This is a genomic window from Halonatronomonas betaini (genome assembly GCF_015666175.1).
GTDB classification, from domain to species: domain Bacteria; phylum Bacillota; class Halanaerobiia; order Halanaerobiales; family Halarsenatibacteraceae; genus Halonatronomonas; species Halonatronomonas betaini.
Map to the genome: position 1 here is coordinate 57,672 of NZ_JADPIE010000008.1, position 57,588 is coordinate 115,259.

Genomic DNA, 57,588 nt, shown 5'->3' on the forward strand with positions numbered 1-57,588 from the left:
CATAACTTCCCTGAGGGGCTAGTAACCTTTGTGGCTGCTCTCCATGATCCGGCACTTGGAGTTTCAATTGCAATAGCAATTGCTCTCCATAATATTCCAGAAGGTGTTGCAGCTTCAATTCCGATCTATTATTCATCAGGTAGCCGTTTAAAGGCAATTGGTTATTCATTTACAGCAGGTTTAGCTGAGCCATTAGGTGCATTACTCGGTTATTTTGTATTTAGATCGTTTTTTGATGAACTGGTTTTTGGTCTTATTTTTGCTTTCGTTGCAGGTATTATGGTCTTTATCTCAGTCGATGAATTACTGCCTGCTTCAAAGAAATATGGGGAAGGTCATCGTGAGATCTATGCATTTATTTTAGGAATGTTAATTATGGCTTTAACACTGGTAGTTGTTTAATTAGATTGGTTTTTGGCATTTAACTAAAATAATAAATATAATTAAAGTACCGGCTGCCAGGAGACTGGCAGCCGGTCATAATTTTATTTGGCTTTAGAAAAATATTGGTCTATCTCAGTCATTAACTCAGAGATCGGTAAGTCCTGAGGACATTTATCTTCACAGACCAGGCAGGCGATACAGTTGTCAGCCTGGTTTTCCTCTTTGAGCTCGAAATATTTCTCAGACATCTCTTTATAATTATCATAGATATGGGCCTGGTTATAATAGTCGAAGACCCGGGGTATCCAGACTGATTCTGGACAGGGCATACAGTAATTACAACCGGTACAATCTACCGGGGCAATCTCTTTATAGATTCTGCCGGCTTTTTCTACTAGTTTTATTTCTTTTTTAGGGAGTGCATCTAGACCTGATTTAGAGGCAGTTTCGATATTTTCTTTTACTTCATAGAGTTTATTCATACCGCTAAGAACAATACCTACATCTTTTTGATCCCAGAGCCATTGAAGAGCCCTAGCAGCGGCAGAAATATTTTGCTCACTCTCTTCCCAGATATCTAAAATTTCCTGGGGAGGCTTTCTAGCTAAGAGACCGCCACGAAGTGGCTCCATTATAATAACTCCAAGTCCTTTATCTGCAGCATAATGCATACCTTCTTTGCCGGCCTGGTATTCAAGATCGATATAATTATACTGAATTTGACAGAAATCCCAGGCATCAGTATAATCAACTATCTCTTTAAATAATTTTAACTCATCATGGAAAGAAAATCCGATATATTTAACCTTGCCTTCTGCTTTCTTTTCTTTAAGCCACTTAACGATTTCAATCTTCTCCATATCATCCCAGCGGTCATAACTTAAAGCATGGAGCAAGAAGAAATCAATATAATCTGTCTGAAGATTATTAAGCTGTTTTTCAAGATATTCATCTGCATCTTCATGGGATTCTACCAGCCAGACAGGTAATTTGGTGGCTATATAAAGATCTTTTCGGCTTAGATCAGGACTATTTTTCCTGGTTTTTAAATCAGCCAGATAGTTGCCAACAAATTCTTCGCTATTACCGCCATGATAGGGCCAGGCTGTATCGATATAATTAACACCATTATTTAATGCATAATCCAGCATTTCTGTAGCTTTTCCTGCATCAATTATTTCATTATCATCATCAAGAGTTGGAAGACGCATAGCTCCAAAACCTAAGGCTGAAAGCTCTTCATTAATCTTTCCCATCTTTCTATAATGCATAAACTATACCTCCTCAACTGGTTTAAGTTTGGCTGTAAAATGTCTTAAAACTTCAGGTTCATATTCAAATTCCAGTCCGGTCAGTTCATCTTTATAATCCAGGATATTTATTAAACTATCGGCAACAACATCGAGATGATTATTTGTATAGACCCGACGTGGAATTGTTAATCTTAAAAGTTCTAATGGAGATTTTAGTTGTTCCCCGGTTTTTGGATCTCTACCTAATAATAATGATCCGATTTCAACACCCCGGACACCTGATTCCAGATAGAGAGCATTAGCCAGGGCCTGGGCTGGAAATTGGTCATAGGGTATATGGGGTAGCATTTTAGCTGCATCTACAAAGACAGCGTGGCCACCAGTCGGTTCCTGGATTGGTACTCCGCCTTTAAGGAGGCGATCTCCTAAATATTTAACCTGATTGATTCTATATTTTAAGTAATCATAATCAGTTCCTTCCTTTAATCCTCTGGCCAGGGCTTCCATATCTCGGCCAGATAGACCACCATAAGTGGGAAAACCTTCATAGGGTACCAGGCTGGATCTAACATTATTATAGAGTTCTTCATTATTCTTGATTCCGATTAAGCCACCCATATTAACTATAGCATCTTTTTTGGCACTCATAGTAAAACCATCACCATAGCTGAACATTTCAGAAACTATCTCTAAAATAGTTTTATCCTGATAACCGTCTTCCCGCTTTTTGATAAAGTAGGCATTTTCGGCAAATCTGGCAGCATCAAAGATAACTGGCAGATCATATTCCCTTGCAATTTTACTGGCTGCTTTAATATTGGCCATTGAGATTGGCTGACCCCCGGCACTATTACAGGTCACAGTAATTATTAAAAAGCCTATCTCTTCTTTGGAGTGGCTTGCTAGAAAATCTTCTAGAGCCTCAAGATCAAAATTTCCTTTAAAAGGGTGTTCTATCCCGGTTTTATAGGCTTCAGGGATTACTAAATTGACTGCATTACCTCCTGCCAGTTCGACATGGGCTTTAGTTGTATCAAAATGCATATTATTTAAGATATATTGATCCTCTTCAATTAAATGAGGGAAGAGGACTTTTTCGGCTCCCCGGCCCTGGTGAGCTGGTAGAATATATTCATAACCGAAAATTTCTTTTGCAGTTTTTTCTAGATTTCTAAAATTTCTACTGCCGGCATATGATTCATCACCTAACATTATACCGGCCCATTGATTGTCACTCATAGCGCCGGTGCCACTATCAGTTAGAAGATCTATATAGACCTGATCTGAATTTAATGAAAAGAGGTTGTAGCCTGCCCTCTTTAAAGCTTCTTCCCGTTCTGATTTTGGTATCTGTTTGATTTTTTCAACCATTTTAATCTTAAAGGGTTCTGCTTGATTTACCATTACTGTTAAGCCACCTCCATATTATTGTAAGAAAAATTAAACAATGCACCTTCATTATACTCTGCTTATCCCTAAAAAATCAAGAAGATTAGCTAAAAAAATTATTAATAATTTATTTGACAGTTTCAACTTATTTAGTTATACTGAAGTTGAATGTGAAAATAAATATTTATGGGGGGTTATTTTAAATGCCTAAGAAAATGCAGTCCATGGATGGTAATACTGCTGCAGCACATGTAGCCTATGCTTTTACAGATGTAGCAGCAATATATCCGATTACTCCATCATCTCCGATGGCCGAAATGGTAGATGAGTGGAGCGCCCATGGCAGAGAGAATATTTTTGGTCAGCAGGTTAAATTGACAGAAATGCAGTCTGAAGGTGGTGCAGCTGGAGCTGTTCACGGTTCACTTGCAACTGGTGCTCTAACAACAACTTTTACAGCTTCACAGGGACTTTTACTTATGTTACCGAATATTTATAAGATTGCCGGTGAATTATTACCAGGTGTTTTCCATGTAAGTGCTCGTTCAGTTGCAACACAGGCACTTTCAATCTTTGGAGATCACTCAGATGTAATGGCCTGTCGCCAGTCTGGAGCGGCTATGCTAGCTTCAGGAAGTGTGCAGGAAGTTATGGATTTAGCTGGAGTAGCTCATTTAGCAGCTATTGATTCCAACTTACCTTTTATCCACTTTTTTGACGGTTTTAGAACATCTCATGAGATTCAAAAGATTGAGGTTATGGAATATGACGAACTGGCACAGTTTGTCAATGAAGATGCTTTAGAGACTTTCAGAGATAAAGCACTTAATCCTGAAAATCCTGTAACTAAGGGTACTGCTCAGAACCCTGATATCTTCTTCCAGGCTAGAGAAGCCTGCAATAAGTTCTATGACAGAACACCAGATGTAGTTGCCGATTATATGGAAAAAATTAGTGAGCTAACTGGTAGAGAATATAAGCCATTTGTTTATCATGGTGCAGAAGATGCCGAGCATATTATTGTGGCAATGGGTTCAGTTACTGAAACAATTGAAGAGACTGTCGATTATTTAGTTGAACAGGGAGAAAAAGTTGGTCTAATTAAAGTTCATTTATATAGACCATTCTCCAGCAAATATTTCTTTGATGTTCTTCCAGAATCTGTTAAAAAGATTGCTGTTTTAGATAGAACTAAAGAACCTGGAGCAGTTGGAGAACCTCTATATGAAGATATCCGTTCATTATTCTATGACCGTGACCAGAGGCCGGTTGTAGTTGGCGGAAGATATGGTTTAAGTTCAAAAGAGACTAATCCATCCCATATTAATTCAGTCTTTAAAAATTTAAAGCAGGCTGAAGCTAAAGATGGATTTACCATTGGTATCGTTGATGATGTAACCTTTACATCATTGCCTGTCGAAGAAAAAATCAATACAACTCCAGAGAGCACAACTGCCTGTAAGTTCTGGGGCTTTGGATCTGATGGTACTGTTGGTGCTAATAAAAATGCTATTAAGATTATCGGTGATAATACTGATAAATATGCTCAGGGTTATTTCTCCTATGACTCTAAAAAGTCAGGAGGAGTTACTGTATCCCACTTAAGATTTAGTGATGAAAAGATTAAGTCAACTTATCTAATTGATAAGGCTGACTTTGTTGCCTGTCATAAAGAATCATATATCGGTCAGTTTGATATGGTAAGTGACCTAAAACCAGGCGGAACTTTTGTGCTAAATACAACCTGGTCAGAAGACGAGCTGGATGAGCGTCTGCCAGCTGATGTTAAAGCATATCTTGCAGATAATGATATTGATTTCCATATTATTAATGCTGTTGAGATTGCAGAAGAAGTCGGCCTTGGCCAGAGAATTAATATGGTTATGCAGACTGTCTTCTTTAAGCTAGCCGATATTATTCCAATAGATGATGCAATTGATTATTTAAAAGAAGCAATTGAAAAGACTTATGGTCATAAAGGTGAAAAGATCGTTGAAATGAATAATAAAGCGGTTGATAAAGCTCTTGATGCTCTAATTGACGTTGATGTGCCAGCTGAATGGTCATCTGCTGAGGCTAGTGAAGAGATTGAAGAAGATGGTGACAGACCGGAATTTGTAAAGAATGTACTTGATGTAGTTAATAAGCAGAAAGGTGATGATTTACCTGTAAGTACCTTTATGGGTAGAGAAGATGGCTCATTCCCACCAGGAATGTCCCAGTATGAAAAACGGGGAATTGCCGTTCATGTGCCTGACTGGATAGAAGATAATTGTATTCAATGTAACCAGTGTGCCTTTGTCTGTCCTCATGCAGTCATCAGGCCATTCCTTCTAGATGATGAAGAGTTAGAAAATGCTCCAGAAGGCATGGAAACACTTGATGCTATGGGTAAACAGCTTAAAGGCTTAAATTACAGAATCCAGGTCAGTCCTCTAGACTGTACTGGCTGTGGCGTCTGTGTTGAGACCTGTCCGGCACCTGAAAAAGCATTGAAGATGAAAGATTTCGATGAAATGGTAGAACAGGAAGCTGACAACTGGGATTATGTCAGTGAAAATGTAACTTATAAGAGCGGTTTAATGAAAGATGCTTCAATTAAAGGAAGTCAGTTCAATCAGCCACTCCTTGAGTTCCATGGAGCCTGTGCCGGTTGTGGCGAGACTGCTTATGCTAAGTTAGTTACCCAGTTATTTGGCGATAGAATGATTATAGCCAATGCTACTGGTTGTTCATCAATCTGGGGCGGTACAGCACCTACTCCAGTTTATACAACTAATGAAGCTGGCGAAGGTCCTGCCTGGGCTAACTCATTATTTGAAGATAATGCCGAATATGGTTTCGGTATGCATCTAGGTAATGAGCAGCTTAGAGACCGTCTTGTAAATCATGCTAAAGAAGCTATCGAAACAGGTGTATCATCTGAATTAGAAGAGCTTCTAAAAGAATGGATTGAGGTTAAAGATGATGGTCCAGCTTCCAAAGAGGTAGCTGATAAGATTAAGCCTCTACTTGATGAAGAAAGCGACAATGAAGCTGTTGCTAAAATTGCTAAGCTGAAGAAATATCTCACCAAGAAGTCCCAGTGGATCTTTGGTGGAGACGGCTGGGCTTATGATATTGGCTATGGCGGTTTAGATCATGTCGTTGCATCTGGTGAAGATGTAAATATTATGATCTTTGATACTGAGGTTTATTCAAATACCGGTGGTCAGTCTTCAAAAGCTACTCCTGTTTCAGCTGTTGCTAAGTTTGCAGCCTCTGGAAAGAGAACAGCCAAGAAAGACTTAGCTCAGATGTTAATGACCTATGGTAATGTCTATGTTGCCCAGGTCGCTATTGGTGCAGATATGAATCAGACTGTTAAGGCTATTAATGAAGCTGAAGCCTATGATGGGCCATCAGTTGTCATAGCTTATACCCCATGTATTGCTCATGGTTTAAAAGCAGGTATGAATCATTCTGTTAACCAGGAAGGAAAAGCTGTTGAGACCGGTTACTGGCATCTATTTAGATTCAATCCTGAATTAGAAGAAGAAGGAAAGAATCCATTTAGCGTGGACTCTAAAGAACCTACTGGAACTATGAAAGAGTACATGGAATCAGAGGTCCGTTTTGCATCATTGCAGCAGACTTTCCCTGAAGTGGCAGAAAAACTCTTCGAATTCGCTCAAAAGCAGGCTGATAAGAAATATAAGGCCTATAAGCGCCTTGAAAAAGCCTATGAGCCAGAAGATGATGAAGAATAAATTATAGATAAATGAATAATATTGAAAAGCTCTGGGGGCTGTTGCTCTCCAGAGCTTTTTATCTAAATATAAAGGAGTATCTTAAATGGAAATAGATATTAATATTAAAAAGTTATATCAACAGGTAGTTAAAGTAATGCTATTAATGATTGCAGCAGCTATCTTATTGATTAGAATTTTTGCAGATATGACTCCATTCCAGCTTTTATTTGCTGGTCGTTCAATTTATATTCAGCCTTTATTAGGAGTTGTTGGGTTGGTAGTATTAGCTATACCTGCCTTTCTGGCAATTAAATATAAGCCAGAATTAGTTGAAGATGGCCTGGAGGAGATATTGCCTATCTGTAAGTTATCTCTCCGGAAACTGGCTTTTATGAGCATTCTGGCCGGGATCAGTGAGGAGCTACTTTTCAGGGCTTTTATCCAGGAAATGGTAGGGATATGGCCTGCTTCAGTTGCCTTTATGCTGGCCCATTTTGGTTTCTGGTTCAGGCAGGAAAAGCTGGCTGATAAGGTTTTGTTTGGGATTTTTTATCTGCTGGCTGGAGTCTGGTTAGGGCTTATTTATCAGCAGGCCGGAATTATTGCAGCGGCAATAGCTCATGCTGGCTATGATTATATTTTATTCTGGTATTTTAAGAATTATTTTCTGCCGAGGAAATCAGAGACTTAAAGAGCTGCTGGAAACAGTGGTTGGACAGGCTTTTATCATCAACACCTGCTAAATCTTCAGGATGCCACTGGACTCCAACAAGAAAACGCTGATCTGAATCTTCTGCTTCAATTGCTTCAATAATGCCTTCATCAGAACGGGCTACAACTTTTAAGTTTTTGCCAGGCTTTTTTAATGCCTGGTGATGATAGGAGTTGACATAGAGGCTGTCAAGACAGCAGAGGATCTCTTCTAACTTGCTGCCAGATTCAATTATGATCTTATGATAGGCACAGCTCTCACCATCACTGGAAGTATGGAGCAGGCTATCATCATACTGGCTGTAGATATCCTGAAATAAAGAGCCTCCTAGAGCAACATTGATTAACTGCATTCCCCGGCAGATTCCCAGGACTGGAAGTTTCTTTTTATAGGCTTCAGTAAATAGTTTGAGCTCCCAGCTATCCCGATCAGGATCTATTTCACCGAGCTCATCTACTGGTTCTTCATTATAAAATTCCGGGGAGATATCCTGGCCTCCACTTAATAAAAGGCCATCGATTAATTCTAGATAATATTTTATATCCTGGGGTTGATTAACGATAGGAATCAGGAGAGGTATGCCTCCTGCTTCAACAATGGCTCTTACATAGTTACAGTTAATCGTTCCGTATTTAGAATTAGATTTATCTTTTTCCCGTCTAAAGAGTGTAACTCCAATGACTGGTTTATTCATTTTATTAACCTCCATCTTGATATGACTATTTTTATAGTATCAGAAATAGCTGATTTTATCTATTTAATTATATTTTTAATTTATTTTCTAGGGCCTTGCTTTTTTAGTCGGTATATGTTATTATACATATTGTTGGAGATATGCGCCCGTAGCTCAATTGGATAGAGCGACTGATTACGGATCAGTAGGCTGGGGATTCGAGTTCTCCCGGGCGCACCATTCTTTCTTATTCAAGCTTATTCAAATAGCAATGATTAGAACACCTTCCATTTTCCCGATGGGAGGTTTTTTTGTTTTTATAGAGATATCCAGGTCCCAGATGAGTCCCGTATTAAATATTTTGCTTTAATATTTTTATTTATAGTTGCTAGAATTAAGTTAGATGATATATATTAATAAGATGGGTACTGGGTTAGTACTGGGTTGGTACTGGGTTGGTACTGGGGAGGTACCGAGGAGATACCGGGGAGGTATTGGAGGAAAGGTATATGAGTTATTGTTATTTTGATTATATCTAGATATAATTTAAATAGGTGGTATCGATTAATATATTTATGGGGGTGTAAAAATGAGAGCTGAATTAATTGAGAAGAAAGGTATTTTAGTTATCTCTTTTTGCATTATTATGCTGGTGATGGCCGGGGCTTTTCAGTCAGTATCTGCTGGAGAGGATGTTGAATTACCAGAAGTTGAGTTTAGGGATTCTGAATTAGGTGAGTTGATCTTTTATCGGAGTTCAGTCAGGCAATTTGAGGATAGAGAAGTTGAGCTTGAAAAGGTAGCAGAGATTCTCTGGTCAACAATTGGAATTACAGTAGATGGTGTTACCGGGCCAACCAGAGCTGCCCCCTCAGCTGGAGCGACTGATCCGTTATCTATTTATCTGGTGGCAGGTCAGGTTGGAGGTTTAGAGCCAGGGGTTTATAGGTATTTATCTGAAGATGAGAGCCTGGAAATTGTTGCTGAGGGTGATAGATCTCAGGAGCTTGCTGCTGTAGCTTTAAATCAGCAGGCAATAGAGGCTGCCCCTTTCTCAATTGTGATTGCTGCTGATTATCAGAGGACAACAGGTCGATATGGCGAAAGGGGCAGGCGCTATGTTGAAATAGAGGCTGGTGCTGCAGCTCAGAATGCTAATTTGATGGCAGAAAATCTTGGGTTAAAAGGTGTCTGGATAGGAGCATTTCAGGATAGTCAGGTTCAGGAGGTTCTGGGTGGAATTGAGGAACCCTTAATAATTATGCCATTAGGATATCCTGGAAATAATTTTTCTCTATAACCTGATTATTGATTTAAGCTGATAAAATGTTCGATGCTCCGGTCGTATGTCTTTTCTGCTTCATCATTGAAATAACAGGCAGGTAACTGGCCCTTTTCTCTGTGATAATGGAGACATTCACAGCATAGGCCTTTTCTAGGACAGCTATAAGTACAGTTGCAGATTTCTTTGTTTTCTTCAATATTTTTGCATTCAGCCATTGTAACCCTCCTTTTAAGTAATATTTTCACATATTAATTTTATAAAATAATTGCTGGAATGTCCAATTTAATAATTAATTTCTGCATTAAATATTTGTTTTCTGCAGGATAAATCTTAAGAAGCAGGAATTATAATTAAGGAGATAAAAATATAATTCTAATCAGTTAAATTTTATCTGGATTGAGTTGATATTGGATTAGCGTTGATTTTTTGATTGTTAGGGTGGTTGTATGGAGGAAATAAATGATTCTTTATTAAAAAAGAATATGTCGTATTCGATTAAGGATGGGCTTTTTAGTAACGTGATGACGACTATCTTTGCTGGAGTTTATCTAACTGGATTTGCTCTGGAATTAGGATTATCCCAGTATCTGATTGGATTGCTGGCATCACTTCCTGCTGTGGCCAATCTGGCCCAGATATTTGGGCCAGTCTATATAAATAAGGCTGGCGGGGAAAAGAGAGCCTGTCTGATTAGTGCTGGCTTTTATAGGGTATTCTGGTTATTGATTGCTGGAGTTCCTCTCTATTTGTATTTAGGCCTTGCCAGGGAGCTTGCAATAGTTTTATTCTTTTTATTTCTGCTTCTGGCAAGCCTGGCAGCTGCCTTTAGTAATGTCTCCTGGATGGGCTGGATTTCGGCTATAATTCCGGCAAATTTAAGGGGAAAGTTTTTTGGCAGGCGGAATATGTATGCCGGGTTTTCGGCCATGGCTGCCGGTTTACTGGCAGGGCTCTGGATAGATTTCTGGGAAAATTTAATGCCTGGGAGGCCTCTGACAGGCTATTCAATATTATTTATTATAACTCTCTGCTCAGGGGTTATCTCCTGGATTATACTGGCTAAAATTTCTTCCGGGGTTGAACCTGAGGCTGAAAGGGCAGATCCCAGTACGCTTTTTGAAAATTTAAAGGTTCCGCTCCAGGATAATAATTTTCGGATGCTGATAATTTTTAGTATGGCCTGGGCCTTTGCTGTTGGCCTGGCCAGTCCCTTTTTCTCAGTATATATGATAGATACCCTGGAGCTGCCCTTTACATTGATTTCACTTTTTGGCCTGGCGGCAGCGGTGACAAATATTGTTGGGATGAAATACTGGGGACAGTTTGTTGACAGGATAGGAAGTAAATCTTTGCTCTATTTTTCTTCGATGGGAGCAGGATTGTTGCCTGTTGTCTGGATCTTTACTTCAGCTGAGAATTATAATCTGCTCTGGATAATTAATCTTCTAACCGGGGTTTTCTGGTCTGGTATTGGCCTGGCTACATCACTTTTATTGATGCAGCTTGCTAAAGAAAAATACCGGATTGCATATTATGGCTTATTTGCTGCCGGGACAGGCCTGGCGGCAGCTATTGCTCCGATAATTGGGGGGATAATAGCTGGATTAACCGTTGATTTAAATTTAACCAATAATTTTATTGAATTAGAAGGACTCCATTTTTTGTTTATTCTGGCAGTTATTTTGAGGGTTTTAAGTCTGGGGCTACTGGCCCAGGTAGAGGTTGAACGGCAGATGACGATTCAACAGATTCTGGATCAGAGTAGAGCAGTATTCCACCCCTTTAGATCGGCTCAACAGGTGGCTGGTTTAGGGTTTCAATCCCTTGAGAATGTTAACCTGGCTGTTTCAAAGGGTTTATTTCAATGGGAATCTCAGCTTGATATAGTATTTCGGAAAGGTCGATACCTCTGGTATAGAGCTGGTAAAAAGGCCAATAGGTTCGATCAGCAGCTGGAACTGATTATTGATAAAGCTGAAGAGACCCAGGGGATTATGATAAGCAGGCTCTTTAAATTAATTGATTGGCTTAACCGAGTTGGTGAAGAGGAGGAATAATAGATGTTTACAGAATTTTATCAGCAGTTGACAGATTACTGGTTTTCTTTTATGAACTATCTTCCGACTTTATTTACCGGGCTGGCGATATTTTTAGTTGGCTGGCTGGTTGCTCTTTTTGTAAGAAAGCTAGTAAAGTTAGGTATAAGGGTGGCTGGAATAGATATTGCCTTTAACCGGATCTGGTATGGAAAATTAAATGCTAAGGAGAGACAGTTAAGGGAAAGGGGCTGGAAGCCGTCTCAACTTATTGGCCAGGCAATATACTGGCTAATAATTGTTACAGCTTTAATGTTATCGGCCAATACTCTGGGCTTAACAGCTGCTTATAACCTTTTGGAGAATTTCCTTTCTTTTATACCCCAGATTTTAGTTTCTATAGTAATTCTCTCATTAGGTATTTATATTGCCAGGAGATCAGCCAGGTTGAGCGAAAAGTTTACATTGTCAATTGGTGTTCAACATAGCCATGAGATAGCTGTTTTTATTAAAATTATTATAATTATTATAACTTTGCTGGCAATTATTGATTATCTAAATGTTGTCCCCTTTATTTCACTGGCTGGTTTTTTAATTATTGGTGGTAGTATTCTGGTATCTCTTTTTGTAATTGTTTTAATCTGCGGAAGGCCATTGATTTCAGCCTATATTGCCAGGCATTCTTTAAGGTCTTATCTTCACCCAGGTATGTTAATAAAATTTGAAGATAAAAGGGGCAGGATAAGAACTATTAAAACTTTTGTGACAGTTATTGAGACTGCTGATGAAACTATCTATTATCCCAATCATCAACTTGCAGCTATTACGATTAAAAAGTTGAAAGACGAAGAGGATCTAAGTGATAGATAAACAGCTTTATTAAAATTATTGCTACTTTTGTTTTGATTTTAGCGAAGATATTTGTTGATTGACTTGATTTGGTTGTTATAATATAATTAAAACAGAATGTAATTTGTTAAGGAATTAGACTATCTAAAAAATAAAGGAGTGGTAGTAATGAGATTTAAAAGATCAATTAAATTTGTTTTTGTTTCTGCTCTGATTTTTACCTTTGTTTTTGCAGGTGCAGCTAATGCTGAAGAGGATATGGTTCCTGGACAGAATAATGTTATAGCTGATATTGCCAGTGAAGTTGGAGATAGTGTTGTTATGATTTCGACTGAGCGCGAGGTGCCAATGGATAGGAGTCATCCATTTTATGATGATCCTTTCTTTAGGTATTTCTTCCCTGATAGATTTCCAGAGGATCCAGAGGATAATGATGAACCTGAAATTAGAGAGGGATTTGGTTCTGGATTTATTGTAACTGAAGATGGCTATATTGTTACAAACCAGCATGTTATTGAGGGTTCAGATAGAATTTATGTTACAATGAAGAATCATGATGAGCCCTTTGAAGCAGAAGTTCTCTGGGCTGATCAGGGGCTTGATCTAGCTATAATCCAGGTCGATGCTGATATTGATTTTAACCCTATTCCACTGGCTGATTCTGATGAAATTCGCCAGGGTGAATGGGCAATAGCTATCGGTAATCCTTATGGATTTGACCATACTGTTACTACCGGGGTTGTCAGTGCTCTCGGCCGTCCGATTCAGGTACCAACCCAGGACGGTATCAGGAATTATAGGAATTTAATTCAGACTGATGCGGCTATTAATCCTGGAAATAGTGGCGGTCCTTTGCTTAATATTGATGGTGAAGTGATTGGTATTAATACTGCTGTTGCAACTAGAGCTCAGGGTATAGGTTTTGCTATTCCGGTAAATGAAGTTAAGTTTGCTATTGAAGACCTTGAGGAATATGGCGTTGTTCAGAGACCATGGTTAGGTGTTTATTATAGAGATGTAACTCAGGAGATTCAGAATCATCTTAATTTAGATTCCAGGGAAGGTGTTATTGTTCTTGATGTTGTTAGAAATAGTCCGGCTGAGGAAGCAGGAATCCAGCCTTATGATGTTATTCTGGAAATAGATCAGGAAAAAATTGAAGATATGAATGATCTTGCCAGAATAATTGGTGAAAAAGAAGTTGGAGAGGAAATTATGATCCGAGTTAGAAGAGAAGGTCAGACTGAGCTGATTTTTGCAGAGATAGGTCAGCGGGATATGGATTATTAAGTGTAATTGAAATCAGGATTTGATTATAAATTTCATGCCACCGGGTTTAAATCCGGTGGCTTATATCTTATTGGGGGTATTTGATGAAATCTATAGAAAAGGTTGATTTTAATCGTCTAACTGAAGATAGGGAATATAGAAAGTCGCCAGAGGCCTGGGAAGAACAGGTTCTTTATTTTTTAGTTGTAGATAGGTTTGCTGCTGATAATGAATATCCTCTTTATGACCTGGAAAAAGATTATGAGAATGCTCTTGAGACTGAGGAGAAAGAAAAGAGCTGGCTTGAAGCAAGTTATAGCTGGAATGGAGGTAATCTTCAGGGGTTAATTAATAAACTTGATTATTTAAAGGAGCTAGGAGTAACTGCTATCTGGGTTAGCCCGATCTTTAAACAGCCTGCCTTTTCTGAAAGTTATCATGGATATGGTATTCAAAACTTTCTAGAGATAGACCCTCACTTTGGAAACAGAGAGGATCTTAAAAAGCTTGTAAATGAAGCCCATGCCAGAGATATTTATGTTATTTTAGATGTGATAGTAAATCATAGTGGCGATGTTTTTGCTTATAAAGGAGAGCCTCCAGCCTATGAAGATAAGGTCCATGAGGTGAAAGGTTTTCGGAATAAAGCTGGTGAACCTGATATTGACCCTGAAAGTCCAGATAAAGATCTGGCCTGGCCTGATGGCGGTATCTGGCCGGAAGAGCTTTTTAATCTGCAAAGTTTTAGTCGTAAGGGATATATTACAGATTGGGATAAGCTCCCTGAATATATAGAAGGTGACTTCTTTTCATTAAAGAATATTGATACCGGTCATGGTGAACTTAATGATTTTAGAGCTTCAGATGCTTTAAAAGTAATTACTGACTGCTATAAATACTGGATTGCTTATGCTGATATTGATGGGTTCAGACTTGATACTGTTAAGCATATGTATCCTGGAGCTACCAGGTATTTTGTAACTGAGATTAAAGAATTTGCATATACCCTGGGCAAGAAGAATTTTTATATAATTGGTGAAATTACCGGGGGTATGGAGTTTGCCAAGAATTTAATGGAGCAGACTGGCTTAAGTGCGGCTCTTGGGATTAATGAGATTCCTAAAAATTTAGAGGAGGTTGCTAAAGGATATCGAAAAGCCAGTGATTATTTTTCAATCTTTACTAATTTTGATCTTGCAGAAGAGGATAAGCATAAATGGTGCCAGAATAATGTTATAAGTATGTTTGATGATCATGATATGGTTTATCAGGAAACTCATAAGGAGAGATTTGCTGCTGATAAAAAAACTGCCAGTTTACTTGAAAATGCAATCTTTTTAAATCTTTTTACTGCAGGCATTCCCTGTATGTATTATGGTACTGAGCAGGCCTTTGATGGTCATGGAGATGATGCTCATTATGTAAGGGAAGCGATGTTTGGTGGAGATTTTGGTGCTTTTAGGACCCAGGATAGAAGTTTTTTTAATCAGGAACATCCTGTTTATAGGACTATGAGTACACTGGCCAGGCTAAGAAGAGAGCATACTGAATTAATGAAGGGCCGTCAATATTTAAGAGAGATATCCTGCAGGGAAGAGGATTTTCATTATCCAGATTGTGATGAAGGCAGATGTAAGGAGGTTATTGGCTGGTCAAGAATATTTAGTCAGAATGAATATCTGCTAGCAATAAATTGTAATCTTAAAGAGGATATAACTGTCAGGATAATGATTGATAGTGATCTTCAGGATCCTGGAGAAGAGTTTATCTGTATTTATTCATCCAGGAATGAGTTTATTGATACCACTTCAAAGGTTCAGGAGCTTGATCCAGAAAATTATTTCTTAGAAGTGACTGTTCCAGTTGCCGGGCAGGTTATTTATAAAAAGAATAGTTAAAAGGATTTAATAATCACAAGAAAAATGGTATAATTTAATTGTCTGAATTTTATTGTGGAGTTAGTTTTTAAAATATTTTCAAAAAAGGAGTAAAATCATGAATGAAAAAATTGCAATTGTAACAGATAGTACTTCAGATTTAAAGAAAGAAGACCTTGATAAGTATGGGATCAGGTCATTGCCATTAAAAGTTATTTATAAAGATAGGCAGTATCATGATCGAGTTGATATTACTCCTTCAGAGGTTTATGAAAGTATGAAAGAAGAAATACCAACGACATCAATGCCTTCTCCTCAGGAGATAGAAGATCTCTATACTGAGCTGAAAAATGACGGTTATACCCATATAATTTCAATTCATATTTCCAGTGGTCTTTCTGCTACTTATAGTAATTGCAGGATGGTTGCAGATCAGATGGAAGATATTGAGGTTAAAGTCATTGATTCAAAAATGCTCTCTATGGGCCTGGGGCGATTAGTTCTCTATGCTAAAGACCTGGTTGCTGCTGAAAAATATAGTTTTGATGAGATTGTTGAAAGGGTTGAAGCTAAAAGGGAGAAAATTGATATATTCTTTGTTGTTGAGACATTAAAATATCTTAAAAAAGGTGGTAGAATTGGTAAGGTCTCAGGTACAATCGGTGAGTTATTGAATGTTAAACCAATTATATCAATTGATGAAGATGGGGAGTATTATACATTTACTAAAGTCCGGGGACGGAAAAAATCATTGAAGAAAATGTATTCAATCTTAAAGAATAGGTTAGAAGATGGTAAAGAATATTGCCTTGATATTATGAATGCGGCAGCGCCTGATGAGGCTCAGGAACTTTTAGATAAATTTAAAGATGTATCTGCTATAAAAGAGATCTTTTTAGGAGAGATCAGTCCGGTAATGGTGGTACATGCAGGTCCAGGCCTGCTGGGGCTTGCAATAACAGAGCTTGATGAATAATAAGATTAGGATATAGCCCATTTAATTATGGGCTATTTTTTTTATAATATTAAATACGAGAGGATTACTGCAACCAAAATAGATGGCAGCATGTTTCCAACTTTAATTTTTGCAACTTCTAGAATGTTTAGACCTATGCCAACAATTAATAAGCCTCCAGTTGCTGTTAATTGACTGATAACTGCTGGTGTTAAAATTAACTCAACCTGAGATGCAAATAAAGTTATTGCCCCCTGATAAATTAATACAGGGATAGCTGAAAACATAACTCCAATGCCTGCAGTTGAAGCAAAGGCAATGGCTGTTGTTCCATCCAATAAGGATTTAGTAAAAAGCAGAGAAGCGTCTCCCTGGATGCCCTCCTGGATAGCTCCCATAATTGCCATAGCGCCAACACAGTAAATAAGGCTGGCCTGAACAAAACCCTGAACAAAAAGTTCATTTTTACTTTCAAATTTACCTTTAATCTTCTCACCAAATTCTTCTAAATGTTTTTCTATTTTTAATAATTCTCCACAGATTCCACCAATAACCAGGCTAAATATTACTATTAATAATTCATTTGAACCTTCTATTGATAGTGCCATCTCTAAGCCGATAATAATGACAGCAAGGGAGATGCCCTGCATTACTATTTTTTGAATATTATCTGTAAAGCGCCCTCTAAAAAGGACACCGAAAAAACTTCCAACAATTATTGCCAGTACATTGACAAATGTTCCAGTCATTGTAATTCCCCCATAGTTTATAAAAGTCTATTTCTTTAAATAATGAATTTTGTCTACTTCATATTAGTATATAATCTTTAACAGAATGAAGCAAGTATTTTCCATATTAATAGTCGTTATTTAATGTTATAATATTTATAGGAGGGGTTATCATGATATTTCAAGTTATACTTTTCTTTATAATTTTTGCATTATTTCAGTATATTGTCAAATCAAAAAATATCTGGGGGTTAGGCAATTACTATAATAGTCAGAAAGAGGTTGTTATTTCTTCAGTTTTAACGTCTTTCCTGGCAACTTTAATTTATTTTTTGCTTTCTTATTATTTATTTTAAATTTAATTAGATTGCAGGTGAATTGCAAAAAGTTTTTATTGCTAATTTATAAATTAAGCTATATAATTAAATTAAATTTAATGAAAACAATTTCATTTAAAAAAGAGGGTTTGCATGGATAATGTCGAATATTGTTAGGGTAAGAAATATAAAAAAATATGAGGAGGAATTTATGATGAAGCGTTTGATAGGTTTAACACTGGTTTTACTTTTAGCTTTTGGCATCATGGCGACTTCTGTTTCTGCTGATGTCTGGCCTACTAGAGATGTTAGGTACGTGGTTCCCTATGATCCCGGTGGATTGAGTGATATTACAGCCCGTCTAATTGAAAGAGTTGTTAGAGAAGAGGATATGCTTGATGTTGCTTTTACTGTTACTAATATTGCTGGTGCAAGTGCCGGTAATGCAATGGTGGAAGTAAGGGATGCAGATCCAGATGGATCAATGCTTTTACATCACCATACATCTTTTATTACCCACAGGGCATTTGGTGTTAGAGACTGGAGTTATGAAGCCTTTACACCTATAGCTATGTTATTTGAAGTTCCACAGGCTGCTTTTGCATTACCTGGGAAATATGAAAATTTTGAGGAATGGGTTCAGTATGTTCGCGAGCATCCAGGAGAGACAACTTTTGCAGGTAGCTCTTTAGGTGGTGGAACTCACTTAATGGGTGAAATGTTATTAGATGCTGCTGGTATTAGAGATGATCTTCGTTATGTTGCCCATGGTGGTGGCGGTGCAATGACTGCTGCTATGTATGCTGAAGAAGATAAGATGGCTTTAACTCAGCTACCAACAGTTATGCCTGAGCATAAATCTGGAGATTTTGAGATTTTAGCTGTATCATCAGCTGAAAGAATTCCATCTCTTCCTGATGTACCAACTTTTGCAGAATTAGGTTATGAAGTTCCTATGAATACAAGTCATAGAATGGGTGTCTGGGGTCCTCCAGGAATGGATCAGGGAATAGTTGATGAGATTGCAGCCTTCTTTGAAAGAGTTATGACAAGTGAACGCTTCCAGGAATTAGCTGCTGATAATGGTTTATTCGTTAATTTCCAGGATGGAGCAACTCTACTTGAGTATTTCGAAAATGATGAAGTAATAATTTATGAACTTTTAGAAGAGTTCGATCTATTAGAATAAGTCAGAAATTAATATTATATAGAGGAGGCCTATTTAGGCCTTCTCTATAATTATAATGGAGATTGGAGGTTCTTAGATTGCAATCAATAATTAAAAAATTTGATAAAAATTTTTTGGTTCAGTTATTTGTTAATATTTTCTTTGTGGTTTTTGGTCTGATTTTTTATTTTGAATCATTTAATATTAGAAGAGGATTTCAGCAGATAGTTGGTGCTAATGAATATCCCAGGTATGTAGCTCTTTTACTTGTTATTTTAGGTGTTATAAATATAATTAGAAGTGCTATTAAATATCATGCCGGGGAAAGAGAAGCTGAAGAATTAAAGATTTTCAAGGAGTTTAGAGATGCAGGAGATAAAATTATTCCGCTTTTTTTATTGCTGATTTTAAATATTTTATTAACAAGGATAATTGGTTATTTTGAAAGTGGTTTTGTTTTTATGAGTCTGGCTATTTTTATTTTAGGTCCGAAAACAAAAATAAGATTTCTTAAATCTATAGGTTTTGCTATTTTTATAACTCTGATTTTATATCTTGTATTTGGTATTATTATGAATATTTATCTGCCTCCAGGGCTAATTTTTTAAATAGAAAGGATTGATAATTATGTTATCCAGTTTATCACAGGGGGCTGCAATAATATTCCAGTTTGATGTGCTTTTATTGCTTTTAGGGGGCACTTTTTTAGGCTTGATTTTTGGTGCTATTCCTGGTTTGACTGCAACTCTGGCATTAATTTTACTTTTACCTGTTACTTTTGGGATGGAACCAGCTGTTGGAATGGCAGTATTAGGGGCTTTGTATATTGGCGGAGTTTCAGGTGGTAAGATTCCGGCAATTCTTCTTAATATGCCAGGGACTCCCTCATCAATTGCTACAACCTTTGATGGTTATCCATTATGTCAGCAGGGTTATCCAGGTAAAGCTTTAACTTATGGAATATTTTCATCATTTATTGGTGGGTTAATAAGTATGATAGCATTAATATTAATTGCACCTTCTCTTTCTGTTGTGACTTTAAATTTTCAAAGCTATGAATATTTTATTTTAGGAATTTTTGGTCTGACTGTTGTTGCAAGTACAACAGGGAAATCATTAATTAATGGATTAATCAGTGCAACTTTTGGAGTTTTAATAGCAACAATCGGAGCGGATCCAATTGCAGGGGTTACCAGATATACCTATGGCCTAAGGCCATTAGAAGGTGGAATACAATTACTGGTTGCAATGATTGGTTTATTTGTAATTACTGAGGTTTTTACTCAGTCTGCAGATGTCAATAAGAAGTATGCTTATTCTTCAAATAAATTGGATTCAATGAAATTAGAATTTAAAGTACTGGCAGGCCAGACGAAAAATTTTATTCGTTCGTCTTTTATTGGCCTTGGGCTGGGTATGCTTCCAGGAGCTGGAGGAACCGTTGCTAACTTTATTGCTTATGATCAGGCAAAGAAAGCTTCTAAGACTCCTGAGAAATTTGGAACTGGAATAATTGATGGTGTTGTAGCTGCAGAATCAGCGAATAATGCTGTTTCTGGAGGGGCTTATATACCAACCATAACTTTAGGAATTCCTGGTAACACTGTTACTGCTGTAATTCTTGCTGGTTTAATTACCCATGGGGTAACACCAGGGCCTTCATTATTTAGAAATGAAGTTCAGTTAGTTTATGCGATGTTTATTGGCCTCCTGGTGGCTAATGTATTTATGTTTATTCTCCAGCATACTGTTATGATCAGATTCTTTAAATGGGCATTAAAGATTCCTAAGACTATTCTTTTGCCAATAATTATGATGATGTCGATTGCTGGAACTTATAATATTCGCTATAGTGTTAATGACCTCTGGGTTTTAGTTGTTTTTACGGCTATTGGATATATTTTAAAGAAGTCTGGTTTTCCATTGACTCCAATGATTCTTGGTCTAATTTTAGGACCGATTATGGAACAATCTTTACGGACAGCAATGATGGCTACTGGAGGGAGTATAACTCCATTCTTTACCAGGCCATATTCATTAGGTTTAATAATTCTAACTATCTTAAGTTTAGGTTTGACTTATGTTATGAATTGGATTAGAAATAAGAAGTTAAAAGATATAGCTTAATTTAATTATTAGCCAGCACCTTGGGGTGCTGGCTTTAATATAACTTATTTATTTAGCAATGTTTCTGTTATTATTTTAATGAATTGATTCTAATTGTGTTCAATTCTTCAGCTGTGAATAAATCTTTTTTATAGAGTTTTAAATATTCTTCTGAGACTGAACTGTCAAAAAGCATTAAATCATCTGTATTTATTGTTATATTGATTCCTTCTTCAAATAATTTAGGAGCAGGATGCTTTTCAAATTTCTCTATTGCTCCAAGCTTGATATTACTGGTAGGGCAGATATTTAAGGTAATATTTTTATTTTTAATTAACTCTATAGCTTCCTGACTTTTAATTGCCTGAATACCATGTTGGATTGCATCTGGTTTTAATATTTTAATTGTTTCAATAATTTGATCAGGGTTGCAGAATTCGCCGACATGGGCCTTTATTTTTAACCCATTTTCTCTTGCTATTTCATAGTATTTACTATATAGTTCTATATTATTTACTGATTCTAAATCATAAAGGTCAATTGAATAAAAGGCTCCGCTTTTAATAGAAGGAAGCACCCATTCATTCCATTTGTCCTCTGGTAATACTCTGGCTGCACCTAATTCTGGTCTGAAATACAACTTTTGAGAATAGGATTCTTTAAGTTCTTGAATCATAGAGAAATATTCTTTATGATTATCATAAAAGGAGATAAAGCTGGCATCTAGACTGGCCTCTAATAAGATGACTCCATCATTAATAGCCTCTTCTATAGCTATTTTTAGTAGATCTTCTATTTCATTTTTAGAATTTATAAATTTTATGGTTTCATTATCTAAATAATTTGCCATCTCTTTAAGGCCGTTCATTTTTGCTGGAGGTGGTTTGACCTGGCCATTAAAATATTTATTAAATTGTGAGAATCTCATACCTAGTAAGGCATGATTGTGTAAATCTCCTTTTGGGATAGTTTTAATTTGATTAAGGTTATGGTCCTTTATAGCTTCAATAAATTGTTTGCTAGTTTTATTATTTTCTCTTATTTTTTTTAAATTATTCTTGATTTTACTCATATAAAATTCTCCTTTCAAAATAACAGGTTATTGCAGGGATTATTGAGTTTATAAATAAATAAATATTATAAAGGGAGATGATCATAATGGCATTGTCAATCAGAGATATTAAGAGTATTATAAATGAAACAATTTCAGATTATACTGGTAATTGCAATATAATTTCTAAGTGGAAAGAACCTCTGATTTCCGTTGCTTCTGCTGATGATTTATATTTTGAAAAACTTAAAAGAATAATTAGTGAAAAACATAAAAATCCTGATGAATTATTGCCTGGAGCCGAATCAGTTATCACTTATTTTCTTCCTTTTGCTGAAGAGATACCTAAGTCTAATGAAGCTGGCAGGGATGCCTCTTTGATCTGGGCCAGGGCTTATATTGAGACTAATAGGTTAATATCGATTATTAATAAAAATCTCAAGAAAGAGATTGAAGATAAGGGCTATAATGCTGCAGGCCCAGCAGCTACAGATAATTTTTCAAAAAAAGATTTAATTAGTTACTGGTCCCATAAACATGTAGCCTGGATTGCTGGCCTTGGGAGGTTTGGTCTCCATAAAATGCTAATTACAGAAGCAGGTAGTGCCGGCAGAATAGGCAGTCTTGTTGTTGATTTTGAGCTACCAGTTAAAGCAAGACCTACTCAGGAACTTTGCCTTTATTACAAGGATGGTAGCTGTAAAGAATGTATTAGAAACTGTGTTTTTGGTGCATTAGAAGAAAATAGTTTCAATCGGCAGTTGTGCTATTCTATCCTCAAAGAAAATGCAGCTAAATACAATGGTTCGGCTGATGTCTGCGGCAAATGTACGGTTGGCGTCCCCTGCGCAATTTTATAGATTATTTTCTATTTTTACTAAACCATTTAGCTGCATAATCAACTAAAGCTTTTTGAGGTAAAAGCCTAGCAGTTGTATGCCCGATATTAAATTCCTGATAATTATTTTTGTTTTCAAAAGCCTCACCAACATCTATAAAATCTGAATCATCGTATTTTAAATCTTCATATTCTACCCAGACTCTTTTTTGATCTCGAATTATAGGGCTGCCCTGAAGTTCTTTTTCTTTTTGAAAATTCGCCTTATGTTCAGCAAGATGAAGTGATGTATTACGATCATGGTTTACTCCAATTAATAGAATTTTACCCTTCAAATCATATATTTTTCCTAGTGGAGAATTTTGTCCAAGAGAATTTTCCAGACTATGATTTGATATAATATAATTACTGTCTTGACCCCAGGCTGTAAAAGATACTGCAGGATGGGAGCTTCTTTTAACTCCTGGAAACTTTCTGAAAGTCTCAGGGACAACTCCAATACTTCCGCAGGGGGTTATTTCTGGCTGATAGGCAGGCATTTCTTTTCTTATAGTATCCCACCATGCTTCATCAACTGGTGGGTTTTTCCAGTATGAAGGTTCAGTGTAGTCTTCGCTGTGAGCTGGCATAACAATATTCCCTTTTTCGGTTACTATATCCATAAATGCTTGAATTAGTGTAATCGGGCCACCGCATACCCAGCCAAGTGAACTTAAAGATGAATGTACTATAATTTTTTCTCCTGATCTTAACCCTCCAGAATGTAAATCTTCGATTAATCTAGATTTTGTTACAGGAAAGTCGCTATCTTTAATTATCGAATCTTCACTCATGGTATCAAATCCCTTATATTTGTTATTTTATTATTCTAGATAAAGAGTAGAATCTCCTTCAAAATAATTTTAAATTTAAAAATTTAAATAAGACTTGACATTTTAACTCTGACTAGTATAATATTATTAAGTAGTTAATGTATTTATTAATTAGTTAATCATTAAAAGTCTTGAGGTTGGAATTAGAAAATCAAATTTAAAAGGAGTGTTTTATTTAATGGAAAATGTCGCATTTAATATTAAGACAGAAAGGACTTTCTCACTTATCAGGAAATATGCCTGGATTGTTACTTTAACTGTTGGTGTTGGAGGACTGTTTTTTCCTTATTTAGGATTATTAGTACCACCCATTATTGTTGCACTAACAACAATGGCGTTCTTTAAAGGCCGTTATTGGTGCGGAAATTTTTGTCCCCATGGTAGCTTTTTTGATCAGGTAATGATGCCGATAAGCAGGAATAAATTTATTCCTGATATCTTAAAAACAAAGCCAGTTATTATATTTGCTTTTGCCTTTTTTTCATATAGAATTGGAACAAGCATGTATAATATATTTCAAAATTTAGGGGTCAGGCCTTTGCCGATGTCTTTAGGAATGATTTTTTCTAGAACATATTTAATGGTTTTAATTGTAGGAGGGGGCTTATCATTGCTGGTTGCCCCTCGAACATGGTGTCAGTTTTGCCCAATGGGGTCATTAGAGAAAATGAGTCATACATTAGGAAAAGCTACTGGTGTAGCAGATAAATTTGAAGAGAAAATAACGATTGAATCAACTGATCTCTGTCATGAATGTGCAAATTGTGCTAGAGTCTGTCCGATGCAGATTAAACCTTATAAGGAATTTCAGGATAATGATTCAAATCAGCTTGAAAATCAAAACTGTATTCGCTGTCGAACCTGTGTGGAAAATTGTCCTGCAGGTATTCTCTCATTAGAAAATGTGGAATCTCCAGTCCAATCTGTTGAAGAAGATGAGTTGGATTATTATAATAAAGAAGTTCTAACAACTGAAATTGAAAAAATTAAAGTGTTAAGAGAAGGAGTAAAAGAATTTTCTTTCAGGCTCAAAGATCCAGCCAGTATTGATGCAGAACCTGGACAATTTATTTTAGTTAAAGTATCAGATAAGCATGATATGTTTAAAGCTTATTCTATTTCTGGAATAGAAGATGGTGGTAGTTTAATTAAAGTATCAGTTATGAAAGTTACTCAGGGTTATGGAACAAGCATAATGTTTGAGGAATTTGAAGAAGGTATGGAGATAGAGTTAAAAGGACCAATGGGGCATGAATTGATAATTGATAAAGACAGTGAAGGTATTCTCTTGGTTGCAGGTGGTATTGGGATAACCCCTTTCTTACCTATTGTTGAAGATATGGTTGAAAATCCTGGTAATTCCCAAACTGTAAAGCTTATTTATGGTGTGAATAAAGAAAGGGATTTTCTTTATCGTGATTTCTTTGAAGAGATGGATAAGAAAAGTGATATCTTTGAATTTATCCCGGTGGTAGCTTTTGATGAGAGCTGGGATGGCGAAAAGGGCTTTGTTACAAATGTTATGGATAAGATGGATTTAAATAAATATAAGATTTATATGTGCGGTCCAGGACCAATGGAGTCTGCTGCGGAAAGCTTATTAAAAGAAAAAGATTTTGAATTAGACCATCTATATGCAGAAACGACAGGCTAAATTCATTATATTATCTAATAAATCTGGGGGGATTTGCTTTGGTTAAATATAAATACCTGTGTCAATGTTGTGGAGAGGACTATATAGTCTGGTTAGATTCTCCTTTAGGAGAGCATCCTGAAGATCCCAAATGCAATGAAAGTTGTATTGGTAAGTGTAAAGAGATTGAGAGAATAGAAGAGGCTTAAAAGAGTGCTATTTTAAAACTACAATATAAATAATTTATTAAAGTTTAATTGCCCTGGTGGATTTCATTATCCAGGGCAATAATTATTTATATTAAGATTAAGATAAACAATTTTTATCATGCTAAATATTATTCGAAGAAGGATTTAATTATTATATCTTGAATTATGATTTAAGAGACGGATAATTATTAAAGATTTAGGGGATAGAGATATGGAAACTGAAATTTCTAGGGAAAAACAATTAAAAAAAGAAAAATTAATTGCAGAGGCATTATTTGAAAATAGCACCTCTGCTATTGTGCTGCTTGATAATAATCACAGGATAATTAATTTTAATCAGAAGTTTACTGAGAAATTTGGATATGAACTCGATGAGATAAAGGGTGAACATATTGACGATATCTTAGAAAGAAATAAGCCTGGCAGTGCTGATTTAAGTATTACAGAACGGACATTATCTGGTGAACAGGTGAAGACAGAGGGAATCAGGTATGATCGAGATGGTAAACCAATTCATTTTTTAATTAAAGGAGTACCGATTTTAATTGATGGTGAAGTAGAAGGAATTTATGGCATTTATGATGATATAACTAAGATAAAAGAAACAAGAAAAAAACTAGAGGTTAAAGAGGAACAGTATCGAAAGTTGTTTAATAAATCTCCAGTGGGAATGTTATTGATAGAAAGAGATGGGAATATCTTGAAAGTCAATGATAACCATTGTAAAATTTCAGGTTACTCAAAGGATGAAATAGTAGGTAGTAATATATTTGAAACTGTTGTGCCGCCAGAGTACAAAAAAGAAGCCAGGGATAATATTGATGATATTTTATCAGGAGTAGATAAAGAATATATAGGAAAAAGCATTGATAAAAATGGAGAAACTTATTATATTTTATTTAAAGAAACTAGAATAAAGATGCCAGATGGCAGTTATGCTGTACTATCTATGCAACTTGATTATACTGAATATAAAGAGCAGCAGGAAAAAATAGAATATATTAGTTTTCATGATAAATTGACTGGTCTATATAATCGTTTTTTTATGGAAGAAGAGATTGAACGGTTAAATACAAAAAGACAATTACCTATTAGTATAATTATGGCAGATGTTAATGGTTTAAAGTTAATCAATGATACATATGGACATGAACAGGGCGATGAAATTTTAAAGAGAGTAAGTAAAGTACTCCTGAAATCTGTTAGGAAAGAAGATATTGTTGCCCGCTGGGCTGGTGATGAATTTTTAATATTATTACCTCAGACTGATAAAGAAGATATAGACCAGATTAGATTAAGAATAAAAGAGGAATGTAAAAAAACAGAGGCAGATGAGATACCTATTGCTTTAGGAGTTGGTGTTGCAACAAAAACAAAAAATAATGAGAATATTTATGATACTATTCATAGAGCAGATAAGAATATGTATCAGGATAAACTGATAGATAGTAAAAGTAGTAAAAATAAAATAGTTCAGAGTTTTTTAAATACCCTTGGAGCTAAAAGCGATGAAACTGAGGAACATGCTATGAGAATGGCTAAGGTAGCCTTTAGCCTTGGAGAGAACATGAACTTATCGAATGAAGAATTAAATAATTTAAGTCTTTTGGCTACATTACATGACATTGGAAAAGTTACAATACCAGCTGATATTTTAAATAAGCCAGGAAAATTAACTGAAGAAGAATGGGATATTATTACAGAACATCCTGAGACAGGCTATAGAATAGCAATTAATACCGAAGAGTTTGCTAAGGTAGCCAGGGCGATTCTGTGTCATCATGAGCGCTGGGATGGTTCTGGTTATCCCCAGGGTTTAAAAGGTAGAGATATCCCTCTTCTTGCTAGGATTATAACTATAGTTGATGCATATGATGTTATGACTAATGGTAGGCCATACAAGAAAGCCATATCAAAAAAAGAGGCAGTCAAAGAAATTCAAAAGTGTGCAGGCAGTCAATTTGATCCTGAATTAGTTGATAAATTTAAAGAATTAATGTTAAATAATTAGAAATATATTACATTAGAAATACACTAAAAAAGCACCGGAGAAATTCCGGTGCTTGAATTTTAGCATATATGATTTAATTGAGATTATAATCCATTATCGTCCATATCTTCTGCATCTAAATCTAATTCCATATCTTCTGCTTCTCCACCTGAAAATTCAATAAATTCATCGGTAACATCAACAGTATTTACATTAACATCAGAACCGACTATACCGCCTTCCATGACGATCATATCATAACCTTCAGTTTCCATAAACTCGTCAAGTTCAGGCTCTAAAATACTCATTAAATCATCTTCAAAGTTTTCTTCGAAACTCATTGCTTCTTGCTCGAACTCTTGCTGTAACTGTTGTAATTCTTCTGCATCTTCTTCAGGATCTAAATCTGCAGCTTCTTCTTCAAATTCTTGCTGTAAAGCCATCATTTCTTCCTGTATTTCTGATTGGTATTCCATTGCCTCAGGATGCTGCTGAACAACTGCCTGTAATTGAACTTCACCGACATTAATTTCCTGAGCCGAAACGCCAACTCCAACACCAAAAACAAGAGCAAAACCAACAATAATAGCAATTAAACTTTTAAATCTCATTAATTAATACCTCCTAGTAAAATAAAAATAATTTGATTTTTAATCTTACTATTTAAAATGGTAACAGCCATTTATGATAAAATTATGATAGTAAGATTATGATTTTTCCATCTCATTGAGACTAACAATAAAATAGATAATATCATTTAGCCAGAATTTAAGGTATAATTATATATATTGATATTACATTATGATATTTTAAAACTAAAATATCATAACTGGAGGAGTAAAAATTGCTTATAAAACTTATGATAACAATGTTTGCTATCTGGTTTGCAGCCTGGTTAGTTCCTGGTATAGCAATTAATACGCCAGCAACAGGATTTGTGGCTGCTTTGATATTAGGTTTAATCAATATATTGATTAAACCTATATTTACAATACTAACCTTACCATTAACTATTTTAACACTTGGGTTATTTTTGTTAGTTCTTAATGGACTGATGCTTATGCTGGCAGCTTATTTTGTACCTGGTTTTTATGTTTCAAGTTTGATGGCTGCAATTTTTGGTTCAATTGTAATTAGTTTTGTAACAAGCCTTTTATCTGGAGGCAAATGAAGTAGGAGGATTTAAATGTTATTTACTAATAAAAATATAGTAAAATACTGTCAGTTAATTCTTGATATAGGCCAGAAAGTTTTGTCAGAACCATATAGATTGGCTATATATGAGGAAGAAGACAAATCATTGATCTCAGCTAATTTTATAGAAGAAAATATTATATTTAATGAAATCAATATATCTTTTGATTTGATTTTAAATGATAAGGTTATTGGTAAACTAATAATTATTGATGAAAACCTTAAAACTTTTAATGAAGTTGAAAGACAAATAATTAATGATTTTAATAATATTAAAGAGCTAATTTCAGAAACTGTAATAAATTTATTAATAGATCAGATTTTGATTGGGCAGGCTAAAGAAAATTTAAATAGATATAAAGAGACTTTTGAGTCTTTGCCTAAAGGTGTAATAACTGCAGATCAACAGGGGATAGTTACCATGATAAATACAGCAGCTGAAATAGCTACTGGTTTTGAAAGAAGTAAGATTGTTGGTAAAAGAATCATGAATATATTCAAAGGCACAGACTTAATTGAGGTTTTAAATAAAGGTATAACATTTTTTAGAAAAGAGATCTCATGTAATACTAAAAAAGGTCAGAGAAGAGTTTTGGTTTCAGCATCCCCAATTAAAGAAGGACTTGAAATTAAGGGAATGGTAGCAACTATTACTGCTTTAGAGGATGCTAGAAAAGTTTTAGATTATTTTGCAGATGAACCATTTAATAATAAAAGACCAGAATTAATTGGTGAGAGTCTGGCTTTCAAATCGGCCTGGAATAAGGCAATAAAAGTGGCCTGTAGCAGTTCATCGGTCATGATCAGGGGGGAAAGTGGTACTGGAAAAGAACTATTTGCACAGGCAATTCATAAAAATAGTATGAGAAAAGATTATAACTTCGTTTCGATCAATTGTGCAGCAATACCATCTGAATTACTTGAAAGTGAACTATTTGGTTATGAAGCTGGAGCTTTTACTGGTGCAAAAAAGGGGGGCAAACCAGGAAAATTTGAATTAGCCCATAAAGGAACTATTTTTTTGGATGAAATCGGAGATATGCCAATTGATCTTCAGGCTAAGATTCTGAAAGTCATACAGGAACGAAGTTTTTTTAGAATCGGGGGTACTGAAGAGATTAATGTTGATATTAGAATAATATCTGCTACCAATCAAAATTTGGAGAATTTAGTTCAAGAAAATAAATTCAGAGAAGACTTATTTTTTAGAATAAATGTTATACCAATATTCTTGCCACCATTAAGAGAAAGAAAAGAAGATATATTATTACTGGCAAATTATTTTATTGATATTTATAAAGATAAACTTAAGAAGAATATTACCGGGCTTTCAGATCAGGCTAAAAATCTTCTTAAAAACTATGATTTCCCAGGAAATGTACGGGAATTAGAAAATATGATTGAATATGCAATGAATATGGAGACAGGAGAAAAAATAACAGCAAATAATCTACCTTTTATAAATAATCAGGTTAGAATCAAGAGGGGTATAACTGAAGAATTTAATCTTGATAAAGCAGTTTCAAGGGTAGAAAAGGATTTAATAGAAGAAGCTCTAGAGATATTTGGGAGATCAACAGCAGGGAAACTTGATGCTGCAAAAAAATTAGGAGTTAGTAAGACTACTCTTTATAAGAAGCTAAATAAATATAATATAAAAAAATAATTCCTGTTTTCCGTAAATTAATTCCTGGAAACAGGAATTAATTATTTACAGCGCAACCAATTATATCATAGTAGGTAAATTCACTATTATCTGAAAATTAAGGCTGGAGCTAGATTTACAAAAATATTTTCTGAAATTGCCTTCCTGGTATCATAATTGCATAAATAGTTAGTTAAGATTTATACTAAATTACGGGGAGGAAACAAAATGTCTAGAAAACTAAAAATGTTTCTTGTTGTATTAATCGCTGTCCTATTTATTTCGACTTCAGTCCTTGCCGCACCATTAGAAATTAAGCTTGCCCATGAAGAGCCTGGTGATGTTGAGACCTCAAGTTCCCATGCTGCTGCTCTTGCATTTAAAAATGTAATCGAAACAGAGTCTAATAATGAGATGTTTGTTAATATCTATCCAGGTAACGCCATGGGTCGTCAAAGAGAAAGGCTAGAATTAACTCAGGCTAACATAGTTCAGGTTAATGTTGCTTCAATAGGTGGATTGTCTCAGTTCTATGAGCCTGTCAATGCCTTTGATCTTCCTTTTGCTTTTCCAAATCATGCTGTAGCATATAGGGTTATTGATGGTGAATTTGGTCAGAGATTAAGTGAAGAAATGGAAGCTGAAACCGGCTTGAAATTATTAACGACTTCAGCTGGAGATTTTTATGTCTTAAGTAATAATGTTAGGCCAATCCGTACACCTGAAGATATGGAAGGTATTTCATTTAGAGTTATGTCAGTACCTTCCCATATAGCCATGATGAGATCATTAGGTGCTTCAGCGACTCCAATTGACTGGTCAGAGCTTTATACATCCTTGCAAACTGGTGTTATTGATGGCCAGCATAATCCGATCCCTATAATGGCAATTGGTGGCCTCCAGGAAGTTCAGGATTATGTAACTCTAACAAATCACCTGTATGGTACTGACTGGTGGGTTACAAGTTCTGAGTTTTATGAGTCATTAACTGATGAGCAGAAAAGAATTTTTGCCAACGCAATCGATGCCGCTAAAGTTGTTGGTAGAGGTCATAAAGTTTTAACTGGTATAACAACTTATGGTGTTGATTTCTTAGAGGAGGCTGGAGCCGAAGTATATGCTCCAAGTGCAGAAGAACTTCAGATGTTTAGAGATGCAGCAATTCCTGCAGTTTTAGAAGCTATAGAAGATGATATGGGAGAAGCTGGCTTAGATTTTGCAAATAGATTATTAGAAGCAGTTGAGCAGGTAGAAGCAGAGCTTTATAAGTAAGATAGTAATTAAATTTGAATCCTGGGGGCTTTTTTGCTCCCAGGTTCAGATTTCAGGAGGGTAAGATATGAGAAAAAAACTCCATGATAATGCTAAATTGATTGCTCATATATTAGAGAGAATAACAGCATATCCATTAATTATTATTGGAGGTTTAATGGTAGTTGTGGTATTAATCGGGACTTTTTGGCGTTATGTCCTCAGAAATCCTTTTCTCTGGACTGAAGAATTAGCTAGATATCTTATGATCTGGATGGCCTTAGTGGCTGCAAGTATATCTTTAAAAGAAAGAGAGCATGTTGGCATTAAATTAGTTATAGATAGATTTCCGCCAATTCCTAAAAAAATTATTATATTAATAACGCAATTATTTGTACTTCTATTTTTATATTACTTAACAAAAGAAGGTTTTGCAGCAGCTGTGCGGGCTACCAGACAGTCTTCTCCGGCTCTAGGAATATCAATGTTCTGGCCATTATTATCTGTACCGGTAGCAGGTTTATTAACAGGTATTCAGCAGATTCTTCAGATAATAATCGATCTAACAGCAGAGGAGGCAGTCTAAATGGTTCAATTTATAGTAGTCGTCTTTTTTCTATTTTTACTGGCAGGGACACCAATTGCTTTTGCCCTTGGTGTAACAGCAGTTTTGGCTTTTTTAAGAATGGATTCACCTGTTATTATGAGACTGATTCCACAGAATTTCTATTCAGGGATTGATATGTTTGCCCTAATGGCAATGCCTTTCTTTATGCTGGCTGGAGATATAATGAATAAAATTCAGATAACTCATAGGCTGGTTAAACTGGCTAATGTATTTGTCGGTCATATCCGAGGTGGCCTGGCCCATGTAAATATTTTAGTTAGTATCTTTTTTGCAGGGCTTACTGGTGCAGCAGTCTCTGATACAGCAGCTTTGGGTACAATGCTTATTCCAGCAATGGTCGAAGATGGTTATGATAAAGATTTTTCTGCAGCAATTACGGCGGCTTCATCGATAATAGGTCCAATAATTCCACCTAGTATTATCATGGTTATTTATGGATCACTGATGAATGTTTCAATAGCCGGGCTGTTTGCAGCTGGAGTTGTTCCAGGTGTATTGGTCGGTGGTTCACTGATGATTCTTGCAGGAATTATTTCAAAGAAGAGGAATTATCCAATTGGAGAGAAAAGAGCTTCTGTTAAAGAGATGGGAATAGCCTTTAAAGATGCCTTTATACCGCTTTTAATGCCAGTAATAATTCTTGGGGGTATTTTAAGTGGAGTCTTTACACCTACTGAAGCTGCTGCTATTGCTGTATTATATGCTCTATTTGTAGGTTTTTTTATCTTTAAAAATTTAAAATTAAAAGATATACCTGAGTTACTTTATAATATGGTAAAAAATTCAGGCTCAGTCTTTATAATTTTATCTGCTGCAGCAGTATTAGGCTGGATTTTATCTAATGAGCAGGTGCCGACAATGATCGGTAATATGATCTTAGGTTTTAGCGAAAATAAAATAGTTGTTCTACTTATCATAAACTTAATATTACTAATCCTTGGAATGTTTATGGATATGACGGCAGCTCTAATTATATTAGGCCCAATTCTTCATCCTCTGGCTGTCAGTGTTGGAGTTCATCCATTACATTTTGGGATAATAATGGTTGTTAATTTAAATATAGCATTAATGACACCACCATTAGGAGCCTGTTTGTTTGTTGCCTGTGGTATTTCACGGCTTTCTTTAGAAGAAATAACTGGTGAGATATGGCCGTTTATACTCTGCGAATTTGCAGTTTTAATGTTAATCACTTATGTCCCTGCAATTCCGATGTTTTTACCCAGATTGTTAGGTTTTGCCTAAAAAATTTGAAAGGAATATTCCTATGATATCAGATAAAGAAAAATTGATTAATCAGCTTCTAGATAATTATTGTGAAGAATCAACTATAAGTTTATTAAAAGAGATGATTAAGATTCCCAGCCATAAAAATGTTGAATGGCAGGAAGATAAACAGGTTGAATTTATAGGTAATTATCTAACTGAACATGGTATAACCAATATTGAATTAGAATATATCGAAGAAAACAGACCTAATATAATTGCAAAAATACCTGGAAATAAAACTGGTAGCAGTCTTTTGTTAAATGGTCATACCGATACAATTCCACCATATAATATGGTTATTCCACCCTATTCACCTGAGGTCAAAGATGGATATATTAAGGGCAGGGGATCAGTTGATATGAAGGGCTCTCTGGCTGCTATGATCTCTGCAATGGTTATAATTGCTGAGAATGATATAGAATTAAAGGGAGATTTAATTTTTGCAGGTGTTATAGATCAGGAGCAGCAATCTTTAGGCTCTGTAAAATTAATTGAAGATAAGATAGAGGCTGATTATGCTATAGTTGGTGAGCCAACAGACTTAAGGATATGTCATGCCCATAAGGGGATGGAATGGTATAAGATTGTAATTAAGGGACAATCTGCCCATGGAAGCACGCCAGAAAAAGGGCAGAATACAATCTATCATGGGGCCAGAATTGCTGCAGAGATAGAAAAACTTAATTTTAAATTAATGGATAGAGAAGACTCCTTTGTCAGCCCCCCGACTATTAATGTAGGTGTGATTTCTGGAGGCGATGATCCTAATATCGTTCCTAATATAACAATATTAGAGGTTGATAGAAGATATACACCTGAGGAAAGCCGGCAGAGTATTTATGAAGAAATCGATAGGCTACTGGCCAAGGTTAATTCAACCTATCCAGGCTATATTACTGAGGTCATTACAATGGAAGATAGAGTCTGTCCATTGAAGAATATTCCGCTTACTGGAATCAATAAAAATAAACTGACAGATTCGCTCCAAAATTCTTTAAGAAGATTTAGTGATAGAGATAATGGTTTAACATATTTCCGGGGCTGGAGTGATGCTGCTTTATTTGCAAATAAGCTAAAAATCCCATCCCTTGTTTTCGGTCCAGGCTTACCTGAAAAATGTCATTCTGGTGATGAAAGTTTGAAAATAGAAGATTTAATTACAGCAGTAAAAATCTATTTAAATGTAATCGTAGATATCTGTTATTAAATTGTTAGAAAAGAGGGAGAGACTATGTATGATTATTTAATTAAAAATGGAAATGTGTTTCTTGGCAAATATCAGGGCTGGCTGAAAGCTGATGTAGCGATAAAAGATGAAAAAATAGTTAGTTTAAAACCCAATATACCGGCTTCTGAAGCTAAAGAAGTTTTTTCTGCAAAGAATCAGGTTGTATCTGCAGGTTTTATAGATGTTCATACCCACGATGAGATGGAGATATTACAGTCAGGAACTGTCCCTGCTAAAATACCTCAGGGAGTAACAACAGTATTATTAGGTAATTGTGGTTTAGGTTTTTATCCGATTGTTGAAGATAGAAAAGAAGATTTAAAAGATTATAATAGTGGTATTTTTGATCTTGAAGGTGTTGAATTTGACTGGAAAGATCTTCAGGGATTCTCAAATAAATTAGAAAAAAGGGGTTTAGGGATTAATGCAGCTTCTCTGGTTGCTCATGGTTCAATCAGGCTGGCTGTTAAAGGATTTGATGATAGTAAGGCAACAGATGAAGAGCTGAAGATAATGGGACAGTTATTACAGGAAGCTTTAAACCAGGGAGCAGCAGGTATGTCTACAGGACTTTTATACCCGCCTAGTTCTTATGCAAATCAAAAAGAGATTGAATATCTTGTTAGTATCCTTGCTGAAAATAATAAGATTTATACTACTCATCTTAGAAATGAATCAGTTGAGCTTGAAGATTGCATAAAAGAAAATATAGAACTGGCTAGAAAAACTGGTGTTAAAGTTGAAATATCTCATTTGAATTTATCAGGAAAAGAGATCTGGGGTGAGTCAGATTATATTTTAGCATTATTTGATAAAGCAAGGGAAGAAGGTCTGGATATTCATGCAGATCAATATCCATATCAGGCAGGGTCAACTCTTATAACTGCGCTTTTACCTCAATGGTCGATGGTTGACGGGGTCGAAAATCTACTTGATCATCTTAAAAATACCAGCTGCTTTAGAGAAAAATTGACTGAAGATATTGAAACAGGTATACCTAACTGGGATAATATCATTAAATCGGCAGGCTGGGATAATATTATAGTAAACTCAGTACCTAAAGAATCTATGAAGAGATATCAGAATAAAAGTTTGAGAGAAATAGCTGATTTGATGGGGGAAGACCTCCATGATGCATTGTATAATTTAATCATTGAAGGAGAGGGACGGATAACAATTTTGATTTTTAGTACCAGTCAGGATGATGTTGATAATATCTTAGCTAATCCTGATATTCTTGTCGGTTCAGATGGGCTTACTATAAATGGCCATCCCCATCCCAGATTATATGGGACTTACCCTAAAATACTTGGAGAGGCTGTCCGTGAAAGAGAAATCTTATCGCTGGAAACAGCTCTTGATAAGATGACAAGGTTACCAGCTAATAAATTTGGTTTTGATGACAGAGGAACTATTGCAGAGGGGAAATATGCCGATATTGTTGTCTTTGATCCAGATGTAATTGAAGCTAAAGCCACTTATGAGAGACCATCACAATTAGCTAAAGGGGTTAATCTTTTGCTGATTAATGGGGAACCTGTATATAAGGATGGAAAATATCTTGATGAGAACAGACCAGGAAAATTTATTAGACTGTTTTAAAGTTCAGTCTATAATTGATAGAATATAGACAGGAGGTGGCTACCAATGTATAAGGTTAAGATTAATGGATTAACTCTAGAAATAATCCAGGGGAATATTGTTAAGCAGCCAGATCTTGATGGGATTGTTAATGCAGCCAATGCAGAACTTAAGATTGGTGGAGGTGTTGCAGGAGCTGTTCATAAAGCTGCAGGACCAGATTTAACAGAAGAGACTCGGCCTCTAGCTCCAATAGAGCCTGGTGAGGCAGTAATTACCGGTGGTCATAATCTTGAAAACAGTTATATTATCCATACCCTGGGACCTGTATATGGCAAGGATAAACCCGAGGATAAACTGCTTGGAGATTGTTATCAGAATAGCCTTAAAATAGCTGAAGACAACAAGCTTAAATCCCTGGGCTTTCCAGCTATATCAACCGGGGCATTCGGTTATCCGATTGAATCAGCTGCTGAAGTTACAATGAAGGCTATTAAAGATTATCTTGATAAAATAAATTATCTTGGAAAAATTAGATTTGTATTATTTAATGAATCAGATTTTGAGATCTATAAAAATTATGCTGAAAAGATATTTTAAAAGGATATTATTTGCCTGGCCTCTTATGGTCAGGCTTTTTGTTTTCTTTATTTTGAAGATAATAATAAATTGCACCACTAACAAAAACCAGGCCGGCAAGGAATATCCAGCTATTATGATAGTGATCATATTGGTCAGCCAATAAACCAAATAAAGGAGGACCAACCACTACTCCAGTTCTAAGAAAGATAAGTGATAAACCTGAAGCAATTCCTGTTTGTTCTGATCGCACTCTCTCCCCAACAACAGTAAAATATAGACCACTCCAGCCAAAAGCAGTGAGTCCAAGCAGGAATGAAATAGCAAGAATTATAAGCTGGCTACTTGCAAGCATATCTCCAAAGAATCCATAGCTTAAATTGAGTAATATAATAATCAACATAATTAATATAAAGCTGATAGTCCTGTCACCTTTGAAAATTGAGTCGCTGACCCAGCCCCAGAGAGTTCTTCCGAAGATACCTCCGATTTGAACTACACCTAAAGCAAATCCTGCCAGAGATGAACTATAACCTAAATCAGTAGTTAGAAATAGAGTATAATGGGCTGGAATAGATCCGACTGCCAGACCAAAAATAAGTCCTAAAGAACAGGTAAGTATTAATTGTTTATTTTTTAGTAGTTCTAAAATATTATCCTTAAAACTGGCGTCAGAATTATTATCATTGTTGTTAAGAGAAGTATCAGGGTTATAGGCTTTTTTAACAAAAATACCTAAAGCTATTGTTAAAAGACTTGATATTAGAATTGCTCCTCTCCAACCAAGGCTTATAGCCAGAATTGGTAAAAGTGTAGCTCCGGCAAAACCACCAATGCCGCTACCTGAATGCATTAGCCCCATGGATAAACCCCGGTTTTCAGGTTTGACTTCATCCATGATTGATTTATTTACAGCTGGCGTAATAATGCTAAAGCCGATGCCGGTTATAAATGCTAAAATTAAAATGATGCTGTATACTGGTGAGATTGTATGGGCCAGCATTAGAAAGCCAATGCTGAAGATACCAAAAAGCAATGTCTTTTTTGAACCTACCTTATCAACAATATTGCCGCTGAAGATGGCGACACCAGTGGCTGATAAAAATAAAAATGTTGAGTAAAGACCGGCTTCTGTTCTGGAAATACCGAAGTCATCCTGGATAAAAGGCATTAATGACTGGATGCCCTGGATATTAATAAAAGCTCCCATATAACCAGTGGAAAGGATAAATAATAATTTCCATTGCAGTCCATTCTTAAGTTCATCTATCTTGTTTAACATTTTGGTTAATTACCTCCTTTAAATAGTATATCTTTATTTAAGTAATTCTTCAATCTAATTGCTAATAACTTTTTCTATCCTTGATATCTTATCTGCTTTATATCGATAGTATATTAACATTACACTGATATAGAAATAGAATTATTTCAGATAATATTGTAATTAGTTTTACAACAGGGGATTTTTATAATAAGATAAGTATTGAAATATAAAAATGAGGTGGATATAAATATGTCAGAATTAAAAGATGCAATAATTTTAAGTGATTTTGATGGGACAATAACAGTTGATGATACTAACAATGCAATCTTTGCCAACTTTAATCAGAGAGAATCAGAAGATATAGTTGATCACTATCGTAATAATCAGGATGAATTAGGGATTAGATGGCTTTTAGCAGAGCAATATAAGAGTCTTGATATAACTAGAAGACAGTTAAAAGAGTTTGTAATAAATGAAGTCCCAATTGAACCAACCTTTCCAGAGTTTTTAGAATTTATTCAGGAAAATAATTTTACCTTTGCTGTTTTAAGTGGAGGTTTTCAGGATTATATAAAAATACTATTAAAACATTATAATATTGAAAAGGACTTTCCTGTTTATGCAAATAAACTGGTATTTCCAGAGGATGACGATTCTAATCGCAATTATATTAAGGCGGAATTTGCCTATCCTCCGGAGGAATCATTATCTGAATTTGGACCTGTTCCAACACCAAAGGGAATGATTATTAATAAGTATCAGGAAGAAGGCTTACCGATATTTTATCTTGGAGACGGCAGGACTGATCGGCATGCCATCGGTAGAGCTGATTATATTTTGGCTAAAAAAGGGAGTTTTTTAGAAGGATTCTGTAATGATAAAGACTGTGATTTTTATGTATTTGAAGACTTTATTGAGGCTAAAGAGTATATAGTTGATAAGTTGAAGAAAGAGAAGAGATAAAAGAATAGTAGGATAAATATAATAAATAAAAAAGCCCCACCAAGGAACTTGCTGTATTATCAGCAGTTCTGGTGGGGTTTAATTTATGGTAGGGTATTTGTTTTTATAAGAAGATAGTTCCTGCTGGTCCCAGTGGTAGACCAAAGAAGAACCAGATTATTAATAATACTGTCCAGGCAACCATAAATGCGATTGAATACGGGACCATTGTTGATATTAGTGTTCCTAGACCAATATCCTCATCCCATTTCTGCGCAAAGGCGATTATTATTGCAAAATATGGCATTAAAGGTGTAATAATATTTGTTGTTGAATCACCAATTCTATATGCCATCTGAGCAAACTCTGGTGAATAACCTAACTGCATAAGTAGAGGAACAAAGACCGGGGCCATGATTGCCCACTTGGCTGAAGCGCTACCGACAAATAAGTTGATAAATCCTGAAACCAGGATAAAGACAATTATGAATGGTAGGCCAGTAAATCCTATAGTTTCAAGGAATTCAGCACCGCTGATAGCTAAAATAGTACCGATATTTGTCCAGTCGAAATAGGCAACAAACTGACCGGCAGCAAAGGCCAGAGCAACATATGCACCCATATCGGCCATCGATTCTTCCATGAATTCAGCGACTTCATCGCTGGACTCAATTGTCCCGGCAGCCTTACCATAAACAATACCTGGAATTAAGAAGAGCAGTGTAATTAACGGCACCATACCGCCGACAAATGGCGAAGCACCTTCAATTAATTCGCCTTCCGGGCTCCTTAAAATTCCACCTTCAGGCACTGTCATAATCAATAGAATTATAATACAGATTAAAAAGGCAATTCCTGCAGCTTTTAAACCTCTGCTTTCTCTTGGAGTAATCTCATCCATATCTTCAGTATATTCTCCGGTATATTCTCCAAAACGAGGGGCAACAATTTTCTCAGTTACCCAGGTACCGACAATAGTTATAACAAAGGTTGAGACGATCATAAAATAATAGTTAACTGAGGGGTCGACCATATAACCTGTATCAAGGATATGAGCAGCCTCCTGGGTTATACCAGCTAGCATTGGATCCAGTGTTCCTAATAATAGGTTGGCACTGAAACCACCTGAAACACCGGCAAAAGCAGCTGCCAGACCGACTATAGGATGGCGACCTTTAGCTGAAAAGATAATAGCTCCTAATGGAACAAGTACAACATAACCGGCATCAGAAGCAATATTTGACATGATACCTGCAAAGACAATTGCTGAGGTGATGTATTTATCAGGTGCACCCATAACGAACTTCTTCAGGGCAGCAGAAATTAAACCACCTTTATCAGCAACACCAACACCAATCATAGCGACTAAAACAACGCCTAATGGAGCAAAACCTGTAAAGTTATCGACAGCTTCTGTAAGCATTTGCTGGAAGCCTTCGACGGAGAGCAGGTTAAATGCTTCGATTGTCTCTCCAGTGGTAGGATGTTCAACCTGAATACCCAGTCCAGATATTAATGCTGAAACTAAAATAACTAATAAGGCCATAATAAAGAATAATATCAATGGATGGGGTAAACGGTTTCCTACCCGTTCAATCCTGTTTAGAAAAGCATCTGTTAAACCAGAGCTTTCCTGTGGATTTGAGTTAGACATATTAATCCTCCTTTAGAATAATATTTTAATAATGTAAAGTGTTAAAAAAGTATAAAAAAATTGGACTTTTCACAATCCTTAATAATGTTAACATATATGCTAAACATTTTACAAGGTATTTTAGCAGTTAATTTTATTCATTATATATTTTTAAAAAAACACTTGCAGGATTGCCCACTTGATGATATAATGTTTATTGCGTCTTAAGAAAGAAATAAGTTTAGGATGTTATAAAATGAATCAGCCAGATAATTATTATATGGATATTGCCCTTGAAGAGGCCAGAAAAGCAGCTGCTAAGCTGGAAGTTCCAGTTGGTGCTGTGGTGGTTAACTCAGGCCAGATTATCGGCAGAGGCCATAATCTACGGGAGGCAAGTCAGGATCCGACCAGCCATGCTGAAATGATAGCAATCAGGGCTGCCGCTAAAGAGATTGGTTCCTGGCGATTAGAAGAGGCTGATTTATATGTTACATTAGAACCCTGTCCGATGTGTGCAGGGGCAATTCTTCAGGCAAGATTAAAGAAAGTTGTTTATGGAGCTACAGATCCTAAAGCTGGGGCTGCAGGAGCATTATATAATCTGCTTGAAGATAATAGATTTAACCATCAGGTTGAACTGGTTACAGGTGTTAGAGCCGAAGAGTCCAGTCAGCTTTTAAAAGATTTTTTCCGCCAATTACGATTGGGGAAGGATGGGTGAGTCTGGCTGAAACCGCTCGACTCGAAATCGAGTAGGCACTTAATAGTGCCTCGAGGGTTCGAATCCCTCTCCTTCCGCCATAAGAGAATAATCCATTAATTAAGTCATAGACGGAGAGGTGTCCGAGTCTGGCTTAAGGGGCTCGCCTGGAAAGCGAGTGTAGGCTCACGTCTACCGAGGGTTCGAATCCCTCCCTCTCCGCCATTATATATTTTGCAATTTTGCTTATAAAGTTTGGCCGTACTAGATGGGGTGGTAGCGGTGCCCTGTAACCTGCAAGCCGCTATAGCAGGATCGAAGGCCGTGCTGAGGGCTTCTCCTTTGGGGGTCTGGCCCTGATAAGTGGTGTTGACAATTGGGTCTCACGCAATGAAGCTTTGCGAACCCCGTCAGGTCCGGGAGGAAGCAGCGGTAAGCAAATGTCTTCATGTGCCGTGAGGGTACCTGGTTCGAGCTAACTGTCAGGGTAACGCCTTGGAGGAGATGTTCGAAGCCGGTGTACGGCCAATTTTTTTTAAAACAGGGAGGATAAAAATGGCTTTTCTCTCGCTTTATCGAAAATATCGTCCTAAAAACTTTTCAGATTTAGTTGGACAGGAGCAGGTCGTTCAGACTCTAAAGAATTCAATAGAGTTTGAGCGAATTTCTCATGCCTATTTATTTGCCGGACCTAGAGGGACTGGAAAGACTTCTACTGCTAAGGTTTATGCCCGTGCGTTAAACTGTCTTGAAGAAGAACGAATTGAACCCTGTGGTCAATGTGAGAACTGTAAAAGGATTGATAATGATCAATCTATGGATTTAATTGAAATTGATGCTGCTTCTAATCGTGGAATTGAGGCTATTAGAGAGTTAAGGGAGAAAGTTAAATTTTATCCAGGTGAAGGCCGGTATAAAATTTATATTATTGATGAGGTTCATATGCTGACCAATCAGGCCTTTAATGCTCTCTTAAAAACTTTAGAGGAACCGCCAGATAAGGTTATCTTTATTCTGGCTACAACTGAGCCCCATAAAGTTATTCCGACAATTTTATCCCGGTGTCAGCGCTTTGATTTTTCACTATTAACCCAGCAGGAGATTGCCAGTCGTCTTGAATATATCTGTCAGGAAGAGAATATTCAGTATGAAAGAGAGGCTTTAAACCTAATTGCCTACAGTTCCAGTGGCGGTATGCGAGACGCTATCAGTCTTTTAGATCAGGCTATCTCTTATTCTGGCAAGGATATTTCTTTAGAACAGATAGAAGAGATGTTAGGCCGGGTTAAAGTTAAGACACTTTCAAGGTTTGTTAATTATCTGGCTGAAAATGATACTGCTGGAGCTATTGAGCTCTCAGGCCAGCTACAATCGGCTGGGAGAACAGTTGGCAGAATTGTTTCAGATTTAATAGATTATTGTCGGCAGTTAATGTTGATTGCCAATGATAGTCCTAAACTGGCTTATAGAGGGCTGGATTCCGGGAGAAAGAACTTACTGGAAAATGATAGCAAGCTCTTTTCAGCAGATGAAATCAATTATATAGTTTCTAAGTTGACTGAACTTGATGGTCAGCTCCGTTATGCTGAAAGGCCTGATATCTTACTGGAGCTAACTCTGGTCAGGTTGACTGATCCGGCAGCTGATGAAAGCAGGGCCGGTCTGGCCAGACGATTAACTGAAATTGAGGATAAATTGGCTGCAATTGAAAGCGGTCAGGGTATCTCTTTTGCTCCAGAGGAGGAAGTTTTAGTAGAAGCTGAGAAAAAATCAGTGGAAACTAAATCCTCAGGGGGATCCAAATCTTCAGTGGAGCCTGAAACTAAAGATAAATCTGTTGATAAAATAGCACAGAATACTCAAAAGGACTCTGTTTCTGAACAAAGATTTGAAAAATCTGATAAAATAGATAGTATAAGACAGGCTGAAAGTTCAGATTCCAGGGGTAAAAAAGTTGCTCAGAGTTCTAAAAATACTGAAAGCAGGCCAATTCCAGAAAAAACCTGGCAGAAGATCTTAAATGATATCCGAAATGAGGATATTAGAACTCATGCCATGGTTAAGGAGAGCCAGTTGCCGATTAGAAAAGGCGATAAGCTTAAATTCATTTTTTCTAAAGATAAACAGTTCCATTATCAACAGGCTGCCAAGCAATCTGCTCTTATAGAGCGAGTTGTTAATCAGTTGGCCAGTGAAAATTTAACTGTTCAGCTGGAGATAGAGGGCGAAAAGAATATTAATGATAATAGAGAAGGTGGCTCTGGAAATTTTAGTAAAGGGGAAAGTTCTTCGCAAAATAGCTCAAATAGAAGTTCACAGGGAGAATTTCCTCTATTAAAGGAAGCCCAAAAAGTCTTTGGAGGAAGAATTATTAAAGTTTCAGATGAGATGATTTCTAATTTTAAAGGAGGTAATAAAAATGAACATGAAGAAAATGATGAAACAGGCACAACAGATGCAGGCTAAAATGGAGAAAATGCAGGAAGAACTTAAGGAGAGAACTGTTGAAGCAACTGCCGGTGGTGGCGTTGTAAAAGTAGTTGTTAACGGTAAATTTCAGGTGCTGGATCTAGAGATAGACCCGGATGCAGTTGATCCTGATGATGTTGAAATGCTTGAAGATTTAGTTCTAGCAGCTATTAATGAAGGTATGAGAGATGTCCAGGATATGATTAATGATGAGATGGGCGATCTTACCGGAGGAATGAATCTGCCGGGGATGTTTTAAATGTACCGCTACCCGAGAGCATTCAATCGGCTTAAGGCCGAGTTAGAAAAACTGCCTGGAATTGGCTCCAGAACAGCCACCAGGCTTAGTTTTCATCTTTTAGAGAGGCAGCAGGTTGATCTAGATGAATTAGCCCAGGCGATTACTTCAATCAAAAGGGATATTCAGTTCTGCCAGGAATGCCATAATCTAACATCTGAAGAGCTCTGTTCGATCTGTCAGGAGGACAGGAATACGGATATAATCTGTATTGTTGAGAGCCCTGGAGATGTTATCGCCATGGAAAAAACTGGTGAATTTAGAGGGGTCTATCATGTGCTTCATGGTCTGATTTCTCCTCTGGATGATATTGGGCCTGAAGAGTTGTCTCTTGAAAATTTAGAAGAAAGAATTAGAAAATTTAATACTAAAGAGGTTATTATTGCAACAGATCCCAGCGCTGAGGGAGATGCAACTGCTTTGTATTTGCAGAAAAAGTTGGCAGATTTAGATGTTAAATTGTCAAGGCTTGCCCAGGGGTTACCTGCCGGTGGAGATCTTGAATATGCTGATGAAGTAACCCTTTCCAGGTCTCTGGCCGGGCGCCAGGAGATCCAATAAAATTTGACCCTATTCTGGTTTATCTCAGAATAGGGATTTTATTTTTGATGCATAAAATCTATTTATTTATCTGGTAAAGCGTAAAAGCTATAATTGAGTTGGAATATACAATATTTTTAAGACAGTATAGATTGATCGGTGCTGGTGTTGGACTGGAGCTGCCCCGGAGCAGACCCGGAGCAATCCCGCAGCATTCCCGGAGGAATCCCGGAGCAGAACTGGATATGAATTGGAGTTATTTAATAGAAAAGTAGAATTAATCAAGTGAAAAATAGAAATCTCGGCTAAGTTTTAATTTAGCCGAGATTTTTTATTTGCTTATTATATTTTAATTAACTTATAATCTCTGTTACCCAGGCCTAATTCTTCAGCATATTCGATCTGCCTGACACCACCATCAGTTGAAGTATGGATTAATTTGAATTTGTTTTCTCCTATAGCAGTCCCTGCATCTTCAGGTAAGGCTGTTCCAGAAAGAGCCTCTGCTTTAACTGTAAGGTCTAGAGAGGCCTGTTCTAAGGCAACAGGGTCTTTACTGGCCAGGATACCCTGGTCTCTGATTAATGGTTGATCACTCCAGGGGGAACAGTCACAGTCAGGGGTGACATTATTGACAAAGTTGACATAGCCGGCTTTATTATCTATTGATTTAAGGACTCCAGCTGTAAATTCGACCTGGCGCTCCTGGACTTCCATGCTGCCACCTTCCCATTCGATTGAGATGGCATCAGTCGGGCAGGTGACAACACATTCGCCACAGCCGATACATTTTTCTTCTATTATGAAACTTTTATCATCATTAATTTCAATGGCATCCTCTGGACAGTAGAGAACGCATTCTTTGCATTTGATACAGTGTTCTTCTGTGATTGAAGGCTTTACAGTTGAATGCATCATCTGCTTGCCACTCCGGCTTCCTAGACCCATTCCGATATTTTTGAAGGTTCCACCAAAGCCTGTCAATTGATGGCCTTTAAAATGGGCCAGACTGATCATTCCATCGGAATTGCAGATTTCACTGCCAATTTTAACATAATCAAAATGTTTTAGTCCAACTTCAATTTCAAGATATGACTTGCCAGTGATCCCATCTGCTATAATTAATGGTGCTCCAACTGTACTGTAGCCAAAACCATTTTTATGGGCAGTATGTAAGTGATCGACACTATTGGCCCTTTCGCCAACATAAAGGGTATTGGCATCAGTTAGAAAAGGCTTGCCGCCGGCTTCTTTAATGGCCTCGACAATTCTTCTGGTATAGATAGGCCTGATAAAGGCTGTATTTCCAATCTCTCCAAAATGCTGTTTGATTCCGATTAAGTCATCTTCTTCAATTAGGCTATCAAAACCTGCACGTTTAAATAATCTATATAGTTTTTCGATCATACTCTGGTTTTTCTGACTCGCTCTAGTTGATGCATAAAATACTTTTGAACTCATAATATTATAGATACCTCCTGTGTTTTTAATAATTACTTTCTGCTTTTTCTTTACTTCTATATAAGTTAAGAAACTCCTCCATTTGTCTATCATAATCGTCGGTTATCTTGACAGTTGCTAGAAAATCTGTTAAACTAGATCAAATATTATGTTACGGCTAGAACAAATTTTTAAAGGCAAAAACTTTTAGGAGGTTTAATTAATGTACTCAAGAGAGGAAAAAATTCTTGGAGAAGCCTTAACTTTTGATGATATTCTTCTGGTTCCTTCTTATTCAGAGGTCGTTCCTGCTTCTGTTTCTACTGATTCAGATCTGACTGATAATATTAGTTTAAAGGTGCCGATTTTAAGTGCTGCCATGGATACAGTTACTAATTCTGATATGGCAATTGCCATGGCCAGGGAAGGCGGATTAGGAATAGTTCATAAGAATATGGGCCCTGATGAGCAGGCTGCAGAGATCGATCGGGTAAAACGTTCAGAAAGTGGAGTTATTATTGATCCCTTTTATTTAGGGCCAGATGATCTGATTAGAGAGGCAGAAAGTTTGATGTCACGGTTTAGAATTTCAGGGGTTCCAATTGTAGATGAAGATAGAAAACTGGTTGGTATTTTAACCAATCGGGATTTGAGGTTTATTGAGAATTATGATCGGCCAATTTCAGAGGTTATGACTTCGGATGATTTGGTAACCGGTCCTGTAGATACAACCTTAGAGAAAGCCAAAAAGTTATTGCAGGAGCATAAGATTGAAAAACTGCCACTGGTAGACGATGATAATGTCTTGATGGGTCTGATTACGATAAAGGATATTGAAAAGGCCAAAAAGTATCCTGATGCAACTAAGGATAAGAATGGCAGACTCCAGGTTGGTGCTGCAGTTGGGGTTGGCGATTCTGAATTTGCCCGGGTTGAAAAGTTGATTGAGGCAGAGGTTGATCTAATTGTAATTGATACTGCCCATGGCCATTCCTCTGGAGTAATAGAGATGGTAAAGCGGGTAAAGAGCAATTACCCTGAGGTCGATCTAATGGCAGGTAATGTGGCAACTTCTGAAGCTACTGAGGCTTTATTTGCTGCCGGTGCTGATATTGTTAAGGTTGGTATCGGGCCAGGCTCTATCTGTACAACCAGGGTCGTTGCCGGTGTCGGTGTTCCTCAGATTTCAGCTGTAATGAATGCTGCCAGCATTGCCCATAAATATGATAAGACGATAATAGCTGATGGCGGTATCAAGTATTCTGGTGATATTGTTAAGGCTATTGCAGCTGGCGCAGATGCTGTCATGGTCGGAAGTATTCTGGCTGGAACAGAGGAGAGCCCGGGGCAGAAAGAAATTTATAAAGGCCGTAGTTTCAAGGTTTATCGTGGTATGGGTTCAATGGAGGCCATGAAAAAGGGCAGTAAGGATAGGTATTTCCAGGCTGAGGCTGAGGCCGACAAGTTGGTTCCAGAAGGAATTGAGGGCAGGGTACCATTTAAAGGACCTCTATCAGATACGCTCTATCAGTTAGCTGGTGGACTCCGTTCAGGTATGGGCTATTGTGGTACTAAAGATATAGATACATTAAAGCGAGAAGGCAAATTTATCAAGATTACATCGGCTGGTTTAAAAGAGAGCCATCCACATGATATAAGCATTACAAAAGAGGCTCCTAATTACAGTGTCGATTAGATTGTATTCTATTTAACTGTAAATAATAAACTCTAGAGTTAAGCTATAATATAGTGTAATAAAAATATTCCAATGTATATAGCTTGAGGGGGTTATCTTTAGTGGAAGAGACAGAAAAGAATTTGAAAGAAGTTGTGATTATTGGAGCCGGACCAGCTGGTTTAACTGCTGCGATTTATTCTGGTAGATCAGGCCATAAGCCTGTTGTTATTGGAGGAGAACAGCCTGGTGGCCAGATTATAAATAGTAGCACCCTGGATAATTTTCCAGGTTTTCCAGAGGGGTTATCCGGACCTGATTTTGGTCAGAAGATGATTGAGCAGGCAAGCAGGTTTGAGGTTGAACTTGATTTTGATATTGTTGAAGAGGTTGATTTTTCTGAAAGACCTTACAGGGTTGATACAACTTTAGAATCCTATTATGCTAAAACGATTATTATAGCAACAGGCGCTAAGCCAAGACAGCTTGGCCTGCCTAATGAAAATAAATTGACTGGTAATGGAGTCTCCTATTGTGCTACCTGTGATGGGGCTCTTTATAGAGATAAGGTTGTTGCTGTTGTAGGCGGCGGTGATGTTGCACTAGAAGAGGCTGATTTCTTAACAAGATTTGCCAGCAAGGTTTATTTAATTCATAGAAGAGATGAGTTTAGAGGCTCTGAAATTTTATCCAGGAGAGTTAGAGAGAATCCTGATATAGTCTGTTTATGTAGCAATGAGGTTGAAGAATTATTAGAGGATAAAAATGGTCTTTCTGGCATTAGAATTTTTGATAAGAAAAAAGGCAAGACAGATGTTCTAGATGATGTTGATGGAATCTTTATTGCAATAGGTTATATTCCAAATAATAGTTTATTTAAAGAGAAATTAAAATTAAATGATGCCGGATATATCATTACAAATGATAAACAGGAGACTAACTTACCAGGTGTTTATGCAGCCGGGGATATTCAGGATCAGAGGTATCAACAGGTTATAACTGCTGCAGCCAGCGGTGCTAAAGCAGCTATGGAGTTAGATGCATATCTAAACGAATAAAAAGCCAGGATTTTTCAGGGTGCCAGTGGGCACCCTTTTTTTGTTTTTATTATTGTGGTATCATTAACTTAATAACTTGTTTTTGAGAGGGGTTCATTAATCGATGTCAGGATTATTTATCACACTTGAAGGTCTTGAAGGTTCAGGCAAAACCACCCAGCAGAAATATATTGTTGATGAATTAAGGGATAAAGGTTTTGATGTTCTTTTAACCAGGGAACCTGGTGCCACAAGGCTTGGAAAAAGAATCAGGGAGCTTTTATTAGATCCGGAATGGAGCGAGATGACTCCCAGGGCAGAGATACTCTTATTTGCTGCTGATAGGGCCCAGCATGTTGAAGAGGTTGTAAAACCTGCATTAAAAGCTGGTAAGATTGTAATTTCAGATAGATATTTTGATTCTAATCTTGCCTATCAGGGCTATGGGCGGGGGCTGGATATAGAAATAGTAAAAAAGATTAATCTCTGGGCTGTTGATTATCTGAAACCAGATTTAACTTTCTTTTTAGATCTGCCAGTGGAAGTTGGTCTGGCCAGAGCCAGGGCTCAGACAGTTGATAAATTAGGGGATAGACTGGAACGGGAAGAACTTAAATTTTATCAACAGATTAGAGATGGCTATTTAAAACTTGCTGAAGAATCAGAGCGGTTTAGAGTTATAGATGCTAATAGATCAATTAAAGAAGTTAAGGTTGATATTCTGCAGGTAATTGAGGAGATGATATAAGATGACTGAAGAATCTCCAAAGATGAAGATGGTTATTGCGATTGTCAATGATAGTGATGCTGATAGTTTACAGAGAAATTTAAATAAAGCCCGTTTTCAGACGACTAAACTCAGTAGTAGTGGCGGGTTTTTAAGAGAGGGCAATACAACATTTTTGATCGGTACAGAGGCTAAGTATTTAGATGAGTTAATTGAAGTCTTAAAAGAAAATTGCGAGCATAGAGATAAAACTGTTCCCTCGATGTCGCCTGTAGCCAATACTTTAGAGGATCATTATTCATTTCCAATGCATGTAGAGGTTGGTGGGGCAACAGTTTTTGTTATAGATGTAGAGCAGTTCTATAAAATTTAGAGGTGAAATTGATGGCATTTGCTGATATACCAGATCAGGAGAAGGCGAAAAAATTAATAAAAAATCAACTTAATAACCAGCGTTTAAGTCATGCCTATTTATTTTTAGGGCCAGAGGGAGTTGGTCAGAAAGAACTTGCTAAAACCCTGGCCAAAACTTATTTCTGTAAAAATATGACTGAAGATAGTTGCGAAGAATGCAGCCAGTGTATTAAAGTTAAGCATTCTAATCATCCAGATTTTGATTTACTGGAAGCTGAAGATAATAAAGATCAGATCGGGATTGACCTTATTCGTGAGCTGCAAAAGCGGATAGCTTATAGACCTTATGAAGCTCAGCACCGGTTCTTTATAATTGCAGGTGCAGATAAGATGACTGAACAGGCAGCTAACTCGCTTTTGAAAACTTTAGAAGAACCTCCAGATTATGCAACGCTTATCTTAATTGCAGAGGATGAGAGTAAAGTTTTACCAACTATTCTCTCCCGTTGCCAGCAGGTCAGGTTTGAATATTTATCAGATGAAATTTTAGTAAGCTATTTTAAACAGCAGGGTATAAAAGGTGAAAATCTGAATCTTATGGTCCGGCTGGCCAAAGGAAGTTTAGTCCAGGCAGAAAAGATTATAGATAATAGAGAAATTTTTCAAAAAAGAAATCAGGTTTTTCAGTTTTTAGTTGGTTTAGCAAATAAATCGAGAGTTGAAGTTTTTAGAGAAGTTGATAAGTGGAAAGAATGGTATGAGGAGGGTTTACCTCTATTTGATTTGCTTATAGACTGGTATAGAGATATAATAATAGTTAGAGATGTAAAAACAGATCAGATTAATAATCAGGATTATATAGATTCTATAAAGACTTTACGTGAGAAATGTTCAAAGGCAGAACTTATTAAAGAATTAGAACTTATTCGAGAAGTTACTGCCAGTATAAATGCAAATGTGAAAATTGAATTGGCTCTCCAATATTTATTATTAAAGTTGCGAATTAAGAGGTGTAAATATGAAGAAAGTTGTAGGAGTAACATTTCGTCCGGCAGGTAAAATATATTATTTTGATCCGAAGGACTTTGAATTAGAGAAAAATGATTATGTTATAGTTGAAACTTCAAGGGGAATAGAGTTTGGAATGGTAGTTGCTATTCCTAAAAAAGTTGAAGAAGAAGAACTGGTATCTCCATTAAAACCGGTTATTAGAGAGGCGACAATTGAAGATAAGGTTAAGTATGATGAAAATAAAGAATTGGAACGAGAGGCTTTTAAAATATGTCTTGATAAAATTGAAAACCATGGCTTACCAATGAAGCTGGTTGATGTTGAATATACATTTGATCATAATAAAATTATCTTTTATTTTACTGCTGATGGTCGAGTTGATTTTAGAGAGCTGGTTAAGGATTTAGCCAGGGTCTTCAAAACAAGGATAGAGCTTAGACAGATTGGGGTTAGAGATGAGGCCAAGCATTTAGGAGGTTTAGGACCCTGTGGGATGCCTACCTGCTGCACAAGATGGCTTAGAGAATTTAAACCTATCTCAATAAAGATGGCTAAAAAGCAGGATTTATCTTTAAATCCATCGAAAATTTCAGGGCTCTGTGGTCGACTTATGTGCTGCCTCAGGTATGAATCTGATTCATATAGGAAAATGAAAAAAGAAATGCCTTCATATGGAGAGAAAGTTGAACTGGAGACCGGCACAAAGGGTAAGGTTGTTGACAGGAATTTGATTAAGAAGACAGTTAAAGTGTCTATAGATGGTGAATCGATAGTTGTTAATGTTGATGATCTTGAAGATTATGATTTAGATAAATAGGGGGTTTATATGATGGATGAGGAAATTTTAAGCACCCTGGCTTACTTTCAGGAAGAGATTGAAGAACTTTCTCAAAAATTTCAAAAACTTAAAGATATAACTTATAAATTGTATAAAGAGAATGAAGAGCTGGAAAAAGAGAATAACGACTTAAAGAGGTTACTTTTTGAACAGAATGATAAATCTGATGAAGAGGATATAACCCCCACCCAGAGAGCATATAGTAATTTAGCCCATTTATATCAGGAAAATTACCATATCTGCCATTTGAGTTTTGGAGAAAAACGTCATGGAGACTGTTTATTCTGTCTTCAGCTTTTAGAGAACCAGATGGAGGAGGGCAGAGCGATATGAGAGGAAAATTATATATCTGCCCGACGCCAATAGGAAATCTAGAAGATATAACTTATAGGACAATCAGGACTTTAAAAGAGGTTGATTTAATTGCCTGTGAGGATACAAGAAGAACTGGCAGGCTCCTTAAACATTTTGAAATAGATAATGATTTAATCAGTTATCATGAGCATAATGAAAAAATGCGAACTGAAGAAATTATTGGTAAACTGAAAATGAATCAGGATATTGCTTTAGTAAGTGATGCAGGTATGCCAGGGCTATCTGACCCTGGCGAGATATTAATTAAAGCAGTTGTAAATGAAGGTGTTGAGGTTATCCCATTACCTGGGCCATCAGCTGCTATTCCTGCTTTAGTAGCCTCTGGCTTTGCCACAGGTAGATTTGTTTTTGAAGGTTTTCTTCCTAGAAAAGGTCAGGAGAGAAAAGATAGGCTTGCCAGTATAAAATTAGATGAGAGGACAACAATTATTTATGAATCTCCTTATCGCACTCAGGATACTATAGCTGACCTGGCTGATATCATGGCTGATAGAGAAATTGCTCTAATTAGAGAGATTAGTAAAATTCATGAAGAAAAGATTTATGGAACGGCAGCAGAGATTAAAGAAAAGATCTTTGACAGAGAGATAAAAGGCGAAATTGTAATAGTTATCTCAGGAAATCAATCATTATCTGAAAAAGAGAAGCTAACTGATCTTTCAATACTGGAACACCTTGAATTATTAATTGAAAATGGTTATACTAAGAAAAAAGCAATTAAAGAAGTATCTAAAATAAGAGGGCTTCCTAAAAGTGAGGTTTATAAGGAAGCTATTGCAATAGATGCAAGGCCTGAATTTAGAGATGGAAATTAGTAGAGAGAGGGGAAACTTATGGCTGAAAAAACTTTTTATGTGACTACACCAATTTATTATCCAAGTGATCGTTTACATATTGGTCATGCTTATACAACAGTTGCTGCAGATGCAATTGCAAGGTATAAAGATTTAAGAGGTTATGACACCATGTTTTTAACAGGGTCTGATGAGCATGGGCAGAAGATTGAGAGAAAAGCAGATGAAGCTGGCAAGGAGCCTCAAAATTATGTTGATGAGATTGTTGCCACTTTTATAGATCTCTGGGATAGATTAGGAATTGATTATGATCAATTTATTAGAACTACAGATAATAATCATGAAGAAGTCGTTCAGGAGATTTTTAAGCAGCTTTATGAACAGGAGGATATCTATTTAGGAAAATATGAAGGTTGGTATTGTACTCCCTGTGAAACCTTCTGGCTTGATCGTCAATTAGAGGGGGATGAAAAGGTCTGTCCTGATTGTAATCGACCTCTGGAATGGGTTGAAGAAGAAAGTTATTTCTTTAAAATGAGCAAGTATGCTGATAGGTTGCTTAAACATATTAAAGATAATCCGAAATTTATACAGCCTGAATCCAGGCGGAATGAAATGATTAGTTTTATTGAAAGCGGACTTGATGATTTGAGTGTTTCCAGAACAACTTTTGACTGGGGGATTGAGGTTCCAGTTGATTCTGATCATGTGATTTATGTCTGGATAGATGCACTAAGTAATTATATAACTGCAATGGGCTATAATAGAGACGAGTCTAAGTTTAATAAATACTGGCCAGCTGATATTCATATAGTCGGTAAAGATATTTTAAGATTCCATACAATTATCTGGCCAATAATATTAATGGCTCTAGATTTACCCTTGCCAGATCAGGTCTTTGGTCATGGCTGGTTGTTGAGTGATACTGGAAAGATGTCCAAGTCAAGAGGTAATGTTGTTGACCCTATCGAGTTGATTAATGATTTTGGCAGAGATGCAATCAGGTATTATCTTTTGCGGGAAGTTTCTTTTGGTGCTGATGGAACCTATTCAACTGAGGCTTTAATCCAGAGAATTAATTCAGATTTAGCCAATGATTTAGGGAATCTTCTTCACAGATCGTTATCAATGGTTGAAAAATATTTTTCAGGTGAAATTCCTGAACCAGCTGCAGAAACAGAATTTGATAGCAGCTTAAAGGAACTTGCAGCTATAACTGTGGAAAAAGCTGCAGATGAAATAGAAGAACTCAGGTATACAAAAGCTTTAGAAGAGATCTGGCAATTTGTTAGAAGGGCTAATAAATATATTGATCAGACTGAGCCTTGGGTTTTGGCCAGAGATGAAAATAATCGTGAAAAGCTGGGAACAGTACTTTATAATTTACTTGAATCTTTAAGGATAATTGGAATACTTTTAAAGCCATTTTTAGTAGATACACCTGCAGAGATAGGTAAGCAGCTTGGTATTCAAAAAGAAATTAAAGATGCCAGCTGGCAGGATTTAGATTGGAATGGTCTGCCATCAAATAGAACTATAGCTAAAGGGGAACCGATATTCCCGAGAATTGATCTTGAAAAGTATTATGAGGAAAAAGAAAAATTAAATGGTGCTAAAGAAAAACAGGAGGAAGAAATAGTGGAAGAAGGGCTTATTAGTTTTAATGATTTCCAGGAAATTGATTTAAGGATTGCGACTATAATTGAAGCTGAAAAAATTGAAGATAGCAATAAATTATTAAAATTACAGGTAGACTTAGGCACTGAAAAAAGGCAGATAGTGGCTGGTATAGCGAACTATTACCAACCGGAAGATTTAATTGATAAGCAGATCATGATGGTGGCGAATTTAGAACCGGCTAAGATATTTGGAGTGAAATCTCAGGGTATGTTATTAGCTGCGAGAGATGATCAAAATGAGGAGTTGACAGTAATCAGTCCTGCTAAACCAATAAAAGCAGGGAGTCCTGTAAGCTAATTCATAAAAAAATAGGCTTAAAATCGATTTATTTACTAATATATCGATTTAGGCCTTGTTTTTTACCATAACTTGTGAAATAATAATCTATATAAATACATTTTAAGGAGTGAGGAGAATGAAAGATAGAGAATCAATTCCAAAGGCTACGATAGAAAGGTTACCATTATATTACAGATGCCTTGATAAATTAGCTAATTTTGAAGATGTAGATGTTGTGTCTTCAAAAGACTTAGGAGGAAGATTAGGAATACCTCCAACCCAGGTTAGGAAAGACTTGTCTTATTATGGTGAATTTGGGCGCAGGGGAGTAGGTTATGATGTTTTTGATCTCAAAAGATCAGTAGGCAGAATTTTAGGAGTAGATGAGGTCTGGACAACAATTTTAGTAGGGGCAGGAAATCTTGGCAGAGCTCTTGTAGATTATAAAGGTTTTGAGAAAATGGGTATGAAGCTAGTAGGTGTAATGGATGCTGATCTGTCAAAGATCGGTAATAAAATTGGCGGCGTTGAAGTCCAGAGTATCAAAAAGATGGACGAAATTGTCAGTGAAAATGATGCTAAATTAGGAATAATAACAGTACCTACTGATGCAGCTCAGGAAGTTGCTGATGAAATGATAGAATCAGGAATTAAAGCTATTTGGAATTTTGCTCCAACCCGTTTACATGTACCTGAAGATGTGACAGTTAGAAATGAAGATCTTGCTATTGGAATTGTGAGCTTAATATATCATTTAAGCTGGAAAAAGCGAGATGAGGAAGAAGGTAAGTAAATTATAAATGCCAGCCTAAATATAAAGGCTGGCATTATATATATATCTTACTTTTTTTGATAAAACGAGAGATTGATTTTGTCTAAATTAAATTTTCCTGGATTAAAGATGAATTCAGTATTTCCTAAAAAAAGATAGCCTTCATCTTTTAAGTTTTCTGTAAATTTTTCTGTTAATATATCTTTTTGTTCTTTAGTTAAATAAATAAAGAAATTACGACTTAAAATTAAATCCCAGTTTGATGAATATCTTTCGTTTATTAAATCTTTTTTTTCAAATCTTACTGCATTCTTAATTTTTTTAGACAACTGGAAAAGGTCGTTTTCATCTGGCACAGGCTCAAAGTATTTATCCATTAATCTATCTGGAACATTTTTTAGTGAACTAGAATTATAGCAGGCTTTTTTAGCTTTCTTGAGGATTTCTTTATCAAGGTCGCTGGCTAGAATTTCATATTCACTATTATTTAAACCTAATTCATTTAATATAATTGCAATTGTATAGGGTTCGGAGCCGTTAGAGCATGGTGCACTCCAGATCTTTATTTTGTCATTGTTTTTCTTAATCAACTCTGGTAAGACCTTATTTTCAAGATACTTAAAACTTTTTGGGTTTCTGAAAAACTCTGATGTATTGATAGTAAAATGGTTTAAGTAGGCATCTTTAAATGAATCGTCAGTTTTAAGCATTTTAATACAATCTTCATAATCATCAATATTATGTCTCCGCATGAGGCTATCAGTTCTTCGCTGAACTCTTTTTAATTTATAGCCGTCAAAATTTATATTTAATAAGTTAGCTGCTTCGTCTTTAAAACTTTCAAAATTCAAAGTTAATTCATCTCCTTATCGATTAGTTTAATAATATGGGCCGGTATTTCATATCTAGGGAGTATTTTATCATAAGCACCGGCTTTGATTGTTGTACCAGGCATACCATAAACAAGGGCAGTGCTTTTTGCTTCTACAATTCCATAGCCTCCATGCTTTTTAATATCGGTCATACCTTCGCCGCCATCGTGCCCCATTCCGGTTAAAATAACTCCAATAATTCTTTTTTGATAATTGTTGGCCAGGGATTTTAACATGTAATCTGCACAGGGTCTTACTCCCCAATTTTTAGGTCTTTGGTCTAATTCAGCCTCTCCTTCTGAATTAAAACTGAGATGATAATCTCCAGGAGCTATTAGAACATGGCCAGGTTTTAGTTTATCACCATGTTTGGCTTCTTTGACATGAAGATTAGATTGCTGATTAAGCCTCTTGGCAAGCGAAGTTGTAAAGCCTGCGGGCATATGTTGAACAATAGCTATAGCACCAGGAAAGTCTTTCGGAAAAGCAGTTAAAACATCTTTTAAAGCTTTAGGTCCTCCTGATGATGAACCGATAGCTATGATAGGGAAATTAGTATCTGTAAAGCTGGTATTTTCTATTTTATTTTTGATTGATTTTTTAAGCTTGAAATCAGCTATAGAAGAATTTTTTTGATTATTTTCGGCATTTATTGAAACTTTTATTTTCTCTTGAAGCTCATCTATGATATCATCTATATTAAGGGAGATAGAACCTGATGGTTTTGGTATGAAGTCAAAAGCCCCAATTTCAAGAGCTTTCATAACTGTATCACGATTATCTAGTGCACTAACCATTATTACAGGGATTTCAGGGTAATTCTTATTTATTTCCTTTAAAGTGGTAAGCCCATCTTTAATAGGCATTTCTATATCTAAAGTTATTACATCTGGTTTATTATCCTTGATTTTCTTTAATGCATCTTTTCCATTCCGTGCAGTTTCTATAACATTTAATTTGATATCTTTTTCTATAGAATCTTTGAAAAGCTTTCTCATGAAAGCAGAGTCATCTACAATCATTACTTTTATCATATAAATCCTCCTGACTATGAAAGGGCCTATATATATTTATTCTTTTAAAAACGTTAAAATCCTGCAATTAATTATGAGACTAACTATATAGAGTCAAGTGATTTTTAAAAAATATTTTTAGAGATATATTGGCATGACAAATATAGCAATT

General features: G+C 36.3%; 53 protein-coding genes, 3 tRNA genes and 1 other RNA gene (1 of these 57 cut by a window edge). 44 read left to right on the plus strand and 13 right to left on the minus strand.

Annotated elements, in window-relative coordinates; translation table 11 throughout:
• Nucleotides 1-402, plus strand: the end of a protein-coding gene (gene zupT / locus I0Q91_RS12690; protein WP_270454990.1) for a zinc transporter ZupT. The gene continues 438 nt to the left of window position 1, outside the view; 402 of the gene's 840 nt are visible here — the last part of the coding sequence; the start codon falls outside the window, past its left edge; the stop codon is at nucleotides 400-402.
• 83 nt (nucleotides 403-485) lie between these two features.
• Here zupT and I0Q91_RS12695 read toward each other — a convergent pair whose 3' ends face one another.
• Together I0Q91_RS12695 and I0Q91_RS12700 are read right to left on the minus strand one after the other, a co-directional pair.
• Nucleotides 486-1,655, minus strand: a complete 1,170-nt coding sequence (locus tag I0Q91_RS12695) for an aldo/keto reductase (protein ID WP_270454991.1) — start codon at nucleotides 1,653-1,655, stop codon at nucleotides 486-488.
• Between the two features lie 3 nt (nucleotides 1,656-1,658).
• Nucleotides 1,659-3,041: a tryptophanase gene (locus I0Q91_RS12700; protein WP_270454992.1), complete on the minus strand. Its 1,383-nt coding sequence runs from the start codon at nucleotides 3,039-3,041 to the stop codon at nucleotides 1,659-1,661.
• Between the two features lie 188 nt (nucleotides 3,042-3,229).
• Here I0Q91_RS12700 and nifJ point away from each other — a divergent pair, with 188 nt between their 5' ends.
• Both nifJ and I0Q91_RS12710 read left to right on the plus strand, forming a co-directional pair.
• Complete coding sequence (gene nifJ / locus I0Q91_RS12705) at nucleotides 3,230-6,775, plus strand: pyruvate:ferredoxin (flavodoxin) oxidoreductase (protein WP_270454993.1); 3,546 nt, start codon at nucleotides 3,230-3,232, stop codon at nucleotides 6,773-6,775.
• Nucleotides 6,776-6,860: 85 nt separating this feature from the next.
• Entirely contained in the window at nucleotides 6,861-7,448 is a 588-nt protein-coding gene (locus I0Q91_RS12710; RefSeq protein ID WP_270454994.1) for a CPBP family intramembrane glutamic endopeptidase, read from the plus strand.
• Here I0Q91_RS12710 and I0Q91_RS12715 read toward each other — a convergent pair.
• The gene (locus I0Q91_RS12715; RefSeq protein ID WP_270454995.1) at nucleotides 7,411-8,163 is read right to left on the minus strand and encodes a gamma-glutamyl-gamma-aminobutyrate hydrolase family protein; all 753 of its coding nucleotides are present in this window, start codon (nucleotides 8,161-8,163) and stop codon (nucleotides 7,411-7,413) included. The two genes, I0Q91_RS12710 and I0Q91_RS12715, sit on opposite strands and share 38 nt — an antisense overlap.
• Nucleotides 8,164-8,305: 142 nt before the next feature.
• Between I0Q91_RS12715 and I0Q91_RS12720 the strand changes: the two genes are divergently transcribed.
• A tRNA-Arg gene (locus I0Q91_RS12720) sits at nucleotides 8,306-8,382 on the plus strand.
• Nucleotides 8,383-8,731: 349 nt separating this feature from the next.
• Nucleotides 8,732-9,442, plus strand: coding sequence for a SagB/ThcOx family dehydrogenase (locus tag I0Q91_RS12725; protein ID WP_270454996.1), 711 nt, complete (start codon nucleotides 8,732-8,734; stop codon nucleotides 9,440-9,442).
• A gap of 5 nt (nucleotides 9,443-9,447) precedes the next feature.
• On the opposite strand, the gene I0Q91_RS12730 is transcribed toward I0Q91_RS12725, so the two are convergent.
• Nucleotides 9,448-9,642 (minus strand): DUF6485 family protein, encoded by a 195-nt coding sequence (locus tag I0Q91_RS12730; protein WP_270454997.1) that lies wholly within the window; start codon nucleotides 9,640-9,642, stop codon nucleotides 9,448-9,450.
• 231 nt (nucleotides 9,643-9,873) lie between these two features.
• Between I0Q91_RS12730 and I0Q91_RS12735 the strand changes: the two genes are divergently transcribed.
• The 5 genes from I0Q91_RS12735 to I0Q91_RS12755 all read left to right on the plus strand — a co-directional run bounded on the left by I0Q91_RS12735 (nucleotide 9,874) and on the right by I0Q91_RS12755 (nucleotide 16,434).
• The gene (locus tag I0Q91_RS12735; RefSeq protein ID WP_270454998.1) at nucleotides 9,874-11,484 is read left to right on the plus strand and encodes an MFS transporter; all 1,611 of its coding nucleotides are present in this window, start codon (nucleotides 9,874-9,876) and stop codon (nucleotides 11,482-11,484) included.
• Between the two features lie 3 nt (nucleotides 11,485-11,487).
• The gene (locus tag I0Q91_RS12740; protein ID WP_270454999.1) at nucleotides 11,488-12,333 is read left to right on the plus strand and encodes a mechanosensitive ion channel family protein; all 846 of its coding nucleotides are present in this window, start codon (nucleotides 11,488-11,490) and stop codon (nucleotides 12,331-12,333) included.
• Between the two features lie 147 nt (nucleotides 12,334-12,480).
• Nucleotides 12,481-13,602 (plus strand): S1C family serine protease, encoded by a 1,122-nt coding sequence (locus tag I0Q91_RS12745; protein ID WP_270455000.1) that lies wholly within the window; start codon nucleotides 12,481-12,483, stop codon nucleotides 13,600-13,602.
• An 83-nt stretch (nucleotides 13,603-13,685) separates the two neighbouring features.
• Nucleotides 13,686-15,479, plus strand: a complete 1,794-nt coding sequence (locus I0Q91_RS12750) for an alpha-amylase family glycosyl hydrolase (RefSeq protein ID WP_270455001.1) — start codon at nucleotides 13,686-13,688, stop codon at nucleotides 15,477-15,479.
• 97 nt (nucleotides 15,480-15,576) lie between these two features.
• Complete coding sequence (locus I0Q91_RS12755) at nucleotides 15,577-16,434, plus strand: DegV family protein (protein ID WP_270455002.1); 858 nt, start codon at nucleotides 15,577-15,579, stop codon at nucleotides 16,432-16,434.
• 41 nt (nucleotides 16,435-16,475) lie between these two features.
• Here I0Q91_RS12755 and I0Q91_RS12760 read toward each other — a convergent pair whose 3' ends face one another.
• Entirely contained in the window at nucleotides 16,476-17,162 is a 687-nt protein-coding gene (locus tag I0Q91_RS12760) for a DUF554 domain-containing protein (RefSeq protein WP_270455003.1), read from the minus strand.
• Nucleotides 17,163-17,314: 152 nt separating this feature from the next.
• Between I0Q91_RS12760 and I0Q91_RS12765 the strand changes: the two genes are divergently transcribed.
• The 4 genes from I0Q91_RS12765 to I0Q91_RS12780 all read left to right on the plus strand — a co-directional run bounded on the left by I0Q91_RS12765 (nucleotide 17,315) and on the right by I0Q91_RS12780 (nucleotide 20,753).
• Nucleotides 17,315-17,497: a hypothetical protein gene (locus I0Q91_RS12765; RefSeq protein WP_270455004.1), complete on the plus strand. Its 183-nt coding sequence runs from the start codon at nucleotides 17,315-17,317 to the stop codon at nucleotides 17,495-17,497.
• Nucleotides 17,498-17,672: 175 nt separating this feature from the next.
• A complete protein-coding gene (locus tag I0Q91_RS12770; protein WP_270455005.1) occupies nucleotides 17,673-18,647 on the plus strand; it encodes a Bug family tripartite tricarboxylate transporter substrate binding protein in 975 nt (324 codons plus the stop codon).
• A gap of 77 nt (nucleotides 18,648-18,724) precedes the next feature.
• A complete protein-coding gene (locus I0Q91_RS12775) occupies nucleotides 18,725-19,234 on the plus strand; it encodes a tripartite tricarboxylate transporter TctB family protein (protein ID WP_270455006.1) in 510 nt (169 codons plus the stop codon).
• Between the two features lie 19 nt (nucleotides 19,235-19,253).
• Entirely contained in the window at nucleotides 19,254-20,753 is a 1,500-nt protein-coding gene (locus I0Q91_RS12780; protein ID WP_270455007.1) for a tripartite tricarboxylate transporter permease, read from the plus strand.
• Nucleotides 20,754-20,823: 70 nt separating this feature from the next.
• On the opposite strand, the gene I0Q91_RS12785 is transcribed toward I0Q91_RS12780, so the two are convergent.
• Nucleotides 20,824-21,804 carry an amidohydrolase family protein gene (locus I0Q91_RS12785; protein ID WP_270455008.1) on the minus strand — a complete coding sequence of 327 codons (981 nt, stop codon included), beginning with the start codon at nucleotides 21,802-21,804 and terminating at the stop codon, nucleotides 20,824-20,826.
• A gap of 86 nt (nucleotides 21,805-21,890) precedes the next feature.
• Between I0Q91_RS12785 and I0Q91_RS12790 the strand changes: the two genes are divergently transcribed.
• Nucleotides 21,891-22,643 (plus strand): epoxyqueuosine reductase, encoded by a 753-nt coding sequence (locus I0Q91_RS12790; RefSeq protein WP_270455009.1) that lies wholly within the window; start codon nucleotides 21,891-21,893, stop codon nucleotides 22,641-22,643.
• A 1-nt stretch (nucleotide 22,644) separates the two neighbouring features.
• Here the strand turns inward: I0Q91_RS12790 and I0Q91_RS12795 are convergent, their stop codons facing one another.
• Nucleotides 22,645-23,454: an AAC(3) family N-acetyltransferase gene (locus I0Q91_RS12795; protein WP_270455010.1), complete on the minus strand. Its 810-nt coding sequence runs from the start codon at nucleotides 23,452-23,454 to the stop codon at nucleotides 22,645-22,647.
• A 217-nt stretch (nucleotides 23,455-23,671) separates the two neighbouring features.
• Between I0Q91_RS12795 and I0Q91_RS12800 the strand changes: the two genes are divergently transcribed.
• The 3 genes from I0Q91_RS12800 to I0Q91_RS12810 all read left to right on the plus strand — a co-directional run bounded on the left by I0Q91_RS12800 (nucleotide 23,672) and on the right by I0Q91_RS12810 (nucleotide 27,346).
• Nucleotides 23,672-25,147, plus strand: a complete 1,476-nt coding sequence (locus I0Q91_RS12800) for a 4Fe-4S binding protein (RefSeq protein WP_270455011.1) — start codon at nucleotides 23,672-23,674, stop codon at nucleotides 25,145-25,147.
• Nucleotides 25,148-25,185: 38 nt separating this feature from the next.
• Nucleotides 25,186-25,335 carry a hypothetical protein gene (locus I0Q91_RS12805; RefSeq protein ID WP_270455012.1) on the plus strand — a complete coding sequence of 50 codons (150 nt, stop codon included), beginning with the start codon at nucleotides 25,186-25,188 and terminating at the stop codon, nucleotides 25,333-25,335.
• Nucleotides 25,336-25,546: 211 nt separating this feature from the next.
• Entirely contained in the window at nucleotides 25,547-27,346 is a 1,800-nt protein-coding gene (locus tag I0Q91_RS12810) for a sensor domain-containing diguanylate cyclase/phosphohydrolase (protein WP_270455013.1), read from the plus strand.
• Between the two features lie 83 nt (nucleotides 27,347-27,429).
• Here I0Q91_RS12810 and I0Q91_RS12815 read toward each other — a convergent pair whose 3' ends face one another.
• On the minus strand, nucleotides 27,430-27,936 hold the full coding sequence (locus I0Q91_RS12815; RefSeq protein WP_270455015.1) for an OmpH/Skp family outer membrane protein: 507 nt from the start codon (nucleotides 27,934-27,936) through the stop codon (nucleotides 27,430-27,432).
• Between the two features lie 233 nt (nucleotides 27,937-28,169).
• Here I0Q91_RS12815 and I0Q91_RS12820 point away from each other — a divergent pair, with 233 nt between their 5' ends.
• The 8 genes from I0Q91_RS12820 to I0Q91_RS12855 all read left to right on the plus strand — a co-directional run bounded on the left by I0Q91_RS12820 (nucleotide 28,170) and on the right by I0Q91_RS12855 (nucleotide 36,721).
• Nucleotides 28,170-28,496, plus strand: coding sequence for a phage holin family protein (locus I0Q91_RS12820; protein WP_270455016.1), 327 nt, complete (start codon nucleotides 28,170-28,172; stop codon nucleotides 28,494-28,496).
• A 15-nt stretch (nucleotides 28,497-28,511) separates the two neighbouring features.
• Nucleotides 28,512-30,185, plus strand: coding sequence for a sigma-54 interaction domain-containing protein (locus I0Q91_RS12825; protein WP_270455018.1), 1,674 nt, complete (start codon nucleotides 28,512-28,514; stop codon nucleotides 30,183-30,185).
• A 207-nt stretch (nucleotides 30,186-30,392) separates the two neighbouring features.
• Nucleotides 30,393-31,436, plus strand: a complete 1,044-nt coding sequence (locus I0Q91_RS12830) for a DctP family TRAP transporter solute-binding subunit (RefSeq protein ID WP_270455019.1) — start codon at nucleotides 30,393-30,395, stop codon at nucleotides 31,434-31,436.
• A 67-nt stretch (nucleotides 31,437-31,503) separates the two neighbouring features.
• Nucleotides 31,504-32,001: a TRAP transporter small permease gene (locus tag I0Q91_RS12835; protein WP_270455020.1), complete on the plus strand. Its 498-nt coding sequence runs from the start codon at nucleotides 31,504-31,506 to the stop codon at nucleotides 31,999-32,001.
• Nucleotides 32,002-33,288: a TRAP transporter large permease gene (locus I0Q91_RS12840; protein ID WP_270455022.1), complete on the plus strand. Its 1,287-nt coding sequence runs from the start codon at nucleotides 32,002-32,004 to the stop codon at nucleotides 33,286-33,288. It abuts the gene before it with no gap.
• Nucleotides 33,289-33,310: 22 nt separating this feature from the next.
• Nucleotides 33,311-34,519: a M20 family metallopeptidase gene (locus tag I0Q91_RS12845; RefSeq protein ID WP_270455024.1), complete on the plus strand. Its 1,209-nt coding sequence runs from the start codon at nucleotides 33,311-33,313 to the stop codon at nucleotides 34,517-34,519.
• Between the two features lie 24 nt (nucleotides 34,520-34,543).
• The gene (locus I0Q91_RS12850) at nucleotides 34,544-36,142 is read left to right on the plus strand and encodes an N-acyl-D-amino-acid deacylase family protein (protein WP_270455025.1); all 1,599 of its coding nucleotides are present in this window, start codon (nucleotides 34,544-34,546) and stop codon (nucleotides 36,140-36,142) included.
• Nucleotides 36,143-36,187: 45 nt separating this feature from the next.
• Nucleotides 36,188-36,721, plus strand: a complete 534-nt coding sequence (locus I0Q91_RS12855) for a macro domain-containing protein (protein WP_270455026.1) — start codon at nucleotides 36,188-36,190, stop codon at nucleotides 36,719-36,721.
• A 7-nt stretch (nucleotides 36,722-36,728) separates the two neighbouring features.
• Here I0Q91_RS12855 and I0Q91_RS12860 read toward each other — a convergent pair whose 3' ends face one another.
• Entirely contained in the window at nucleotides 36,729-37,982 is a 1,254-nt protein-coding gene (locus I0Q91_RS12860; protein ID WP_270455027.1) for an MFS transporter, read from the minus strand.
• Nucleotides 37,983-38,213: 231 nt separating this feature from the next.
• On the opposite strand from I0Q91_RS12860, the gene I0Q91_RS12865 reads away from it, so the two are divergent.
• Nucleotides 38,214-38,927 (plus strand): MtnX-like HAD-IB family phosphatase, encoded by a 714-nt coding sequence (locus tag I0Q91_RS12865; RefSeq protein ID WP_270455028.1) that lies wholly within the window; start codon nucleotides 38,214-38,216, stop codon nucleotides 38,925-38,927.
• Nucleotides 38,928-39,030: 103 nt separating this feature from the next.
• On the opposite strand, the gene I0Q91_RS12870 is transcribed toward I0Q91_RS12865, so the two are convergent.
• Nucleotides 39,031-40,560 (minus strand): AbgT family transporter, encoded by a 1,530-nt coding sequence (locus tag I0Q91_RS12870; protein ID WP_270455029.1) that lies wholly within the window; start codon nucleotides 40,558-40,560, stop codon nucleotides 39,031-39,033.
• Nucleotides 40,561-40,795: 235 nt separating this feature from the next.
• Here I0Q91_RS12870 and tadA point away from each other — a divergent pair, with 235 nt between their 5' ends.
• The 7 genes from tadA (at nucleotide 40,796) to recR (ending at nucleotide 44,570) form a co-directional block, all read left to right on the plus strand.
• A complete protein-coding gene (gene tadA / locus I0Q91_RS12875; protein ID WP_270455030.1) occupies nucleotides 40,796-41,263 on the plus strand; it encodes a tRNA adenosine(34) deaminase TadA in 468 nt (155 codons plus the stop codon).
• Nucleotides 41,250-41,343: transfer RNA gene (locus I0Q91_RS12880), tRNA-Ser, on the plus strand. Before tadA ends, I0Q91_RS12880 begins: the two co-directional genes overlap by 14 nt.
• Nucleotides 41,344-41,375: 32 nt before the next feature.
• A tRNA-Ser gene (locus I0Q91_RS12885) sits at nucleotides 41,376-41,467 on the plus strand.
• A gap of 34 nt (nucleotides 41,468-41,501) precedes the next feature.
• Nucleotides 41,502-41,767, plus strand: an RNA gene (ffs, locus tag I0Q91_RS12890) — signal recognition particle sRNA large type.
• 30 nt (nucleotides 41,768-41,797) lie between these two features.
• The gene (gene dnaX, locus I0Q91_RS12895; RefSeq protein WP_270455031.1) at nucleotides 41,798-43,708 is read left to right on the plus strand and encodes a DNA polymerase III subunit gamma/tau; all 1,911 of its coding nucleotides are present in this window, start codon (nucleotides 41,798-41,800) and stop codon (nucleotides 43,706-43,708) included.
• A complete protein-coding gene (locus tag I0Q91_RS12900) occupies nucleotides 43,662-43,970 on the plus strand; it encodes a YbaB/EbfC family nucleoid-associated protein (protein ID WP_270455033.1) in 309 nt (102 codons plus the stop codon). Before dnaX ends, I0Q91_RS12900 begins: the two co-directional genes overlap by 47 nt.
• On the plus strand, nucleotides 43,971-44,570 hold the full coding sequence (recR, locus tag I0Q91_RS12905; protein ID WP_270455036.1) for a recombination mediator RecR: 600 nt from the start codon (nucleotides 43,971-43,973) through the stop codon (nucleotides 44,568-44,570).
• 321 nt (nucleotides 44,571-44,891) lie between these two features.
• Here the strand turns inward: recR and I0Q91_RS12910 are convergent, their stop codons facing one another.
• On the minus strand, nucleotides 44,892-46,010 hold the full coding sequence (locus I0Q91_RS12910; RefSeq protein ID WP_270455038.1) for a DUF362 domain-containing protein: 1,119 nt from the start codon (nucleotides 46,008-46,010) through the stop codon (nucleotides 44,892-44,894).
• Nucleotides 46,011-46,212: 202 nt separating this feature from the next.
• On the opposite strand from I0Q91_RS12910, the gene guaB reads away from it, so the two are divergent.
• The 10 genes from guaB to I0Q91_RS12960 all read left to right on the plus strand — a co-directional run bounded on the left by guaB (nucleotide 46,213) and on the right by I0Q91_RS12960 (nucleotide 55,552).
• Entirely contained in the window at nucleotides 46,213-47,685 is a 1,473-nt protein-coding gene (gene guaB, locus I0Q91_RS12915) for an IMP dehydrogenase (protein ID WP_270455039.1), read from the plus strand.
• A gap of 101 nt (nucleotides 47,686-47,786) precedes the next feature.
• Entirely contained in the window at nucleotides 47,787-48,722 is a 936-nt protein-coding gene (gene trxB, locus I0Q91_RS12920; protein WP_270455040.1) for a thioredoxin-disulfide reductase, read from the plus strand.
• Nucleotides 48,723-48,825: 103 nt separating this feature from the next.
• Nucleotides 48,826-49,449 (plus strand): dTMP kinase, encoded by a 624-nt coding sequence (tmk, locus tag I0Q91_RS12925; RefSeq protein WP_270455041.1) that lies wholly within the window; start codon nucleotides 48,826-48,828, stop codon nucleotides 49,447-49,449.
• 1 nt (nucleotide 49,450) lies between these two features.
• Entirely contained in the window at nucleotides 49,451-49,801 is a 351-nt protein-coding gene (locus tag I0Q91_RS12930) for a cyclic-di-AMP receptor (RefSeq protein ID WP_270455042.1), read from the plus strand.
• A gap of 11 nt (nucleotides 49,802-49,812) precedes the next feature.
• Entirely contained in the window at nucleotides 49,813-50,841 is a 1,029-nt protein-coding gene (gene holB / locus I0Q91_RS12935) for a DNA polymerase III subunit delta' (protein WP_270455043.1), read from the plus strand.
• The gene (locus I0Q91_RS12940) at nucleotides 50,801-51,610 is read left to right on the plus strand and encodes a PSP1 domain-containing protein (protein WP_270455044.1); all 810 of its coding nucleotides are present in this window, start codon (nucleotides 50,801-50,803) and stop codon (nucleotides 51,608-51,610) included. The genes holB and I0Q91_RS12940 overlap by 41 nt, the downstream gene beginning before the upstream one ends.
• A gap of 12 nt (nucleotides 51,611-51,622) precedes the next feature.
• Nucleotides 51,623-51,964 (plus strand): initiation control protein YabA, encoded by a 342-nt coding sequence (locus I0Q91_RS12945; RefSeq protein ID WP_270455045.1) that lies wholly within the window; start codon nucleotides 51,623-51,625, stop codon nucleotides 51,962-51,964.
• The gene (rsmI, locus tag I0Q91_RS12950) at nucleotides 51,961-52,821 is read left to right on the plus strand and encodes a 16S rRNA (cytidine(1402)-2'-O)-methyltransferase (protein WP_270455046.1); all 861 of its coding nucleotides are present in this window, start codon (nucleotides 51,961-51,963) and stop codon (nucleotides 52,819-52,821) included. The genes I0Q91_RS12945 and rsmI overlap by 4 nt, the downstream gene beginning before the upstream one ends.
• Nucleotides 52,822-52,839: 18 nt before the next feature.
• Complete coding sequence (gene metG, locus I0Q91_RS12955) at nucleotides 52,840-54,777, plus strand: methionine--tRNA ligase (RefSeq protein WP_270455047.1); 1,938 nt, start codon at nucleotides 52,840-52,842, stop codon at nucleotides 54,775-54,777.
• Nucleotides 54,778-54,895: 118 nt separating this feature from the next.
• Entirely contained in the window at nucleotides 54,896-55,552 is a 657-nt protein-coding gene (locus I0Q91_RS12960) for a redox-sensing transcriptional repressor Rex (protein WP_270455048.1), read from the plus strand.
• 47 nt (nucleotides 55,553-55,599) lie between these two features.
• Here I0Q91_RS12960 and I0Q91_RS12965 read toward each other — a convergent pair whose 3' ends face one another.
• Together I0Q91_RS12965 and I0Q91_RS12970 are read right to left on the minus strand one after the other, a co-directional pair.
• Nucleotides 55,600-56,382 carry a CheR family methyltransferase gene (locus tag I0Q91_RS12965; RefSeq protein WP_270455049.1) on the minus strand — a complete coding sequence of 261 codons (783 nt, stop codon included), beginning with the start codon at nucleotides 56,380-56,382 and terminating at the stop codon, nucleotides 55,600-55,602.
• 2 nt (nucleotides 56,383-56,384) lie between these two features.
• Entirely contained in the window at nucleotides 56,385-57,437 is a 1,053-nt protein-coding gene (locus I0Q91_RS12970) for a protein-glutamate methylesterase/protein-glutamine glutaminase (RefSeq protein WP_270455050.1), read from the minus strand.
• Nucleotides 57,438-57,588: the final 151 nt, after the last annotated feature.

Bases quoted from the DNA above. Each gene is read 5' to 3' on its own strand.
- I0Q91_RS12760 (WP_270455003.1), bottom strand. From the start codon at position 17,162: ATGACTGGAACATTTGTCAATGTACTGGCAATAATTGTTGGAAGTTTT.
- tadA (WP_270455030.1), top strand. From the start codon at position 40,796: ATGAATCAGCCAGATAATTATTATATGGATATTGCCCTTGAAGAGGCC.
- I0Q91_RS12855 (WP_270455026.1), top strand. From the start codon at position 36,188: ATGTATAAGGTTAAGATTAATGGATTAACTCTAGAAATAATCCAGGGG.
- I0Q91_RS12715 (WP_270454995.1), bottom strand. From the start codon at position 8,163: ATGAATAAACCAGTCATTGGAGTTACACTCTTTAGACGGGAAAAAGAT.
- dnaX (WP_270455031.1), top strand. From the start codon at position 41,798: ATGGCTTTTCTCTCGCTTTATCGAAAATATCGTCCTAAAAACTTTTCA.
- guaB (WP_270455039.1), top strand. From the start codon at position 46,213: ATGTACTCAAGAGAGGAAAAAATTCTTGGAGAAGCCTTAACTTTTGAT.
- nifJ (WP_270454993.1), top strand. From the start codon at position 3,230: ATGCCTAAGAAAATGCAGTCCATGGATGGTAATACTGCTGCAGCACAT.
- I0Q91_RS12850 (WP_270455025.1), top strand. From the start codon at position 34,544: ATGTATGATTATTTAATTAAAAATGGAAATGTGTTTCTTGGCAAATAT.
- I0Q91_RS12725 (WP_270454996.1), top strand. From the start codon at position 8,732: ATGAGAGCTGAATTAATTGAGAAGAAAGGTATTTTAGTTATCTCTTTT.
- I0Q91_RS12940 (WP_270455044.1), top strand. From the start codon at position 50,801: ATGAAGAAAGTTGTAGGAGTAACATTTCGTCCGGCAGGTAAAATATAT.
- I0Q91_RS12695 (WP_270454991.1), bottom strand. From the start codon at position 1,655: ATGCATTATAGAAAGATGGGAAAGATTAATGAAGAGCTTTCAGCCTTA.
- holB (WP_270455043.1), top strand. From the start codon at position 49,813: ATGGCATTTGCTGATATACCAGATCAGGAGAAGGCGAAAAAATTAATA.
- rsmI (WP_270455046.1), top strand. From the start codon at position 51,961: ATGAGAGGAAAATTATATATCTGCCCGACGCCAATAGGAAATCTAGAA.
- I0Q91_RS12840 (WP_270455022.1), top strand. From the start codon at position 32,002: ATGGTTCAATTTATAGTAGTCGTCTTTTTTCTATTTTTACTGGCAGGG.
- tmk (WP_270455041.1), top strand. From the start codon at position 48,826: ATGTCAGGATTATTTATCACACTTGAAGGTCTTGAAGGTTCAGGCAAA.
- I0Q91_RS12910 (WP_270455038.1), bottom strand. From the start codon at position 46,010: ATGAGTTCAAAAGTATTTTATGCATCAACTAGAGCGAGTCAGAAAAAC.
- I0Q91_RS12810 (WP_270455013.1), top strand. From the start codon at position 25,547: ATGGAAACTGAAATTTCTAGGGAAAAACAATTAAAAAAAGAAAAATTA.
- I0Q91_RS12870 (WP_270455029.1), bottom strand. From the start codon at position 40,560: ATGTCTAACTCAAATCCACAGGAAAGCTCTGGTTTAACAGATGCTTTT.
- I0Q91_RS12700 (WP_270454992.1), bottom strand. From the start codon at position 3,041: ATGGTAAATCAAGCAGAACCCTTTAAGATTAAAATGGTTGAAAAAATC.
- I0Q91_RS12900 (WP_270455033.1), top strand. From the start codon at position 43,662: ATGAACATGAAGAAAATGATGAAACAGGCACAACAGATGCAGGCTAAA.
- I0Q91_RS12740 (WP_270454999.1), top strand. From the start codon at position 11,488: ATGTTTACAGAATTTTATCAGCAGTTGACAGATTACTGGTTTTCTTTT.
- I0Q91_RS12795 (WP_270455010.1), bottom strand. From the start codon at position 23,454: ATGAGTGAAGATTCGATAATTAAAGATAGCGACTTTCCTGTAACAAAA.
- I0Q91_RS12790 (WP_270455009.1), top strand. From the start codon at position 21,891: ATGGCATTGTCAATCAGAGATATTAAGAGTATTATAAATGAAACAATT.
- I0Q91_RS12745 (WP_270455000.1), top strand. From the start codon at position 12,481: ATGAGATTTAAAAGATCAATTAAATTTGTTTTTGTTTCTGCTCTGATT.
- I0Q91_RS12765 (WP_270455004.1), top strand. From the start codon at position 17,315: ATGATATTTCAAGTTATACTTTTCTTTATAATTTTTGCATTATTTCAG.
- I0Q91_RS12835 (WP_270455020.1), top strand. From the start codon at position 31,504: ATGAGAAAAAAACTCCATGATAATGCTAAATTGATTGCTCATATATTA.
- metG (WP_270455047.1), top strand. From the start codon at position 52,840: ATGGCTGAAAAAACTTTTTATGTGACTACACCAATTTATTATCCAAGT.
- I0Q91_RS12780 (WP_270455007.1), top strand. From the start codon at position 19,254: ATGTTATCCAGTTTATCACAGGGGGCTGCAATAATATTCCAGTTTGAT.
- I0Q91_RS12815 (WP_270455015.1), bottom strand. From the start codon at position 27,936: ATGAGATTTAAAAGTTTAATTGCTATTATTGTTGGTTTTGCTCTTGTT.
- I0Q91_RS12830 (WP_270455019.1), top strand. From the start codon at position 30,393: ATGTCTAGAAAACTAAAAATGTTTCTTGTTGTATTAATCGCTGTCCTA.
- I0Q91_RS12970 (WP_270455050.1), bottom strand. From the start codon at position 57,437: ATGATAAAAGTAATGATTGTAGATGACTCTGCTTTCATGAGAAAGCTT.
- I0Q91_RS12945 (WP_270455045.1), top strand. From the start codon at position 51,623: ATGGATGAGGAAATTTTAAGCACCCTGGCTTACTTTCAGGAAGAGATT.
- I0Q91_RS12750 (WP_270455001.1), top strand. From the start codon at position 13,686: ATGAAATCTATAGAAAAGGTTGATTTTAATCGTCTAACTGAAGATAGG.
- I0Q91_RS12860 (WP_270455027.1), bottom strand. From the start codon at position 37,982: ATGTTAAACAAGATAGATGAACTTAAGAATGGACTGCAATGGAAATTA.
- I0Q91_RS12730 (WP_270454997.1), bottom strand. From the start codon at position 9,642: ATGGCTGAATGCAAAAATATTGAAGAAAACAAAGAAATCTGCAACTGT.
- I0Q91_RS12785 (WP_270455008.1), bottom strand. From the start codon at position 21,804: ATGAGTAAAATCAAGAATAATTTAAAAAAAATAAGAGAAAATAATAAA.
- I0Q91_RS12865 (WP_270455028.1), top strand. From the start codon at position 38,214: ATGTCAGAATTAAAAGATGCAATAATTTTAAGTGATTTTGATGGGACA.
- I0Q91_RS12800 (WP_270455011.1), top strand. From the start codon at position 23,672: ATGGAAAATGTCGCATTTAATATTAAGACAGAAAGGACTTTCTCACTT.
- I0Q91_RS12930 (WP_270455042.1), top strand. From the start codon at position 49,451: ATGACTGAAGAATCTCCAAAGATGAAGATGGTTATTGCGATTGTCAAT.
- I0Q91_RS12770 (WP_270455005.1), top strand. From the start codon at position 17,673: ATGAAGCGTTTGATAGGTTTAACACTGGTTTTACTTTTAGCTTTTGGC.
- I0Q91_RS12845 (WP_270455024.1), top strand. From the start codon at position 33,311: ATGATATCAGATAAAGAAAAATTGATTAATCAGCTTCTAGATAATTAT.
- I0Q91_RS12825 (WP_270455018.1), top strand. From the start codon at position 28,512: ATGTTATTTACTAATAAAAATATAGTAAAATACTGTCAGTTAATTCTT.
- I0Q91_RS12755 (WP_270455002.1), top strand. From the start codon at position 15,577: ATGAATGAAAAAATTGCAATTGTAACAGATAGTACTTCAGATTTAAAG.
- I0Q91_RS12735 (WP_270454998.1), top strand. From the start codon at position 9,874: ATGGAGGAAATAAATGATTCTTTATTAAAAAAGAATATGTCGTATTCG.
- recR (WP_270455036.1), top strand. From the start codon at position 43,971: ATGTACCGCTACCCGAGAGCATTCAATCGGCTTAAGGCCGAGTTAGAA.
- I0Q91_RS12710 (WP_270454994.1), top strand. From the start codon at position 6,861: ATGGAAATAGATATTAATATTAAAAAGTTATATCAACAGGTAGTTAAA.
- I0Q91_RS12960 (WP_270455048.1), top strand. From the start codon at position 54,896: ATGAAAGATAGAGAATCAATTCCAAAGGCTACGATAGAAAGGTTACCA.